Here is a 53773-nt window from a genome sequence, read left to right on the forward strand (position 1 = left end):
CCAACGATTGGTCGAGCCGCCGCTACCTGGACATGTCCCGGCTCGACGGCATCATGCAATCAACCGACTGAAGTCATTCCCCCGACGACGGACCAGGCCACATTTGCGCAAAACATCGGGCACAACCGCCCCGGGTATCGTCGCTTCTGTTTCCCGGGTAGGAACATTTGCGACATTGACGGGTGGTTCCGTGTCGCATCCGTTTCTCGCTCTGGAACATATGCGACGTTTCCCGCACCCGTACTGTCGTATCCGTTTCCGATGGAGGAACAGATACGACAGATGAGGTAAGCCCCTGTTACGTATGCAAACTGCTGCGCTATCCCTTGAACGTCGCATATCCCAGACGTAAGGGAGCCGTATGAAACGTCCGATTCCCGCCGTGGACGTCGTGTTGGCACATCATGCCGGCGTATGACGTCAATCCGACCCCGAGGGGTCGCGCCCGTGTGCGGCCTCAATCTTCGGAGAGACGAACGAGGGGAGACGGAGGGTTCGCCGTCGCCTGAAGAATCCTACTTCGCGAGAGCGCGCAGGGCGTCGGCGGTCGAGGGGGAGGAGAGACAGAGTCTGATCCTGACGGGGACCACACTGATCGCCACGACGGGCGAATCCCGGTAGGTGGTGACGGTGACCGCCTTGTATTCTTTCAGGTCGTTTGCGCTCTGACCGAGCTTCCGGGTCTCGGGCTGCCACAGTTCGAGGACGTATTCGGCGGGCGCATCCGGTTTCCTGGCGATTCCGTTCTCGTTGCGGAGCGGGTCGAAGACGCGGTCAATCTCATCCTGGTCGGCCGTCTCTCGGATGACCTTGCCCGTCGCGGCATCCTTGACGACCAGGCGCGTGCGCTTGTGCTGTCCGATGCCCGAGAGCGCGTCGGTGAGCTTCTGCATGGAGGAGGATTCTTCTTTGGCCTGACTGGCTGCCTTGCCCGGATTGAAAATACTGGAGCATCCTCCGAGCGGGAGCACGAAGATGACGCTGAGCAGCATGGCGGCGATGGTGCGGAATCTCATCGGGGGCCCCTTCCCTCGGGAATGCCTCCCTTCAGGATACCCGAAGAAAGGGATGGGAGGCCGGCGCCGGGAATGCGAGACGTCAGGCGTCGCGAGGCTGATAATGGAGGAGTCACATCCATTCCCGACCGAAGAGGCAGATCATGACGAAACGATATATGAACGCGGCCCTGCTGTATGCCATCTTGGCGATGACAGGCGGTGTCTTCTACCGTGAATTCACCAAAGCTCTCGGTTACACCGGCACCACCACGCTGGCCTTTGTGCACGTGCACTGGTTTATGCTGGGCATGGCCTTCTTCCTCATCCTCCTGCTGGTTGAGAAAACCTACCGCTTTTCCGATGCCTGGACGGCGAAGGCGCTTGTCGGCTATCACATCGGACTGAATCTCACTGTCGTGATGCTCGTCGTGCGGGGTGTGCTCCAGGCGCTCGGCACTCCGCTTGCCTCCGGTGCCGACGCGGCCATCTCCGGCATCGCCGGCCTTGGACATCTTGTGCTCGGCGTGAGTCTGGTGCTGGTGCTCGTGCGGATCCGCCGTGCCGTCATCGCTGATCGTCGGGCGCAGTCGTGAGACGGTCCCGGATGACGGTATGCGTGACTGGTTCGTTCATGCTTATGCTGAGGTCGATTTCCACAAACTGTTTGACGCAGTGACGAATGATTCCGTGTCAGTGATGGGCATACTCGGGCGATACGTCAATGTCGGCCAATTGGATCATCGTGCGCCTGAGATTGCCTTCGATGAGATTTCGACAGTGACTGATTGATGCGGAAACGGCCCTGCGGAAACGGCCCCGTTCAGTGGTATGATGATGCCAGGCATTTCAAAAAGAATTGAAATACTAGGAGGGGTGACACATAGGGTTACGTGAGACACTGGGCGCGTTGGATGATCCGGTCAGGCAGCGAGTGCTGGAAGCGTTGCGCGCGCGGACAATGGAAGCCGGCGAACTGGCGCGGGAAGTAGGGGTCCAGCCTTCGCGCCTGTCCTACCATCTGAACCGGCTCAAGGAAGCAGAACTGGTGACTGCTGTGCGGCGTGGCAATCATATCCAGTATGAGCTGAACGCCAGCATCCTGGATGAGACCATCATGTGGCTCGTCTCGTTGCGGGAGCGCGGTGGTGTGCGGCAACCGGCGGAATGCCGGGCGGAACGTATGCGGATGGTGCGGAGGATCCAGGGGGAATCATGATGACCGGTGGTGGTGTTGATGGCACACAGCGTATGCAGGATACGGACCATGGGCAGGAGCCATGGTGCCGCGGCGGCGCAGCCTTACTCGCCTTACACATCGTGATCTGGGTGCTGGCCGTGCTGCCGTTGGCGGTTTCGGCGATGGTGCTGCCGGCCATGCCCGGGCGAATCCCCGTGCATTGGAACGCCGCGGGGACGGCTGACCGGTGGGGGAGCAAGTGGGAGAGTCTGACGCTGCCGGTGCTCTGCGTGCTGTTCGCCGCGGCATGGGTCCTGTCCGCCTGGCTGGCGTTCAGACGGCGGCAGTCCGGCAAGAAGGCGTATCTGTCCGGCGGCATCGTGGCGCTGATTGTCTTCAACGGCATGCAAGCGGCGTTCCTCTACGAGGCGTATCGGCAGGTGCGGCAGGTGGCGGCCATGCCGTTCGACGGGGTCCGCGCCGTCTATTTGGTCATCGGCATCGGTTTCGTCATCCTTGGGAACCTGATGCCAAAAATCAAGCCCAATCATGTGTTCGGCGTGCGTATCGGTTACGCGTATCTCAGCCGCGAGATGTGGCGGCGGTGCCAGCGTGCCGGCGGCATCGCCTTCATCATCGGCGGATTGGCGGTCCTCGCCTGCACGGCGGCATTCGACGGCATTGCCCTGACCATCGCGTTCCTCATTGTCCTGGTGGCGCTGATCGCGGGCATCTGCCTCTACGGCAGCATTGCCGCCCGCCGCTACGCGACCGTGGGAGGCCCTGTGCTTGACGAGAACGGCGACATCATCGACGACGACTGAACAGGTCCGCATGCTGTCGAGGTGGCTGGCCTGATGTGTGATCCCGCGGAGGCAGAGTCTGGCCGGCATCATTCCGTGAGCGCACGCAGGGCGTCAGCGGTCGAGGGGGAGGAGAGGCAGAGCCTGAGCTTGACGGGGACCACCATAATCGCCACGACGGGCGAATCCCGGTAGGTCGTGACGGTGACCGCCTTGTACTCCTTGAGATCGTCCGCGCTCTGGCCGAGCTTCCGGGTCTCCGGCTGCCACAGTTCGACGACGTATTCGGCAGGCGACTCGGGCTTCGAGACGAGCTTGTTCTCATTGAGGAGTGGATCGAAGATGCGGTCGATCGCGCGCTGGTCGGTTGTTTCGCGCACGGTCTCGCCCGTCGCGGCGTCCTTGACGACCAGGCGCGTGCGCTTGTGCTGGCCGATGTCCGAGAGTGCGTCGGCGAGCTCCCGCATGGGGGACGCGCTCTCCTCGGCCTGATTGGCCTTGTCGCTGGCATCATGGATGCCGAAGCACCCTCCGAGCGGGAGCACGAAGGCGGCGGCGAGCAGGACGGATGCGACGGTGCGGAATCTCATAGAGGCCCCTTCCCCCTGAGGATTGTGAAGATTGTCTTGCCAGGATAACCGAGGCTTGTGACGGGCTTTTTCGTGCCCGTTCCGCGTTCGGGAAGCGTGAGGCACCCTGCGATGAGGCGGATCCGTCATCCGGGGCGACGTCACCGCCGATTCTTCTGTCATCCCGGGATGACATTTTCCCCCGAACCTCTGCAGGACCGTCGGAACACGGCCAGAATGGCGGCGTACCTGCACTCGATCGGAAAGGGGAACGGAATGACGAACAGCGGCAGACATCTTGCCGGACGATCGGGCCTTGCGTCCGCGTCCAGCCGGAATCGGAACACAAGCGCGGAACATGCCGCGCAGACATCGACGGAAACCCGGGTCGTGCATGCGGCGGTGACCACGACGGGTCTCACCAAACGCTACGGGGACGCCTGCGTGGTCGACCACGTGAGCCTGACGGTGCCCGAACATGCAGTCTACGGCTTCCTGGGGCCCAACGGCGCCGGCAAGTCGACCACGATGAAGATGATCCTGGGGCTCGTGCATCCCACGGCGGGTTCGGCCACAGTCCTGGGCACTCCCCTCACGCCCGCCAACCGTCTTGCGGTGCTGCGCCACGTGGGGTCGCTCATCGAGAGTCCCAGCTGCTACCCGCATCTGACGGCGCGCGAGAACCTCGAGATCGTGCGGCAGCTGCGGGGCCTGCCCGCCTCCGAAATCGACGAAGTGCTGAGAATCGTCCGCCTCGACGACCCCTCGCTTAAGCGCAAGCGCGTCGGGAACTACTCGCTCGGCATGAAACAGCGCCTGGGCATCGCCGCCGCCCTCATGGGCAGGCCGCCGTTGCTCCTGCTCGACGAGCCGACCAACGGACTTGACCCCTCGGGCATCCACGAGATCCGCACCCTCGTCAGGAACCTTCCGCGCATGTTCGACATGACGGTCATCGTCTCCAGCCACATGCTCTCCGAGATCGACCAGATGGCCGACCATGTGGGCATCATCCGCAAGGGACGGATGGTCTGGCAGGGCACGCTTACGGATCTCCACGCTCGCGGCCGGCACTGGATCGGCCTCAGGACCACGGACAATGCCCGCGCCACGGCGCTCCTTCCCGGCGCACAACCCGACCCGGATGACCGCTCCACTCTGCACATCGCGGCGGTGGACGACGCGGCCGCGGGCCGTCTCAGCCTGAAACTCGCCGCGCAGGGCATCGGCATCGTGCGCATGGAGGAGCACGAGGACACGCTCGAGGACATCTTCCTTGCGCTCACCGGAATGGAGGAGACACTATGGCGGGCGGAACAATTGTCGTGCGAACCACGCCGGCCGTCGCGCCGAGACCGGGCATGGTACGCCAGGTCCTCCTCGAATTCAGGAAGAGCCGGCGCAGGCACCTCTGGCTCATCTGCGCCGCCATGCTCGCTGTACTCCTCCTGTGGTTCGGATACCAGGCGGCGCATCAGAGCGAGGCCACGACCGACTACCGCAGGCTGCTGTTCGCGCTGTCCGTCGTCAACGCGGTTATCCTACCGCTGCTCTCCGCCGTGGTCGCCTCCACCGTCTGCGACATCGAGAACCGTGCGAACATGTGGAAGGAGCTGCTTACCATGGAGCGGCCCCGCGATCTCTTCTGCGCCAAATGGCTCACCTGTGCCCTCGTGCTGGCAACCGTAACGACCGTCGAGGTGGCGGCCGCCTGCGCCATCGGCGCCATCCTCGGCTACCGGCCCATCCCGGCGAACCAGATCGCGACGCTGTGGATCTCGACGCTCGCCGTGTGCCTGTTCGTGGCGACGGTCATCGAATGCCTCTGCCTGCTCGTCGCCAATCAGTTTCTGCCGCTCGTCGCAGGCGTCGCCCTGTCGTTCCTGGGACTCTTCTCCATGTACCTGCCGCCCGTTGTCTCCGCGTTTATACCGAGCTCCTACTACGGCGCCATGTCCACCGTGCGCATCTCCATGGACGCTGCCACGGGGACCGTGGCCTACAACACCGTGCCCTGGCCCGTGGGCTACCTCGTCGCCATCGTCCTCATCACCGCCGTCATCTTCGCACTGTCCCTGCGCGCCTTTACACGAAAGGAGCTCTGACATGCTGATCTCCTGCATCCGCGCGGAACTGATGAAGCTCCGCCGCGCCCTCATCTGGGCGGCATTCGTGATCCTGCCCGGCATCTCCGCTCTCATCGGCTGCATCAACTACCGCATGAACCTCGGAATCATCACACCCGGCTGGGGGAACCTGTGGACCCAGCAGACGCTCTTCGTCTGCTCTTCCTGCCGGCGCTCCTCGGCGCGGGCTGCTCCTTCCTCTGGCGCCTGGAGCATCAGGGTTCCAACTGGAACGAGTTCATGACGCAGCCGGTCCCGGTCCGCGACCTCGTGCTCGCGAAGTTCTGCGTCGGCGCGCTCATGTCGCTCGCCGCCTTCGCCTCGATCCTCGTGTTCTATGTGGGCAGCGGCTTCGCGCTCAGCGTGCCCGGAGCGTTCCCGGCGGCACGGATCGCCGAATACGTCGCGCTTGGCATCCTGGGATCCCTCGTCATCGTGGCGATCCAGCTCGCTGTCTCCATGGTCATACGCAACTTCGCCGCGCCGGTGGGCATCGCGCTCGCCGGCGGCGGATCCGGCCTCGTCGCCACCATGGCCGGCCTGGGCAACGTATGGCCCTATTCGCTGCTGCAGACCGGGATGAACTCGAACACGCAGGCCGACCTCATCATCGCCGGCGTCATCCAGATCGTGGTCCTGTCGATTGTGTACGCCGCACTTGCCATCGCCTGGGCGTGCCGGTGGCTGAAACGTCGGGACATCGTGGCGACGCTGTGATCCTACGGAGCGTCGTCGTGCGGTTTCCCGGATGGCGGCGTGCCTGTGGGCGTGCGGAAGGGGACGTGGAAGGATGAGACCGGATGGAGGCGACGCCATGGGAAACGTACACAGGGGAAGCGGACTCGATACGGTGCGTTCGGCCTTCGCCCGCGCCATGGGCGCTGGGAACGGTCCCGGCAGGCGGACCTCGTCTTCTCCGTTACCCGCGAGGCGGTGACGAACGTCCTGCGCCATGCGCACGATGCCCACCGCGTCACGGTCGCGTGGGACCACGCCGAGGGTGGCTCCTGCACGGTCACCGTGCGCGATGACGGCGCCCCGACTGCGGTGGCTGGCACCGGCACGGCCAGTGTGACTGAAATTAGCGGGTCCGAAGGCACGGGAATCGCCCGTCTGCGCAGACGCGTCGAAGCGACGGGCGGCGGATTGGCCGCCGGGCCGTCGCCCGACGGCGGCTGGGAGGTCCGGGCCCGCATCCCGCGCCTCGACGCGACGATGGAAGACGGGGAAGACGCCGAGGGAACCGAAGATGCCGACAGCACCGGGGCAATGGAGGACTCATGACCGATTGCGGCAATCCGGTCGACGTGATGCTCGTCGATGATCAGGAAGAGACCCGTCTGGGGTTCGCCCTCATGCTCCGGCGCGACCCGACGCTGCGCCTGTGGGGGCAGGCGGCCGACGGCCGGCAGGCGGTGGATGCCCTCGACCGGGCGGCGCAGGAAGGGCGCGTACTCCCCGGCGTCGTACTCATGGACGTAAGGATGCCTGTCATGGATGGCATCGATGCCTGTGCGCTCATCGGTGAACGCCATCCGGGGGTGCGTGTCCTCATCCTCACCACCTACGACGAGGACGACTATGCCTTTGGCGGGCTCGAAGCGGGCGCCTCCGGGTTCCTGCTCAAGGACGTCCGCGCCCGAGAGCTGGCTGACGCGGTCCACGCGGTCGCGGAAGGGGACGCCGTCCTCACCCCGCGCATCACGCGGGCGGTCCTCGACCGCAGCGTTCCCAGGATTGTTCCCCGGCCGGAGCGCGAACGGCTGAGGCTCGCCTTCGGTCGGCTCACGGACCATGAGCGGGAGATCTGCGCGCTCCTGGCCGACGGCCTGTCCAACGCGGAGATCGCCGAGCGCCTGGTCATCCAGCCTGCCAGCGCGAAGCGCGCCGTGTCTCGGATCCTCGCGAAGCTGGGCATGCGCGACCGCACGCAGGTCGCCGTCTCCTGGTGGCGTGCCGGCCTGTAGGGGAGAAAGACCGTCCATCTGTTTGCGCCCGGGCATAATCCGGCGTTGTCCCCGCCCGGGCTGTCTCCAGTTCATGCGGCGGTATGCTAGGTGAGAGATGGCCCAACCCCGGTCGGGCAGGGGCCATCGGTGCGATGCAGGGCGTGTCACAACCGGCGTGACCGTCGTCCACGAGGAAGGGCAGAGCCATGGCCAGGAATGCCGAATCCGATGAGCCCGAGGGGGCCGACGAGTTCGGCCTGCCACGGCCGCAGCAGTACGAGGGGCCTTATTTCGACGTCCGGGATTACTTGGGCGAGGCGTACGCGGAGGCGAAATCGCTCGAGGAGGCCATCGAGATGCGCGGCGCGGACGCCTTTGCCCAGGAGGTCGACCCGGCGGATTTTCTCGAGGAGGCGTCACCTGACGAGACCAGGCTGGGAATCGCCGAGCTGTGGGCGGAATCCACCTGGCATGAGGGCGCCTCGTCAAGGGACGTCGAACGCGAAAGGGCTGTCGCGGCAATACAGGAAGGTGACATCCTCGAGGTCCAGCGATGCCCCACGGAGCAAAGCGGATATGGCTATGTCTTCATCCTGACGGATGGGACCGTGCTGCCCTACACGCCGTTCCATGACTACGACGACCAGTTCTTCAGGCGCGCAATCGACGGATGCAGGGACGGCGAACGTCTGGTCTGCCGTGTCAGAAGCGTCGTATGCCATGGCGGAGACCACGACGTGCCCGTCGATTCGGATTTCTGCTGGCGTGTCTACTCCTGCAAGGTGACCGTGGTCAGACGTCGCTAGAGGCCGATGGCGGGTCGCGCAGCATATGCCCTACGCGCCGTCCTACCGCAGCGCCCGCCAGTAGGCGACGGCGATCTGCGTGCGGTTGCGCAGGTGCAGCTTGGCCAGGATGGCGCTGATGTGGTTGCGCACCGTGCCCGCCCCCATGAAGGCGGTCTCGGCGATCTGACGGTTGTCGAGCCCTTCCGCGATGAGGGCGACCACCTCGCGCTCGCGGGCGGTCAGCTGCGGGAACAGCGCGGCCAGGTCGGGTGCCCCTGCGCCGCCCCTCACCCCGGCGCCGTTCGTCCCGAGCGTCACCGCGCGTTCGAGCACCTCGCCCTCCAGCACGCTCCGTCCGGCCGCCACGGCGCGCAGGGCCGGCGCCACCCCGGCCACGTCCTGCTTGATCAGATAGCCCGCGGCCCCGAGCACAAGCGCGCGCACGATGTACTCGTCGTCCGAGAAGGTGGTGAGGAACACCACGCGCGGCGGGTCCGGCGCAGCGAGGATCCGCTCGGCCGCCGCAAGTCCGTCGACGCCGGGCATCTGGATGTCGAGCAGGGCGATGTCCGGCGAAAGCTCCGCGGCCAGGCGCACGGCCCCGGCTCCGTCAGCGGCGGTCCCGACGACCTCGATGTCCGGCTGCGCGCCCAGCACGATCGCCAGCGACGAGACCACCACTGCGTCGTCGTCGCACACGATGACCCTCATGCGGGCCTCCTTCCAGTTCTGGGGACGCTCGCGAAGACCGTCCAACCTCCAGTGGCCCCGGGCCCCGCGCGGAACGTTCCGCCGAGGGCGCGCACACGCTCCTCCATGCTGGCAAGCCCCATGCCGGACGCGCCGCCCGCGGCCCCGGCCCCGGCGCCGTCGTCGGTCACCGTGAGACGCCAGAGACCGGGATGCTCGACGAGCTCCACGCGCAGGTGCCGCGCATGGGCGTGACGCAGCGTGTTGGACACCGCCTCCCTCACGACGGCGACGAGGCAGGCGGCGACGGGCGCGTCCACCTCCCCGGCCTCCACGCTGACCTCGGCAGCGACATCCGTGCCCGCGCAGGCGCGTTCGACGACGGCCCGCACCTGCACCGAGAGGTCGGTCGCGTCGTCGCGCAGGTCGTGCACGCTCGAACGGACCTCGTCGAGCGCCTCGCGCACCGTGGCGGCCACGGCGGCGAGATCGCGCTCGGCAGGTTCCCCCGCATGGACGACGCGGAAGGCCTCCGCCTGCACCGCGGCGCGCGTGAGCAGATGCCCCACGTTGTCATGGATCTCCCGGGCGATGCGCGCCCGCTCGCCGAGCGTGGCCAGGCGCACCTCGTAGTCCTGGGCGTCCAGCAGGTCGCGGTTCCTTGCCTCGAGCCGCAGCTCGTGCTCGCGCAGCTCGTCGGCGCGCCGCAGGATCCGGCTCCGGGCGCGCATCATGGTCTCCGTGCGCACCGCCAGCACGGCGGCGACCACGCCGGCGATGAGACCGCACAGGGCGGCGTCCGGGGCGATCGCGCCCGCAAGCAGCGCCCCCGCGGCGGGCGCCGCGGCGACGAGGGCGGCCGCGGGAGTCCTGCGGGCCAGGTCATAAGCGGTGGGCGCGGCGAAGAGGGAAGCCACGGGCAGCGCGCACGCGAAGGCGCAGTAGCACAGGGCAGGGGCGGGCCGCGCCCGGTCGGGGAGCAGTTCGGCGGCGAACGCGCACGCCGCGGCGGCCAGCAGCGCGCCGGTCGTGGCGAATCCGGTGCCCGCCAGCGCCAACGCGGGCACGCAGCATGCGAGCGCGATGAGCTTGTCGGCGATCCTCCCCATGCCACCAGTCTACGGGAGTCGGCGGGCGCCGAGGCCCGCGCCGTGACCCATGACAAAAGTCACTTCCCCGGCGCGCATCCCCGCCGTATGGTGGAACCATCACTCGAGGAAGGGAGGCCGCCGATGCCCGACATCGTGAACGTGCGGGGGCTCGTCAAACGCTACGGGGCGACCCTCGCCCTCGACCACTTCGTCCTGCGCATCGCGCGCGGCGAGATCTTCGGTCTCCTGGGGCCCAACGGCTGCGGCAAGACCACGGCCATCAACTGCATGCTGCAGCTGCTCACCTACGACCGCGGGTCCATCGAGCTGTTCGGCGAGCCGATGACGCCCACCCGCTACGACCTCAAGGCGCGCATCGGCGTGGTCCCGCAGCAGGTGGCCGTCCTCGACGAGCTCACCGTCCGCGAGAACGTGGACGCCTTCTGCGCGCTGTACGTGGCGGACGCTCGCACGCGGCGGCGCCTGGTGGACGAGGCGCTCGACTTCGTGGGCCTCACTGACCACGCCAAGAAGCGCCCGCGCAAGCTGTCGGGAGGCCTGCTGCGGCGCCTGAACATCGCCTGCGGCATCGCGCACCGGCCGGAGCTGCTCTTCCTGGACGAGCCGACCGTGGCCGTGGACCCGCAGAGCAGGAACGCCATCCTGGACGGCATCCGCCGGCTGCGCGACGAGGGCGCCACCGTGGTGTACACGAGCCACTACATGGAGGAGGTCGAGCGGATCTGCGGACGCGTCATGATCATGGACGCCGGCCGTTCGGTCGCCGAAGGCACGCCCGACGAGCTCAAGCGCCTGATCGACCTGGGCGAGAGGATCGTGGTGGAGCTCGACGCCCCTGGCGAGGCCCTGCTTGAGCGTGTGCGCGGCCTGCGCTGCGTCACGCGCGCGGTCTACGCGGACGGGGAGCTGCGCCTGGACTGCGCGCCGTCCGCCCACGCCCTGCTCGATGTGTTCGGCGTGCTGGAGGAGGCGGGCGCCGTGCCGGGGCGCGTGTGGTCGGAACCGCCCACTCTCAACGACGTGTTCCTCGAACTATGCGGCCGGGAGCTGCGCGACTAGGAGGCGGGGACGATGAGCCACGGAACCAACGGACCGCGCACGGCGCTTCGCCTCGTGCGCTTCGACCTGACCCAGGCGCTGCGCAACCGCGGCATCGTCATCTGGGTCATGGTCTTCCCGATCGTGCTGGCCTCGATCTTCATGGTCATGTTCGACGGCTACGAGTCGGGCGAGGCGGCCACGGACATCCACGTCGGCCTGGTCATCGACGGTTCGGCCGGGACCACCCGTCTCGCCGACGCGCTCAAGGAGGCGACGGAGGGGACCTCCGAAGGCGCGGCCTCGGCGGGCGCGGCCGACGCGGCCCCGCTCGACATCACGACGTACACGGACGAGCGGGACGCCGCCGCAGCGGCCGACGCCGGCGAGGTCTGCGCCTACGTGCTGCTGCGCGAAGGCGAGCGCCCGCGGATGGTCGTGCCGGCGCGCGAGGCGGGCGGCATCGAACAGGCAATCGTCCAGCTCGTGCTCGACCGCATCGAACAGGTGAGCGAGACGCTCGCCATCGTGGCCAAGCAGGACCCCGCGGCGCTCGCCCGGCCCGGGGTGGCCCGGGCGCTCGCCGCCTCCCTGGCCGGCGACGACGTCATCAGCGAACGGATCGCCGTCCTGAGGACCCAGTCGAGCGAGTTCACGCGCTACTACTACGCCATGCTCGGCTTCTCCAGCCTCATGGGCGCGCAGGTGGCGCTGCTGCTGGTCGTCTCCAAACGGGCGGACGGCTCGCCGGCGGGCATGCGCCGCCAGGTCTGCGCGACCGGCCCCCTCGCCCAGCTCGCCTCGGGGCTCATCGCCTCGTGGATCGTGGTCTTCGGCTGCCTGGTCGTTTCCCTCGCCTTCATCAGACTCGTCGCGAAGGTGAGCCTGGGCGGCCGGGAGGGCCTCGCCGTGCTCGCCTGCGCGGCATGCGCGCTTGTCAGCTGCGCAATCGGCACGCTCGTCGGCGCCGTGCCGCACGTCCCGACGGGCGCCAAGGATGTCGCCCTCACCGTGCTCACCATGGGGCTGTCGCTGCCGGCGGGACTGTTCGGCACGCCCGCGCAGCACCTGGGCGACTGGCTGTCCCTCCACCTGCCGTGGGTGCAGCTCGTGAACCCCGCCGTGCAAGTGGGGGAGACGTTCTACCGCCTCACGTTCTACGATTCGCTCGCGCCGTTCGCGGCCTCGCTCGTGACCCTCGCCGCGATGTCCGCCGTGTGCTTCGCGGTGGCGGCGCTTCTCATGAGGAGGCAACGCCATGCATCTCTGTAGACTCGCCGGCCGCGTGGCCTTGCGTCACCGCGGACTCCTCGCCCTGTACGTGGCCATGATGGCCGCGTTCGGATTCCTCATGGCGGCCTCGGCACCCGCCGAGTCCACCACCTACCAGGAGACGCGCCCCACGGTCGCGGTGATCGACCGCGACGGGTCGAAGATCTCGGGCGCGCTCGCCGACTTCGTGCGCGGCGCGGGCACGCCGGTGGCACTGCCCGACTCGGCCTTCGCGCTGCAGGACGCGGCGGCGAAGGACCTGGCCACCTACGTGCTGGTCATCCCCGAAGGCTACGGCGACGCGCTCGTCGACGCGGCGCGCGAAGGGGCCGCCATGCCCGCCCTCGAACGCTCGGTGAGCTTCCAGGGCGCCCAGGGCTCGCTCATGGACGAGCGGACCCGCGCCTTCGCACAGGAGATCTTCGCCCTGCTCAAGAACACCGACGCCACGCCCGGGCAGGCCGTGGCCTGGGCCAGGAAGGCGCAGACCGCCCGCGTGGAGGTGGGCGTGACCGAGGGTACGGGCACCGGCATCCCGCTGTCCTACCTGCTGTACCTGCAGTTCTCCACCTACGTGCTCTTCGGCGGGACGGCCATCCTCATCGCGGCGGGCATGCGCTCGCTCGCCTCCGACGGGCCGGTCCACGCGCGCCTGCGCGCCTCCGGGGTGCCCGACTGGTCGCGCGAGACACAGCTGGCGCTCGCCTGCCTGGGCGTCGGCGTTATGGTCTGGATGGCCATGGGCGTCCTCGGAACGCTGTGGTGCGCCGGCGACCTCGCCGGCTCGGACCCCGCCCTCGTCCTGTTCGCCCAGCTGCCGCTGCTCGCGCTCGCCTGCGTGGGAGCCGCCTTCGGCTACCTGCTGTGGGGCCTGGGCGCCCGGGGCGACGTCGTGCACGCGGCGGGCAACATGGGCTCGATGGTGCTCACGTTCCTGGGCGGCACATGGGTCCCGCAGGCGAGCATGGGCGCGGCGGTGACGGCCGTCGCACGCTTGACGCCCATATGGTGGGTGATCCACGCGCTCGGCGACGTGTACGCGGCGACGGCGCCGGACCCCACGCTCGTGGGCTCGGTCGCGGCGCAGGCGGGGCTCGTGGCCCTTTTCGCCGTGGCGATCGCCGTCGCCGGGGCCGCGATCTGCCGCGCCCGCACCCGCTCATGACCCTGGCACCGGCCGGCACGATATCATGGGCACAGCGGCGCGGGCGCGGCTTGCCCTGCGCCGGCCGGGACCCGACGCAATCGGAGGGACGTTGCGATGGCATATGACTTCAAGCGGGAACAGCGCGACCTGTACCAGCCCAAGAAGAAACCGTCACTGGTGGACGTGCCGGCCATGACCTTCGCCGCCGTGGCAGGGGAAGGCGACCCCAACGAGGAGAACGGAGCATATGCCAGGGCCACGGAACTGCTCTACACCTTCTCCTACACCGTGAAGATGTCCAAGAAGGGCACCTGGCAGCCCGCCGGCTACTTCGACTACGTGGTGCCGCCGCTCGAAGGGCTGTGGTGGAGAGCGCAGGGGCCTTCGACGGGACGGCGCTCGCCGACAAGAGCGCGCTGCGATGGGTCTCGCTCATCCGCCAGCCCGACTTCGTGACCGCCGAGGCGTTCCCGCGCCTGTGCGAGATGGCCGCCGCGAAGAAACCCGCGCTCGCCGACACGCTGGCATCCGGCGCCCTGCGTCTGGTGCGCTTCGCCGAAGGCCCATGCGCGCAGGTCATACATGCCGGCGGCTATGACGACGAACCGGCGACGGTGGATGCGCTTGCCGCGTTCATCGCGGACCAAGGGCTCGAAACCGACATCCCCGGGGAAGGGGAGCCGGGCGGGGACCATGGCGCCGCGGCCGCCGGCGACCCCGCGGCCATGCTCGGCACGCTTGATGCGGACGGCACCGTGCCGCCCGTCCGCCTGCATCACGAGATCTACCTGGGCGATCTGCGCAAGACCAGCCCGGACCGGCTCAAGACGGTGATCCGCCACCCCGTCCGGCCCCGGTGACGGCGGACATCCGGCGCGTCATGCGCGGGACCCGCACGACACGAACCAAGGAGAATGATGGAACTGGAGATCATACGCGACGGGCTGCGCCTGCACGGCCTGCTCGAACGCCCCGACGACGGACGGCCCCACCCTCTGGTGATCATGTGTCACGGCTTCCACGGCGACCTGGGCCGTGACCCCGCCAGCCTCTACTCGCGCATCGCCAGACGCCTGGTCGCCGGCGGCGTGGGCGTGCTCCGCTTCGACTTCAACGGCCATGGTCGCAGCGACGGCGACTTCAGCCGCATGGACGTGTGCAACGAGATCGAGGACCTCATCGCGGTGCTGCGCCACGCCCGGTCGCGCGCCGACGTGACCGACATCCGTCTGCTCGGCCATTCCCAGGGCGGCGTGGTGGCCGGCATGACCGCCGGCCTCTACCATGACGTGATCGACCGGCTCGTGCTGCTCGCGCCGGCCGCCGCGCTCAAGGATGACGCGTTGGCCGGCGTGTGCATGGGCCGGCGCTACGACCCTGCCCACATCCCCGACCTCGTGGACGTTCCCGGCGCTGGAGCGGTCGGCGGCCACTATTTCCGCATCGCCCAGCTGCTGCCGATCCACGAGGTCACGGCACGGTTCGCCGGACCCGCGCTCGCCATCCACGGCGAGGCGGACACCGTCGTCGACCCGGCGGCGTCACGGCGCTACGGCGAGACGATGCCCGACTGCGCCGTGAGGCTGTTCCCCGGCCTCGACCACGGCATCGAGGGGGAGGACTCCGAGGCCGCCATCGATTTGGCCGTCCGGTTCCTGACCGTCTGAGCCCGACCGGCCGCCGCCCCCGTCCGCGGGCGGTCCGGTCGGCGAGGGCCGTTATATTGGATGCCGCAACCCGAGTCACAGATGTTGGGAGATATGGTGAGCGCAATCCTGCAAGGAAAGCCCGATAAGTCTCTGATCCTGGTCACCGGACGCGCCTACCCGAAGCTGGCCGACGATGTCGCCGCACAGCTCGGCATCGACGTGTTGGAGACCACCGCCTACGACTTCGCGAACGGCGAGATGTACGTGCGCTACACCGATTCGGTGCGCGGCGCCGACGTGTTCGTCCTGCAAAGCCACGCGGGCCAGGTCAACAAGGCCATCATGGAGCAGCTCATCATGATCGACGCGGCCAAGCGCGCCTCCGCCCGCTCCATCACCGCCGTCTGCCCGCTCATCGGCTATTCGCGCCAGGACAAGAAGCACCGCGGCCGCGAGCCCATCTCCTGCCGCCTCGTGTTCGACCTGCTCAAGACCGCCGGCGCCGACCGCATCATGTCCGTCGACCTGCACGCCGCGCAGTCCCAGGGCTTCTTCGACGGCCCGGTCGACCATCTCATCGCCATGCCGGTGCTCGTCGACTACATCCGCGACCGCTTCCAGGGCCACCTGGACGACGTGGCGGTCGTCTCCCCGGACGCCGGCCGCATCCGCGTGGCCGAACAGTGGGCGCAACGCCTCGGCGGCGGCCCGCTCGCCTTCGTGCACAAGACCCGCGACATCACCCGGCCCAACCAGGCCGTCGCCAACCGCGTCGTCGGCGACGTCGAAGGCAAGGACTGCGTGCTCGTCGACGACCTCATCGACACCGCCGGCACCATCGCCGGCGCCTGCTCCGTGCTCAGGGACGCGGGCGCGAAGTCCGTCACCGTCGTCGCCACCCACGGCGTGCTCTCCGGCCCGGCCGTCGAACGGCTCAAGGGCTGCGGCGCCAGGGAGGTCGTGCTCACCGACACCGTGCCGATCCCCGAATCCAAGCGCTGGGACGGGCTGACGGTACTGTCCATCGCGCCGCTGCTGGCCAGCGCCATCCGCGCCGTGTTCGAGGACGGGTCCGTGGCCGAGCTGTTCGACACCTACCCCGAGCACCACGGCCAGGGATTCCTGTTCGCCTGAGCCACCGACGTATGGTATAAATGATGACTTGGCGGCCGGGCGCCGTTCCCGCCGCCGATTCCCCCATGGTGTAACGGCAGCACACGGGTCTTTGGAACCCTTTGTCAAGGTTCGAATCCTTGTGGGGGAGCTGCTGGGAAAGGGCGGGCCGCCCGCGCTCGAACGGCGCGGGAGGCCCGCCCTCCCCATATCCGGCCCGGAGTCCTTCCGCGGGGGAGGTCCGGACCCCGACCAAAGGAGAGGCATGTCACTGTCCGCTGCAATCGTCCTGGCCGCGGGTGAAGGCACCCGCATGCGTTCCGCCAAGCCCAAGGTCCTCCACGAGTTCGCCGGAAAGACGTTCCTGGCCCGTGTGATGGCCGCGGTCTCCGCCCAGGAGCCGGACACGCTGGCCGTCGTCGTCCACTACCAGGCGCAGCGCGTGGCCGCCGCCGCCAAGGGCTACGATCCGGACGCGGTGATCGTGCACCAGGACGACATCCCCGGCACCGGCCGTGCCGTGCAGTGCGCGATGGCGCAGCTTGCCGAGGCCGGCCCGCTCGACGGCCCCGTGCTCGTGGCCGCCTCCGACATGCCGCTGCTCGACGCCGGCACGCTCGGCCAGCTGCTCGCCTTCCACGCCGCCAGCGGCAACGGCGCCACCGTGCTCACCACGATCCTCGACGATCCCACCGGCTACGGCCGCATCATCCGTGACAGCCGCGGCAACGTGCTGCGCATCGTCGAGCAGGCCGACGCGAACGCCAGCGAGCTAGCGGTCAAGGAGGTGAACACCTCCGTGTACGTCTTCGAAGCCGACGTGCTGGCCACGGCCATCGCCGCCCTCGACTCCGACAACGCGCAGGGCGAGTTCTACCTGACCGACGCCCTGGAATCCGCCAAACGCAGCGGCCTGTCCGTCGGCGCGTTCGCCGCGCCCGACCCGCTGAGCGTCGAAGGCGTCAACGACCGCGTGCAGCTCGCCGCCCTCGCCAAGGCGCACAACCGCCGCGTATGCGAGGCGTGGATGCGCAAGGGCGTGACCATCCTCGACCCCGACACCACGTGGATCGAGGACGAGGTCAGACTCGGCCGCGACGTCACCGTCCTGCCCGGCTCCTTCCTGCAGGGCCGCACCGTCGTCGCCGACGACGCCGTCGTCGGCCCCTACACCACGCTCATCGACGCCACCGTCGACGCCGGCGCGACGGTCGAACGCTCCCGCGTGCAGGACTCCCACATCGGCGTCGGGGCGGTCGTCGGCCCGTGGACCTACCTGCGCCCCGGCAATGAGCTGGGCGAGGATTCCAAGGCCGGCGCGTTCGTCGAGATGAAGAAGGCCCATATCGGCGACGGCACCAAGGTGCCGCACCTGTCCTACGTCGGCGACGCCGAGCTCGGCGACCACACCAACATCGGCGGCGGCACCATCACCGCCAACTACGACGGCGTGCACAAGAACCGTACCAGGATCGGCGCCGGCTGCCATGTGGGCGCCGGCAACCTGTTCGTCGCGCCCGTCGAGGTCGGCGACAACGTGACCACCGGCGCCGGCTCCGTCGTGCGCCACACCGTGCCCGACGACGCCATGGTCTACTCCGAGAACACGCAGCACAATGTCGAAGGCTGGAAGCCTGCCTGGGAGCGCTGAGCGCGTTCCGGCGACCGACCACCCATCCTGAGACCCGATCCGATTCCCCAAGCAAAGGAAGCCCATGCCCGCACTGCCCTCCACCATCGAATCCCTGCGTATCGCCGCCGCCGCGGCCGACCGCCTCAAGGCCACCGACATCGTGGCCTTTGACGTGGCCGACCTGCTCGGCATCACCGACGCGATGATGATCGCCGGGGCCTCCAACGAGCGCCAGGTGCTCGCCGTCGCCGAGGAGATCGAGAAGGACCTGTACCTCAAGGACTCCCAGCGCACGGCCCGCTCACGCGAGGGACTGACGGAGGGACAGTGGGTGCTGCTCGACTTCGGCGACTTCGTGATCCACGTCATGCACCAGGAATCCCGCGACTACTACAACCTGGAGCGCCTGTGGCGCGACTGCCCCGCCATCGACCTGGGCCTCGAGCATTCCGAGATCACGGCCGCCGTCGGAGCCGATGCGGAGGCGCAGGCATGAGCGCGGCCGCGCCGCATGTGCGCTCCATCGTCCTCGTGCGCCACGGGCGCACCGCCTACAACGCGCAGCATCGGCTCCAAGGTCAGGTGGACATCCCACTGGACGAGGTCGGCCGCTGGCAGGTCGAGCGCACCGGCGCCGCACTGCGCGACCTGTACGTGCGGCGGCGGCCGCAGGTGAGCGAGCGGCTTGTCGTCAGCTCCGACTTGGGACGGGCCCGGGCCACCGCGCACGCCTTCGCCGACCCGTTGGGCCTCGAGGTGCACGCCGACGCGCGTGTGCGCGAACGCAGCTTCGGCGACTGGGAAGGCATGTCCGTCGATGAGCTCGCCGAACGCTATCCCGAGGACTACCGCTCCTGGAGCGAACAGCTCGGCGGCGAGCTCAGATACGGTGCCGAACCCAAGGCGGACGTCGGCCGCCGTGGCGTGGCCGCCATCGAGGACTGGGCCTTCCGTGCCGGGGACGACACCGACCTGTTCCTGTTCTCCCACGGCGCGTGGATCGCGCAGACGCTCCAATGGCTGCTCGGCATCGGCCGGGCCGATCCGACGCTCGCCACGATGATGGGCATGCGCAACGCGCACTGGGCCAAACTGGTGCCGATGGACCGTTCCGACGGTACCGTGCTGTGGCGTCTCGTGGACTACGACCACGGCCCGGCCGAGGCCGACACCCCCGCGTGGGACCGACCGGCCCTGGACTGAAGCGGCGGCCCGCCGCGCCGCCCCACGGGCGCGCGGCGAGCCGCCGCGGGAAGCCTGCCATGGGGCGACACGCCGTGATATGCGCCCCGGCCCGATAGGGTGTATCTTAAACAAGTCCTCACGCGGGACATAACCGAATACGGGGCTATGGCGCAGCTGGTAGCGCATCTCCATGGCATGGAGAGGGTCAGGGGTTCGAATCCCCTTAGCTCCACCAGGGAACCTGTCCGCATGTTCCCCAGGCCTGCGAAGGTCGATAACCGAATACGGGGCTATGGCGCAGCTGGTAGCGCATCTCCATGGCATGGAGAGGGTCAGGGGTTCGAATCCCCTTAGCTCCACCGGAACGGAAAGCCCGGGGCACGGTCCCCGGGCTTTCGCATATCCGCAATCTGTTACGGTCCATCCTCGCGACCATATGGCCGTCAGGGCAGCGCTGCCCGCCGGAGCCGCCGGTCACCGCCGCCGCGGGCGGATGACGCCGCCTTCCACGACGAGCAGGCCCCGCATCTCCAGACGCCCGACCAGACGGTTGACCTCCGCCACCGAGAACGGGGCGGAGCAGGCCTCATCATCCGCATCCTTCCCGGGCCGTGGGGACAAGGCGGCGCCATCACCGGCGTTGAGCACAGCCAGCAGTCCATCCACCGTGGCCTTGGCATGACGTCTGGCACAGGCGTCGACCGCACGGAGCAGCGCCCGTTCGCGCCCATCCGACGCCCCCTCCGCGGGCTCGTGCGCGCAGTCCGCGCCGTCGCCGGTCGGTTCCCGCTGGGCTTGGAACAGCGTCGGCCGGGACGGATCGGACGACGGGACCGCCATCGGCGCGTCCTGCGGCCGGATATCCGGCTCCCCGGTCTCCCCGCCGGCGCGGGGCGCATGCGGCCGATGGCAGAAGGAGTCGATATCCGTCACGGCCATGAGCAGCGCCGCCTTCTGCCCGGCGATGAGCCGGTTGCAGCCGGCGTAGGCGGGGGAGGTGATCTCGCCGGGGGCGGCCACTACGGTCCGTCCCAGTTCGCACGCCCAGCCCGCCGTGTTCAACGCGCCCGACCTGAGCCGGGCCTGCGCCACCACGACCAGCGAGGCCAGGGCGGCGATGAGCCTGTTGCGCAGCAGGAACCGCCGCGCCTCCGGAATGGTGCCGGGGCACAGCTCGCTGACCAGGGCGCCGCCGCCATACTGGATGCGGTCGAACAACTCCCGGTTGCGCGCCGGACCGGCATGGTCGAGGCCACCCGCGAACACGGCGGCCGTGCGCCCCGCATCCCCGCCCGACTCATCCCGCGCGGCCAAGGCACCCCAATGCGCGGCCGCATCCACGCCCAGGGCGCCGCCGGAGACGACCAGATGCCCCGCCGCGGCGGCACGCTGCGCCACTGAACGCGCCACATACCGTCCGGTGTCCGTGACGGCGCGGGAGCCGACCACGGCCACCGGCTCGTCGCACGAGGACAGGGCCCACGGGTCGCCCAGCCCCCACAGGCACAGCGGTGGCGCCCAGTCGGTGCGCAGCTCCAAATCGTCCAGGCGCCGCGGCCACGCGGGATGGTGGGGCGCCAGCACCCACATCGTCCCATCGCCGGTGAACCACGCCTCCAACGACGCCGGATCGCGCGACGGCAGTTCGCCGAGCCGCGCCCTCCACCGGTCCACGCTCGTATGGAACGCGGCCATGCCCCGGGCCGAGGGACGGCGTCCCCAGCGCGCCAATCCCTTGAGCAGCGCGGCGTCCAGGTCCCTGTCCCTCCGGGTGGCGCCGTCGAGCAGGCGCAGCGCGCCGGCCGCGCCGCCGGCGCCCCGCACCAGCGCATGCATAAGCGATTCCGCCCCGTCGATACAGAAGGTGAGCGTCATACTCGCCAACGTCTCCTCGTCCATGGCCATCCCCTCACAGCCTCGTCCTCATCGCGATGCCCTGCTCCATCTCCCCGACGCCGGGGGACTCCAGACCGGACAGGTCGGCCAACGTCCACGCCAGGCGCAGCGCCCGGTCCGCTCCGCGCAAGGTGAGCAGCTCCTTCGCCAACGCCCGGTCGACCAGGGCAAGCGCCTGCCCCGGCGTGTTCGCACGCAGCCATTCGCCCGACGCCCGCGCGTTGCACGACCAGCCCGTGGCGGCGAAGCGTTCCCTCGCCGCCCCGCGGGCCTCCATGACCCGGCGGCGGATGACCGCGCTCGGCTCGCCGCCGCCCCCGCCGTCCCGGCCGAGGCCGCCCACCGGCAGCAGGTTCGTCTGGATGTCGATGCGGTCGAGGATCGGGCCGGACAGACGCCCGAAATAGCGCATCCGGTCCCGCTCCCGGCACATGCAGCGCTCCCCGGTGCCGTAGTGCATGCCGCACGGGCAGGGATTCGCGGCCATGACCAGCTGGAATCGCGCCGGATACCAGGCGCTGCCCTTGGCACGGGAAAGCACCACGAACCCGGACTCCAACGGTTCGCGCAACGTCTGCAGAGCGCGTGTGGAGAACTCGGGAGCCTCGTCCATGAACAGCACGCCCCGGTGCGCGCGCGTGATGACGCCAGGCTGCGCCACGCCCGTGCCGCCGCCGACCAGCGACGCCATGGACGAGGTGTGGTGCGGCGCCTCGAACGGCGGCACATCGGTGATGCCATGGCGGCGCAATGTGCCGCACAACGACCGGATCGACGCCACCTCCAGCTGCGCCTCCTCGTCCAACGGGCACATGATGCCCGGCATGCGGCTCGCCAGCATCGTCTTGCCGGAGCCGGGAGGGCCGACCATGAGGATATGGTGGCCGCCTGCCGCCGCGACCTGCAGCGCCCACTTCGCCTGCTCCTGACCGAGCACCTCGGCCATGTCGCCGGGCGGCTCCGCGGCCTCCATGCTCTCGGGGCCGGCGTCGGCGTCCGGGACGGCCGAAGGCAGGTCCGGCACCGTGGCCCTGCCGCCCAGCATGCGGATGAGCTCGCCCACATGGCGCACGCCGACGACCTCCACCCCCTCCACGAGCCCGGCCTCGCCAAGGTTCGCCGCCGGCACCACCACGCGCTGGATGCCACGCTCCCGCACGCGCAGCATGATGGGTAGCAGACCGTTGACCGGCAGCACCGAGCCGTCGAGGTTGAGCTCGCCGAGCACCACCGTGCGCTCCAACGAGTCGATCGGGATGGCGCGCGAGGCGGCCATCACGCTCGCCGCGATGGCCAGGTCGTGCGAGGAGCCGCGCTTGGGCAGGGACGCGGGGGAGAGGTTCACCGTCACGCGCGTCTGCGGCCATGGGAAGCCACAGGCCTGGCAGGCGGAGCGCACCCGTTCGCGCGCCTCGGACAGGCTGGCGTCCGGCAGGCCGATGATGCTGAAATACGGCAGTCCGGGGCTGACGAAGGCCTGCACCTGCACGACGAAGGCCTTCAGTCCGATCAGGCCGACGGACAGCACGGTGGCGATGGCCATCAGAACGCCCCCGCGATATGGCGCACGGCGGGCTTGCCGCCGCGCACGAGGATCGCAATCACGTCGAAGCGCACGCCCCGGTGCGGCATCCGGTTCGACGGGTCGAGCAGCCACTCCACGCCCGCATGGCGCAGCCGCCGTTGCTTGCCCTTGGTGACCGCCTCCTGCGGCGTGCCCTGCGCGGTGCCATGGCGCGTCTTGACCTCGGCGAAGACGACCATGCCGTCCGGGCTCATCGAGACGACGTCGAGCTCGCCGAAGCGTGTGCGCCAGTTGCGCGACAGGATGCGGTGCCCCCGATGCTCGAGCCAGGCGGCGGCGTACTCCTCGCCCAGCTCGCCGAAACGCCGCGCGGGCAGGGATGCGTCGCCCAGCAGCCGCGCGAGCTGGGCCATCGGCGAGACCGGCAGCTCGCCGCATTCGTCCGCCGCAGGGGCCGGTGCCCTGGGGATGGTGAGTGTGGTGTCCATGGCCCCACGATGCCTCCCGGATGCCAGGCGCCGCCACCTGGACCGGGCATTGTGGTCGGATCCTGCGCTCCGGGCGTGTCGTCCACAATTCCTGGGGATGGAATCCCACCCATCCACAGCACGGGGGCATGACGACGCCCCCGTGCCATCCCCGCCGCCAGAGGCGGAAGGGACGGCGCGGGGGCGCCATGCCGGTGCCGGCCGCCGCCGCGGCCGGCGGGGCCGTCAGCCGACCAGGCCGGTCAGCTCGCCCAGGTTGAGCTCGAAGCTGACGCCGCGCTCCTCGAAATGCGGCTGGTTGCGCGTGCTCTCCATGGCATGGCGCACGAACTCGCCCGCCACATGCGCGGACTCGGCCAGCCCCTTGCCGGCCATCACCGCGCCGCACAGCGCCGAGGCGAACGCGTCGCCCGTGCCGTGGATCATGTACGGCAGCTTGACGTGCGCGTTCTCGACCTTCGCGGCCACGCCAGCGGAGGCGGACGCCACGAAGTTGCGCAGCATGCCGTCGCCACGGTCGATGCCCTTGAGGACCACGTTCTTCGCACCCATGTCCAGCAGGGCGCCGAGCATCGCGTCCACGCCCGCGTCGTCCAGATCCTGGCCCGGATAGTCGCGGCCGGTGAGGATCGACGCCTCCGTCAGGTTCGGCATGAGCACGTCCGCGCCGTCGGCCAGCGCCTTCGTCGCCTCGCACAGCTCGGCCGTGTACGTGGGGTACATCTTGCCGCCGTCGCCCATCACCGGATCCACCAGGCGCAGCGCATGCGGATACTCGCGGTACAGGCGCTGAATGAGCGCCACCTGCTCGGCCGAGCCGAGGAAGCCGGAGTACACGCCGTCCAGGTCCACGTTCTCCTTGCGCCAGGCATCCAGATAGGCGGGCAGGATCTCCGTCGTGTCATGGAAGGTGTAGTCGCGGTACATGGTGTGCGCACTGAACAGCGCGGTCGGCACCGGGCACACGTCGCAGCCCGCGGCCGACAGGATCGGGATCGCGGCCGTCAGCGAGCACTTGCCGTAGCCGCACATGTCGTGCACGGCGGCGACGCGCGGGATGTACCTCGGGTCACGGTCATACAGGATCACATCGGACATGATGAATGGGCCTCCCTTCCCAATGGCGTTCCGTTCCCCACCATGGTAGGTCGCCGTCCGACAACGGGCGCCCTCCCCGGCCGGCCCGGCCCGGCGTGTCGGGGGAGCCAGGCCCCCGCACGGGCCTGTGCGAAGGCGCCGATGCCCTTGGGAACACACGCGTTGGGAACCGGCCATAAGCAACCGCGATGACGCCGGCCTTGCGCCGGCGTGCCCGCCCAGCCTACGGTCGGGACAACCGGCGGACGGGGATGCGCCGGCCGGAGGGGGGATGCGCCGGCCGCGCCGCCAGGAGCGCCGCCAGCCCCACGAACGGACGACCGAAAGGACCAGCCATGACCGACCGCACCACACCATCGAACCCCGACGACCGCAGCGCCGTGGCCGACGCCGCCGCGAAGGCGGCGCGCGCCCGCTTCCGCTTCGAAACCCTCCAGCTGCACGCCGGACAGGAACGGCCCGACCCCGCCACCGACGCGCGCGCCGTGCCGATCTACGCGACCACCAGCTACGTGTTCCACGACTTCGACCATGCCGCCGCCCGCTTCGCGCTGCAGGACCCGGGCAACATCTACGGCCGGCTGACCAACTCCACGCAGGCCGCGTTCGAGGAGCGCATCGCCGCGCTGGAGGGCGCCACGGCGGCCCTGGCCGTCGCCTCCGGCGCCGCTGCCGTGGAATACGCGGTGCGCAACATCACCCAGACGGGCGACCACATCGTCGCCGCGAAGAACATCTACGGCGGCACGTTCAACCTGCTGCGCCACACGCTGCCGCGCGACGGCATCACGACCACGTTCGTGCCCGCCTCGCAACCGGCCGCGTTCGAGGCGGCGATCCGCCCGAACACGAAGCTCGTGTACTTCGAGACCTTCGGCAATCCGAACGCCGACCTGCCCGACTTCGAGGCCATCGCCGCGATCGCGCACCGGCACCATCTGCCGGTGGTCGTCGACAACACCTTCGCCACCCCGTACCTGTTCCGTCCGCTGGAACACGGCGCGGACATCGTCATCGAATCCGCCACCAAGTTCATCGGCGGCCACGGCACCACGCTCGGCGGCGTCATCGTCGAAGGCGGACGCTTCGACTGGTCGGCCGTGCCGGGCAAGTTCCCCACGCTGACCGAACCCGACCCCTCCTACCATGGCCTCACGTTCCACGAGGCGCTGGGCCCCGCCGCGTTCGTCACCCGCGTGCGCGCCATCCTGCTGCGCGACACGGGCGCCACGCTCTCGCCGTTCGCCGCGTTCCTGCTGCTGCAGGGTACGGAGACGCTGAGCCTGCGCGTCGAGAGGCATGTGGCCAACGCGTTGAAGGTCGTCGACCACCTCACGCATGTGCCGGAGGTCGCCTCCGTCTCCCACCCCTCGATCGAGGGACGGGCCGACCATGCGCTCTACGAACGCTACTTCCCCAACGGCGGCGGCTCGATCTTCACTTTCGACATCAAGGGTGGGCGCGCCGCGGCGCGCGTGTTCATCGACAACCTCCACCTGTTCTCGCTGCTCGCCAACGTGGCCGACGCCAAAAGCCTGGTCATCCACCCCGCCTCCACCACGCACTCCCAGGAGACGCCGGAGGAGCTGGAGGACCAGGGCATCCACGAGGGCACGATCCGCCTGTCCATCGGCCTGGAGCACATCGACGACATCCTCGCCGACCTGGACGGCGCGTTCGCCGCCGTGCGCGCCGCCGGACTCGCCCGCTGACAGGCGGGCCTGGGGACGGCCGCCGCGCCACGGCCAGGGGATGGGCCGGCGCGGCGGCGCATGGGGGAAGGCAGGCCGCGGGCCGCCGCGCCGATGGGCGCGGCCCCGCGGCTTTCCCATGCCCGCGGACATCATCCCCGGGGATGACCGCCGGCCGGGGGAATCTCCCTCCCACGCACGATGGGACGCGCCGGACGGACGCCGTACCGTAAGGAGCATACGGCCCGGCCGCATGCCCGCCGGACCCCGAGCGAAGGAGAACCCCATGCCCGCCCATGCCACCGCCACATCCCGGCCCCCCATGCCGCCGGAACGCCTCGCCTACCCCACCGCCATCGAGGCGATCGGCCTGACCAAGGACTACGGCGAAGGCGACGGCGCCGTGCACGCGCTGCACGGCGTGGACGTGCGCTTCGAGAAAGGCCGCTTCACCGCCATCATGGGGCCCTCCGGCTCCGGCAAATCCACGCTTATGCACACGCTGGCCGGCCTGGACAGCGCCACCTCGGGACGCATCATGTTCGAAGGACGCGACCTGACCACGCTCGACGACAAGGAGCTGACCCTGCTGCGGCGCGGCAAGATCGGCTTCGTGTTCCAAAGCTTCAACCTGCTGCCCATGTTCACCGCCGAACAGAACATCCTCATGCCCCTGACGCTCGCCGGCGCCAAACCCGACCGCGCCTGGTTCCGGCTGCTGACGGCCACGCTCGGTCTGAACGGACGGCTGGGACACCGGCCGGCCGAGCTCTCCGGCGGCCAGCAGCAGCGCGTCGCCATCGCCCGCGCGCTCATCGCCAAGCCGTCGCTCGTGTTCGCCGACGAACCCACCGGCAACCTCGACTCCGTGTCCAGCGCCGAGGTGCTCGGCTTCCTGCGCCGCTCCGTGGACGAACTCGGCCAGACCATCGTCATGGTCACCCACGACGCCGTGGCCGCCTCGTACGCCGACCGCGCCATCGTCTTCGCCGACGGACGCATCATCGCCGACGAGCCGCATCCTTCCGTCGAGACGATGAACGCGCTGCTCATGGCCGAACGCGAACGCGCCGCCGGCGACCGGCCGGAAGCCGGCCGGGCCCGCCACGCGCGCTGAGCCGCGGGAACCGGACGAAGAAAGGACACGAACCGCCATGTTCCGCATCACGATGGCCCTTATGCGCAAAAGCGCGAGGATGCTCGTCCCCGCCGGCATCGCCGTGCTCATCGGCACCGCGTTCATCGCCTGCACCTTCCTGTTCGCCAACGCCATGGACGACAGCCTCAAAACCCAGGCCACCGCCCAGTACGCCGCCGCCGACCATGTGATCGTCCCCGACCGCGACGCGCTCGCCGAGGTCGACGACACGACGGTCAACGACGCCTACGGCACGACCGCCGGCGACCTGGACGTCAACCGGCTGCGCGCCGCCGACGGCATCCGCGGCGTGCGTATCGACACGGGCGCGCTCGTCGAGGCCAGCCACGGCGGCAAGCACGCCACCGTGCAGACCATCGCCGACCCCGGCGACGCCAGGCTCCTGCCCGTCGACGTGACCGGTGGCACCGCGCCCGGCGCCGCCGGCGGCATCGCCCTGCCCGAATCCATCGCCGACCTGCTCGACGTCACGGTCGGCGACACGGTGAGCCTCACGCCCCCGGCCGATGCCGGCGCCGCCGAACCCGGCGGCCCCCTCGCCGACGGCCCCCTCAAGGTGCGCGTCACCGGAGTGACCCATGACCCGACCGGACTGTTCTCGTACTACGGCGGCGCCGGCATCCTGCCCGAACGCGAGACCGCCTGGTTCCTCGGCCTCGCCGACGCCGCGGCCCTGCCCATCGCCTCCGGCGTGTACCTCGACACCGACCCCGCGCAGCGGACCGAGGCGCTCAAGACCATCAGGCAGGCCGTGCCGGAGCATTACCGGCTCATGGACCGCGCCACCGTGGACGAGGAGGCGATGCGCGCATACGACCTGGGCGGCACCAGCGCCGTCACCATCTTCCTCATGGCCTTCGGCGTGCTCGCCCTGCTCGTCGCCGCCCTGGTCATCGCCAACACCTTCCAGGTGCTCGTGGCCCAACGCCGCCGCACCCTCGCCCTGCTGCGCACCATCGGCGCCAACACCGGGCAGCTGTACCGCTCCGTGGTCCTCGAAGCCGCCACGCTCGGCGTGCTCGCCTCGCTGCTCGGCGTGGCCGCCGGCACCGGCATCATGGCCCTCGTGACCGAAACCGGGCTGCTCGAGTCGATGGGCCTGCACGCCAGGCTCGTCATGAGCTGGCAGGTGGTGGCGGTGCCGCTCGCCTTCGGCACGCTCATGACCATGCTCGCCAGCCTCGGCGCCGCCCGCGCCGCCACCGCCGTCACTCCGATGGAGGCGCTGCGCCCGATGGACCTGACGGAACGCACCCGCCGCGCCGGCCGTGTGCGCGGTGTGCTCGGTGCGCTCATGATCGTGGCGGGCGCGGCGGCGACCGTGGCCGCCGTCGTCTGGGTGCGGCGCAATCTCACGGCGCTGTCCGGCTCCACCGCCGACGCGGACGCCTACCAGCTGTGGCTGCTCGCCGCCATCGCCGGCTGCGCCCTCGTGTTCGCAGGACTCGTCGTCACCGCTGTGTTCTGGCTGCCCCACCTCATCAAAGGCGCCGGCTGGATCGTCTCGCACGCCGGCCCCGCCGCCGTCATCGCCGACGCGAACATCCAGCGCAATCCGCGGCGCATCGCCGCCACCGGCGCCGCCCTGCTCATCGGCGTGACCCTCGTGTCCACCATCGCCACCGGCGCTGCCAGCGGCAAGGCCACGATGACCGCCGCGCTCGACACGCGCTACTCCGTCGACGTGATCCTCTCCGGTCCGGGCGTGGACACGGCCCTGACGGACCAGGTGCGCGCGGTGGACGGCGTCAAGGCCGTCGCCGACATGTCCTCCGCCACCGGCAGGTTCAAGGACTCGGGCAAGGACCAGGGCGTGCTGCTCCTGGGCGCCAAGAATCTCGCCCAGGTCGGATCCGTCGTCAACGCCGACCTTGCGGGGGCGCGGCTCGACCGCGGCACCGCCCTGTTCCCCGCCTACTCCGCCACCACCGGCGCCAAGCTGCACTTCGCCGGCGGGAGCGTGGACATCACGCCGGATGGCGGCGCCGCCACCGCGGACGGGGCCGATGCCGCCGCGGTGCGTCTCGCGGTCAGCCAGGCCGACTACCGGCGCATCTCCGACCTGTATGCCGCCAGTGCGTTCGTCTCCGCCGACCTGTTCGTCGACGGCACGCTTGCCGCCGACGGCCACATGGCGCTGGTCAGCCTCGAGCGGAACGCCGGCCGCGACCTGTCCGCCGTGTTCGCCGACATCCAGTCCGTCGCCTCGAAGGCCTCGCAGGTCACTGTCGCCGGTCCCGCGGCCGAACGCGAGACCTGGGAGCAGAGCATCGACGCGATGATGGCGCTGCTCGTGGCGCTGCTCGCCGTCGCCGTGCTCATCGCCCTGATTGGCGTGGCCAACACGCTGTCTCTGTCCGTCATCGAACGCACCCGCGAATCGGCCACGCTGCGCGCCATCGGCATGACCTGCGGCCAGCTGCGCCGCAGCCTGGCCATCGAAGCGCTGCTCATCGCCGTCGTCTCCGGCCTGGTAGGGCTCGTGGCCGGCACGCTGTTCGGCTGGGCCGGCTCTCAGATGGTCTTCAGCCTGCTGGGCGACGGAGGTGTGAGCCTGTCAGTCGAATGGGGCGTGGACGGGGCCGTGCTGGCGATCTCCGTGCTCGCCGCGCTGCTGGCTAGCGTGTTCCCGGCCCGCCGCGCCGTCAGGACCCCGCCGGTGGAGGCGCTGGCCGAGGCCTGAAACGGCCCCGCGGGGCGCGGAAGCCCGCGTGGACGACGAAGGCCCGTGCCATCCGGATATGGTTCCGGATGGCACGGGCCTTCGGCGTTGCCGGCCGCCGCGGGGTCAGACCAGGTGGTTGTCGTAGGCGAAGACGACGGCCTGCACGCGGTCGCGCGCATGGATCTTCGCCAGGATGTGCGCCACATGCGTCTTGACCGTGGGCAGGGAGATGAACAGCTTGTCCGCGATCTCCTGATTCGACAATCCGTGCGCGATCTCGACGAGCACCTCGCGCTCGCGCTCGGTCAGGTCGTCGAGCTCCGGGTCCGTGTACGGGGCGGGGGAAGCGGCATCGCCGGCCTGCGCCCCGTGCACCGCCGGCGTGGGTACGCCCGAGGCGAGCATGGTTTCGATGAGGCGCCTCGTGGCGGAGGGGGCGATGACCGCGTCGCCGCGGAACACGGTGCGGATGGAGGCGAGCAGCGTCTCCGGCTCCGTGTCCTTGAGCAGGAAGCCGGAGGCGCCCGCGTGGATGGCCGCCATCACATACTCGTCCAGGTCGAAGGTCGTCAGGATGATGACGCGCGTGCGCCGGGGGAGCGCGGTCCCGTCCGGGGCCGGACCGTCGCTTCCGGGGAGGAGCGCCGCGATGCGTCGCGTCGCCTCCAGGCCGTCCATGCCGGGCATGCGCACATCCATGAGCACCACGTCCGGGCGCAGCCGTTCGGCCAAGGCCACGGCTTCGGCGCCGTCGCGCGCCTGGCCGACGACCTGCATGTCGGATTGGGAACCGATGACCATCGCGAAGCCGGCGCGCACCAGATCCTGGTCGTCGGCGATGATCACGCGGATTCGTTGCGTTGCTGTCATGCCTTCCATGATAACGGTGTCTTCTCCGGCTGCGGGGGGACACGCCTCGGGGATGTCCCTGGTTCATCCCCGGGACGGCCGTCCTGGATCCGGTGGAGCTGCTCGTCGAGCGGGGCGGCGGGGGCGAGCGGGGCGGCCTCCTGCGTCTGCGGATGGCCGGCGTCGCTGGCGCCGGTCTGCCGCAGGACGCCCAGCAGCCGGCGCATATGGGCCAGGGCGGCGCGCCCCTGCCGGCCGATCGAGGCGAAGGCCCCGGCGATCTGCTCGCAGGACGGCTGGACGCCCCGGGCCGCGGCCCCGTCCAGCATGCGCAGCCCCGCCTCCGCCTGGGCGATCACGCCGGTCAGCGTGGCCGCCACCCCCTCCTGGATGGTTTCGCCGATGCGCTCGCGCTCCAGGTTCGCCGCCGCCACCTTGAGCCGTTCCTGCTCGGCGCGCAGCGCCTCCTCGCGCTGCCGCAGCACCAGGGCGTTCGTGCCGCGTGAGCGCGCCCACCGCGCCATCGCCACGGTGCCCAGGCCCAGCATGCCGACCGACATCACGCCCAGCAGCGTGCCTGAGACCAGCGTCGACAGCAGCTCCGCCGGAGCGACGGCCCCCATGCCCGGCAGGACCAGGGTGATGAGCGCCGTCCGATCCGACACAGCCTTGACGCCGAACAGGCACGCCTCGGCGACCACGGCCACGGACACCCAGCGCCACGCCGTCGGCCGGCCGTACAGCACCGCCGCATACGCCGACGCCAACACCAACGCCGAACAGAAGTAGACGCTGGGAAAGAACAGCAGCTGCACCGCGCCGAACGCGGCCGCGAACGCCGCCGAACCCTCCGGGAACCGGCGGCGGAACGCCAGCGGCGCCACCGTGCCCAGCACGATCAGCAGCCACACCCGCTCGTCGCCGGCGTACCACACGCCCCGTCCGATGACCGCGCCCGAGAACGCGGCGCCCCACAGCATCCACAGCAGCGCCAGCGCCGTCAGCACGTCGACGGCCAGATAATGCCGCTGCGTCCACCGTGCCAGCCGTTCGACCGGATTGAGCCGGTGCTCCGAACCGTCCGTCTGCGGCAACGGGCGGGAACGCAGCGCGGCTGCCAGACCGCGCGGCATGCCGGCCAGCCGGGAGCGCCACGCGGGGGAGGAGGGGCGGCGCGATGCGGACGGCCCCGCTGACGTCCGGCCGTCGGCGCCGGCATCCTCCGCCCCATCCGTCCGCGGCGACGGGACTGGCGGGGCCGATGGCGCCGTGGCCGCCGTCGATGCGTCCGCGGGCATGGATGCGGAGCCAGCCCCGCCACGCAACGGCAGGACGGCCCTGACCTCGAATCCACCGCCCGGGCGCGGGCCGGCCTGCACCTGCCCGCCGACGGCCGCCATGCGCTCGCGCATGCCCAGCAGGCCGTAGCCGGGCGCATGCCCATCCTCCGCGGCTGCGGCGCCGCGCCCGTCGTCGCGCACCGTCAGGCGCAGCCCGTCCCCGCCCCACTGTTCGACGACCTCGGCATGGGCGCCCGGGCCGGCGTATTTGCGCACATTGGTCAACGCCTCCTGCACCAGCCGGTATGCGGCCTCCCCGGTCGCGCCGCCAAGCTCCCGCGGCCGGGGCTCGCCCTCGACGCGACGCACAACCGAGCCGCCCTCCGGAGCCAAGGCCGCATGCGCCTGCCCCACCAACGCGCCGACGCCGGAGTACCCCTCCCGCCACTGGCCGCCGAACGCGCCGAACAGGCCGCGCATGTCATGCAAGGCACGCGTCGACTCGCGCCGGATCGTCTCCATCGTCGAACGCGCCACCGCCGGGTCATGCACGCCCGCATAACGGCCGCCGTCCGACTGGACGATGATGATCGACAGCGTATGCGCCACCACGTCATGCATGTCACGGGCGATGCGCGCCCGCTCCGCCGACGCGGCGATGCGCCGCTGCTCGGCCTCGCCCGCCACGATCGCCGCGTTGCGCTCGCGCAACGCCCTGACCGTGGCCATGCGCGCCCGCTGCCAGTACGCCATGACGACGGCGCCCACCAGACAGGCCGCGACCATCATGGCCATCGTCGCCGCATACTGCGCCATCCCCACCGCACAGGAACGCGTAAGCCAACCCGGCCCATCCGCCGGCGACGCGCACACCCCCATCGCCGGCGGATACCATGCCGGACGCCCCGAGAGCGGCCCCGCGTTCATCACGAAAGCCACCGCCAGACTCGCCACCACATCCATCGCACAGGCCAGGACCAGGAACCACCGTGTGCGCCGCGGCTCGCCATAGGCGACCACCGAATACACCATAAGCGGCGCGAACAGGTCCGGCAGCACCAGCACCGGACCGAACGCCAGATGCGCCAGCGCCAGAGCGACGAACAGCAACGCCCCCGCCTGCGGGCGGAACCGACGCAACGCCAGCGGCACCACGAACGCCAACGACCAGCACGTCTGCTCCCACGGCGCGAACATGCGCAACAGCCCATACGACAGCCCCGCGTCGGCGACCATGCCCACCGTCAGCGCGCACAGGACGACGGCCAGCAGCGTGTCCGTCATCAGCGTCCTGCTGGCCAGCCATCCCCGCACACGCGCCAACGGACGCACCCGCCCGCCGTCCCTGTCCCGTCCTCGCCATGCCATGTCGCCCAGCGTAACGGGCGTCCCCGCCGGCGGCCATCGGCCGTGCGGCGTATTCGCACAGGGGAGCCGGCATGCGGACGGCGAGACGGCTCCGTCGCCGGCCGGGCGGAAGATGGGGCCATGACCATGCTCGCCCGATACCATGTCCCCGGCCTGGCCGTCGAGGACCACGCCATCGACGTCCCCCTCGACTGGACCGGTCACCGGCCCGGCCACGGCTTCGACGGCGCATCCATCAGACTGTTCTACCGCGTCCTCGCCGCCCCCGAACACGAACACGACGACCTGCCCCTGCTCGTCTTCCTCCAGGGCGGCCCCGGCGGCGCCGGCCCCAGACCCAACGACCCCACCTCCGACGGATGGATCGAGGAAGCCATCAGACACTTCCGCGTCATCCTGCCCGACCAACGTGGCACCGGACGCTCCAATCGCATCGACACGCACACCATGGCCGCGCTCGCCGCCGCGGCACCCGACCAGGCCACCGCCGCGCGCACGCAGGCCGACTACCTCAAGCAATTCCTCGCCGACTCCATCGTGCGCGACTTCGAACACCTGCGCCTGACCGAGTTCGGCGGCCGCCGTTGGACCACGCTCGGCCAAAGCTACGGCGGCTTCCTCACCCTGACCTACCTGTCCCTGTTCCCCCAGGGCGTGGCCGCCAGCTTCACCACCGGCGGCATCCCGCACGTGCCCGCCGACGCCACCGAAGTGTACGAACACACCTTCCCGCGCATGCGGATGAAGACCGAACGGTTCTACGAACGCTACCCGCAGGACGTGGAGCGCGTGGCCGCGCTTGCCGACCGTCTGCCCTCCGCCGCGGACCTGACCGGGGCGGAGGGGCGGTGGGCCTCGGCCAACGGACGGGACGTGCCGCTGCTGGCCAACGGCGACCCGCTCACCGTCGAACGCCTGCAATGCCTCGGCTCCGACTTCGGCATGAAGCCAAGCTTCGAACGCGTGCACTGGATCCTCGACGACGTGTTCCTCGACGGCGACGGCTCCGCCAACGCCGATTCGCCGCTGAGCGACGAATTCCTCGCCAAGGTGGAGGCGGCCACCTCCTCGCGCCCGCTGTACTGGCCGCTGCAGGAATTCATCTACGCCGACGGCGAGCTCGACGCGCCGATCCGGTGGGCCGCGCAGCGCGTGCGCGGCACGCTTCCCGAGTTCGGGGCCGGACAGCGCCCGCTGCTGTTCACCGGCGAGGCGATGTTCCCATGGATGTTCGAGCAGGAGCGGGCGCTGCGCCCCTTCCGTCCCGCCATGGACGTGCTCATGGAGGACACGCGCTTCGGCAGAATCTACGACGCCGAACAGCTCGCGCGCAACGAGGTGCCGTTGCAGGCCGCCGTGTACTTCGACGACATGTACGTCGACTCCGGCATGCAGCTCGACACGCTTTCGCGCATCGGGCGCGCGCACTGGTGGGTGACCAACGAGTTCGAACACGACGGGCTGCACGGCTCCGTGGTGTTCCGCCACCTGTGGCGCGAGGCGATGGACCGCGGCGACCTGGCCGACCTGGGCTGACGGGCGCGCCGCGCAACGGACCGGAAAGCAAGAAAGGAACCCCCATCATGTCACTGACCATCGGATTCATCGGATACGGCGCCATGGCGAGCGCCATCGCACGCGGCCTCGTGGACGCGGGCGTGGTCGTCGGAGGCGACATCGTGGCCTGCGCCGCCCACTATGACGCGCTGGCGGAACGCGCCGCCGCGCTCGGCGTGCGGCCGCTGCACAGCGCCGTCGAGGTGGCGTCTGCAGCCGACGTGGTCGTCGTGGCGGTCAAGCCCCACCAGGTGGAGGAGGTCGTCGGACCGCTGGCGCACGAGCTCGCCGCGCCGGGACGCTTCGTCGTGTCCATCGCCGCCGGCTGGACGCTGGAACGGTACCGCGCGCTGTTCGGCGAGACTGAGGTGCATGTGCAGTGCACGATCCCCAACACGCCGATGGAGGTCGGGCAGGGTGTGCTCATCGCCGAGGCCGCGCACACACTCACCGACGAACAGACGGCGACCTTCGAACGCATGTTCGAAGCCATTGGTTTGATCGAACGCGTGGACACCGCCCACATGGACATCGCGATGACCATCGCCGGCTGCGGCCCGGCCTTCGCCGACATGTTCCTCGAGGCCCTCGGCGACGCCGGGGTCAAGCACGGGCTCAAGCGCGCCACCGCCTACCGGCTTGCCGCGAAGATGATCGAGGGCGTCGGCGCGCTCCAGCTGGCCACCGGCGCGCACCCCGGCGTGATGAAGGACGCGGTCTGCTCGCCCGGCGGCACCACGATCAAGGGCGTGGCCTGCCTGGAGGAGAACGGGTTCCGCGGCGCCGTGATCAAGGCCGTCGACGCCATCGTCGGCTGAGCCGGCCAAGGCCTGCGGCCCGGCGGACGGCGTATGCCCCGCCGGGCACGCAAGGTTGACCTGACGGACGGATACAGTAGGGAGCCATGTCGCTTACCATCGGAATCGTCGGACTGCCCAACGTGGGCAAGTCCACCATGTTCAACGCCCTGACCCGCAGCAACGTGCTCGCGGAGAACTACCCCTTCGCCACGATCGAGCCGAACACCGGCGTCGTGCCGCTGCCGGACGACCGGCTGCCGGTGCTCGCCAAGCTCGTGGGCACCGAGAAGATCGTGCCCGCCACCGTGACCTTCGTCGACATCGCCGGCATCGTCAAGGGCGCCTCGGAGGGCGAGGGCCTGGGCAACAAGTTCCTGGCCAACATCCGCGAGGCCGACGCGATCTGCGAGGTCGTGCGCGCCTTCCACGACGACGACATCGTCCACGTCAACGGCAGGATCGACCCGGCCGACGACATCGACACCATCAACACCGAGCTCATCCTCGCCGACCTGCAGACCATCGAGAACGCGCTGCCCCGGCTGGAGAAGGACCTGCGCGGCAAGAAGATCGAACCCGAGTATATGGAGGCCGTCAAGCAGGCCAAGGGCATCCTCGAAGCCGGCGAGACGCTTGACAAGGCGGCCCGCGAGGGACGCTTCGACAAGGCCGCGGTGGCCGAGCTGCACCTGATGACCGCCAAGCCGTTCATCTACGTGTTCAACGTGGACGACTCCGAGCTCACCGACGGAGCGCTCAAGGCGAAGCTGGCCGAATCCGTCGCCCCCGCACCCGCGGTGTTCCTCAACGCGCAGTTCGAATCCGACCTCACGGAGCTCGACGAGGCGGACGCCCGCGAGATGCTCGAGGACGCCGGTCTCAAGGAATCCGGCCTCGACCAGCTGGCCCGCGTCGGCTACGACACGCTCGGCCTGTCCACCTTCCTGACCGCCGGCGTCAAGGAGGTGCGCGCCTGGCAGATCCACAAGGGCTTCACCGCACCGCAGGCGGCCGGCGTGATCCACTCCGACTTCGAGAAGGGCTTCATCAAGGCCGACATCGTCTCCTACGACGACTTCGTGGCCGCCGGAGGCTCCATGGTGAAGATCAAGGAGGAAGGCAAGCTGCGCCAGGAGGGCCGCGACTACGTGATGCAGGACGGCGACATCGTGGAATTCAAGTTCAATATAAGCCACTGAGCTTGTTGAGTATGGCGAAAACGGCGTGATTCCAACGTTTTCGGGTTGTCCGGAACGCTGGAAACGCCGTTTTTTCGTGTTTTTTGAACGCGCGGAAAATGGCCGTTTCTGCCACGTATCGGGCCGTTTGTGACACCGTTTGAGTACCTTTAGAGTACCCTTGCGGGACCGCATCCGGAGACACACTCGAAAGGGCGCTCCCGACAGAAGGGAGCCGACATGGCAGCCAAACGACGCACGCCGGGAGCCGGAAGCGTGTTCAGGGACGCGAACGGCGTCTGGCACTTCCGCAAGGACCTCGGCAAGGACCCCGCCACCGGCAAACGCCGCATGGTCCAGGCCAAGGGACGCACCAAGGCCGAAGCCAGGGAACGGTTCGACGCCAAAATCGCCGAGCTCGAACGCACCGGCCTCATGCCCGGCGCCAAATCCCCGTACCTCAACGACTACGTGGAACGCTGGCTGGAGGACTACCGGACGCGCGTCAAGCCCACCACCTACCGGACGCGCGCCGGCCGCCTGCATGCCTGCTGCCAGGTCATCGGCCACGTGCGCCTCACGGACCTGACTCCGGAGCATGTCCGCCGGTGCATGCGCGTGCTGGGGGAACGGCTCGCCCCCTCCACGCTGAAGGATCATTTCGTCAGCCTGAAGATGGTGCTGGACGACGCCGAACTGGAGGAGCTGATCCCGGTGGACCCGTGCAGGAAGGTGCGGCCGCCGCGCGTGGAGCCGACCCCGGTGCGGATCCTCGCGCCCGACCAGCCGAAAAGGATGATAGCCGCCGTCGGGTCGATGCCGGAATCAAGGCGCGGGCCGGTGGACATGGACGACAGCGTGGAGGTGTGGTCGCTCCTGTTCGAACTGGCGTTCACGTCCGGCATGCGCGCCGGCGAACGGTACGCGCTCATGCCATACGAGCTGGAACTGCGCGACGGCGTGCCCGGCATATTCGTGCAGCAGCAGATCCAGGAGTACGGTCGTCCCGGCGAGGCGGTGATCCCCAAATGGCTCGACGCGGAGCACCTGTACGGGATCCTGTGGCTGACCACGCCCAAGACACGCGCCGCCACGCGGTTCGTGCCCATCCCGCAGGGATTGTGGGACCGGCTGTGGGCGCGCATCCGACGCCTGCATGTCGGCCCGCGTGAGCTCGTGTTCACGAACCAGCTGGGCCATCCGGTCCGCGAGGCCACGGAACGACACCATTGGCTGAAGGCGTTGGAGGCCGCGGGCCTGCCGCAGGTGCGGATCCACTCCGCCCGGCACTGGATGGCGTCGATGACCGCGCGCGCCGGCATGCCCGAGGACGCGCGCATCAGCATCATGGGCCACGTCAGCCTGCAGATGACCATGCACTACACCCACAGAGACGCCGCCTCGCTGGGGCGGCTGATGGCCGCCGCGATACCCGACCTGCACGACGGAACGGACGTCGAAATCGTCAATGTCTAAAAGGGCGGTTTCTGACACGTAATGGGCCGTTTGTTTCGATATATGCTATGGGTGGCATATATCATGGGTTATGATGACACTTCGAATAAACGATGCAGAGCTTGAGGCGCTGCTTGCGGAACGTTCCGGACGAATAGGGTGCGGATCGTGGAAGGTCGGTGTATCCGACATTCTTGCGGGAGCCGGATGGCCGATGGCTGCGTTCCCGTCCGGATGGTGCCCGTTGCTGAAATGGCCGCTGGGCCTGGCCGGAATCGGTTATTCGGTTTATGGGCTGGCTTCGGTGATACGGTCGGTGCGCGACCCGTATGATCATAAGAAACTGTTGGAGGAGATCAAGCAAATGGACAGGACGGAGAAACGTAGTTCCATAGTCGCTGTCCGTGACGCCTCCGGGACCGCGCGCAATAGGTATCTCCTATATGAGGACACCAGATGGGGCTGTGACTTCTTCCCGAACCACGACACCGAGGGAACCGTTCAGATGGAGAAGCCGGAACTGTCCAAGTGGCTGTCCGGCACATTCGAGATACCTGAATCGGCCTTCAATCTCTCCTATATTCGAGAGATGAGCCACTCCAAGCCCTCTCGGTCGCATGGCGGTGAGATGCGCGACTACGTGTATCGTCTCTGGGTCGCCGACGTGACCGAAATGCCTGAGATCTGGAAACAACCACAGTTCGAAGTGGGCGGATATTCATGCCGATGGGAGACCATAGCCGGTATGGAGGCGGACCAACATATCATGGAGATCAACGAAGACGTGGTCGGCATGGTGAAAGGATTCGTCCACTGAAACGATGTTCGGTCCCGCAACCAGCATGGGTGCGGGACCGAACCGTTTTCACGTGCGTGCCGTGTCGTGCAGCATGCTCCTGTAGTCCTCGACGATCTCCTGGGTGACGTTGAGCTCGCCGGCGATCAGTCCGGGTTTGCCGTCCCAGATGTTTTCGGCGGTCGCGTACTCCAACGGGCTGATGAGGCGTCTGGCGGTTTCCAGTCGTGTGCGTCGTTCGTGCCGGTTGCCGATGACGCCGGTGCAGGATTGGTCGCCGTGGAGCCAGTGGACGAGCTCGTGCACCAATGTGCAGCGTTTGCGCGTGTAGGTCATGCGCCGGTCGATGAGGATCAGGCGTTTCGACTCGTCGTAGAGTCCGTACGTCCTGTCGGGGAGCAGGGCGCTGCATACGCATACGTCCAGGCCGATGATCGCGTTGCGCATCTGCCCGTAGGTCAGTCGCGACAGGTCGGGCAGTGTGCGGGGGTTCGTCATGCGGCATCATCCCCTTCGTCGTCGAGTTTGTGGTCGCCGTGGTAGGCGGCGAGGCCCACGTCGGGTTTGCCGAGCTTGTTGATGGTGTCGGCGATCTCGTCGTCGGTGACCTGGCGGCGGTCGAGGTCGTTGGGGTCGCCCTTCCATACGGGTTGGTCGGCGAGCGATGGGTCGCGGTCGAGACGCGACGCGATCTCTCGGAGTAATTCATCGGATGAAGCGTTCTTAAGCGAATCGGAGATTTCAAGCATTCTGATATCGCTGTCGTCTAGAAGCCCGAGAGCGACTAATCCTTCAATCGCTGATACCCCATAAGCCCTCGCGATTTTCACAACGCTTTGCGCAGACAGTTTGTCTGGAAGTTGCCGGTAAAGGGAAGAAGGGACTATCCCGGCATTTTCGGCAACCATATTTTGCGAATCGTTACCGACTGTAGCTTTATACCATTCTGCAATATTCATGTCTTGCATTATGCAACATTGGTATGAAAAATGCAACACGCCGAGTTTTGCGTGTTGCTTGACAAATTTTGCAACATGCATTTAAATCGCTTTGCAGAACGCAATACTTGAATTGCGGAATGCGAAATCGGAAATGAAAGGTTGGTGGTTGCGGTGAAGGGCTGCTGGCATATCGATGCGAAGGAGATGGAAACCGCGATGAATCGCGATCCGGGGCGACGCATCGTAACGGCCGACTATGTTCCCGCATCGACCCCGTTATGCGAGAAGGTGCGTGCAGTCGATTGTCTGGTGAACTACCTGGCTGCGGTGCATCCCGAGTTCGGTGACCCATTTGATGTGCACGTCGATGGAGACGCGCACGCGCATGTTCATACGTCGGTTCCATGCGACGGAAGCGCTGCGTTCGAGGCGCTGCTCAAGCGCGCCGGACAAGTCGATGCTTTCTTTGCCGAAACCGGGTATCTGGTCGAACACCGCGCCAGTTATGCGGTTCTCACCGGAAAGAACGGTGACGGCGACCTGACGACCGGCCCATGCGCAGTCGTTCATGATGACAAGGGCTATCCCGTCATGTTCGTCAGTCCGGACGCGCCAATCGTATTCGCTCTGGTCGAGGGACGCGTCGAGCGTCCGCTTCCCGATCTGGTTCGCGTGCTCGGCTATCTGATTTGCCTGTTCGGCCAGTTCGTTGGCCTTCCCGGCTTCACGGTTGCCCTCCTGCGCTATCTGGTTGCCGGTTTCCGCGAGCGTGTTCGAACGATGGGACTGGAAGATGCTTGCGATCCCGGCGCCGCTTCCGATCGAGCCGATGGCCGAGATGACCGCGGAGATGATGTTGGCGAGCTGCATTGATCCTTCCTTTCCCCGTCGTTGCGACGGACTTGATGTTGGGCAATTTTCAAGCCTAGCGCGGCGGGGAAGGGACCCAAACCGTAAACCAAACCAAGCCCAGTGAAAGGAGTTGCCCTATGACCGCGCAGACGTTGTTCCGTCCGGAGTTCCTGGAACGGACGAAGCGCATGAGCGGGTTGAAGACGGACGCCGCGTTCGCGGGCGCCATAGGCGTCAGCGAGAGCGTGCTGAACAAGGCGAGGAGGACGAACGTGTGCACGCCGGCCATGCTGGTCGGCCTGTGGCGCGCGTTCGGATTCCAGCCCGGCGAGATCTGCTACATCGCCGACGACGGAAAAGAAGAGGCCGCGGGTGCAACCACGGCCCAAACCAAATGAAAGAAGGTAAATCAAATGGTTGATTCCACAGTACAGCCCTTCGAGTTCAAGGGCAACCCGGTCGCGACGGTCACGTTGGAGAACGGGGACATCCTGTTCTGCGCCAAGCACGTCGCTACGGCACTCGGCTACGCGAACACCAACGACGCCATTAAGAAGCATTGCAAGGGCATCGCGAATCGCTACCCCCTTGAGACGGCCGGTGGCGTTCAGATGATGGTGTTCATTTCCGAGGGTGATGTGTACCGGCTGATTGCGTCGAGCAAGCTGCCGAGCGCCGTCGAGTTCGAGCACTGGCTGTTCGACGAGGTCGTCCCGCAGATCCGCCGCACCGGCGGCTACATCCCCACGGGGGAGTCGCCGGAGGAGACGATGGCCCGCGCGGTCCTGATCGCGCAGGAGACCATTCGCCGGCAGAAGGCCAAGCTGGAGGAGCAGGCGCCGAAGGTGCTGTTCGCCGACGCGGTCGCTTCCAGCAAACGCAGCATCCTGATCGGTGAGCTCGCGAAGATCCTCAAACAGAACGGCATGGATACCGGTCAGAACCGTCTGTTCAAACGGCTGCGCGAGGACGGGTACCTGATGAAGAAGAACGGCGTGCCCAACATGCCCACCCAACGGGCCATGGAGCTCGGCCTGTTCGAGGTCAAGGAGACCAGCATCAGCCACGCCGACGGGCACAGCAGCCTGAACTTCACCACGAAGGTCACCCCCAAGGGCCAGCAGTACTTCATCCAGAAGTACCTCAAGTACAAGCCGCTCGACATCGAGGAATCGTGATGTGCGAGCCATTGCGTGATCCGAGTCGTGTCCCGTTGGGTGAGCGGCTCGCATGGTCGCCGGAGCAGGCGGCGCAGGTGTATTCGCTCGACGTGCGCGGCGTGCGCCGTGCCATAGACGATGGCGATCTGGACAGTTTCCGCGCGCCGAACCGTGACGGCAAACCCGGCAGGCGTCGGGTCAGCCGTGCGGCGATGGAACGGTGGATCAAGAGCATGGAGGAATAGACGATGAGGCATCGCAAGACGCCGTCTCCGTTGACGGTGAAGCAACGGCAGCAGAAGCTCGCGTTCTGCCTCGTCGTGGGCGCCGGGCTCGTCCTGATCGCGGGCTGGGGGCTGGTCTGGTGGCTTGCCGCCCTCTTGGATGGCGCGTTCAGCGTGCTGCATTTCCTGGCGTTCGTGCTTGGCGGTCTGCTGGGCGTGACGCTGCTGTCGATCGCCGACCGCGAGGACGGCGGCGAATAAGGCTTCCCGGTGTCGGACTCGTCACCGGCATCGGGCGGAACAAACAAACAAGTGGGCGTCGCATCCGCGCCTAGGAAACGAGGGGTGCGACGCCCGACACCACATCAGTTGAAAGGAGCATATGGTGTCACAGTCAACAGTAACCGAACCCGGCAATGAGCCTGTCCTCATCAGCCTGCCGGACGGCACGACCATCGCCGTGCACGCGCACTCATGGGAGGTCATCGACTTCCCCGAAGGAACCGCGGAGGCCTGCCACGCGGAGTCCGACGCGGAGCGCATGATCCACCGGTACACGGACATGCTCGACGACCTGAACGACATCACCGCCTGCCTGCTACGGGAGGCGAGCGCGAACGGTCACACCGCATTGCAGCGCAGCTGCATCAACATCCTGAACATCGCGTGCAGCGCCCGCGAATGGCTGAACGCGGAGGAGCGTCGCATGCGTGAGCGCGGGGAGGCGGAAAGGTGAACGGCAAGGACAACCCGTGGAAGAACGTGGCCGGCGTCTATTACCACGTCGACTGCCTGTCTGATGTGGCTCCGGGCGACGTCGTCTACCTGAGCAACGCGGGCGGGTCGCTGATGGTCGCGTACAAGGTCGGTTCGGTCGTCAGGTGCAATGGTCTGACCCACCTGTACGTGTCCGGGCTGACCGGACGCAAGTACACGATCGGCGGCGCTTCGACGATGCGCTTCCACGAAGCCCGACGACCCGTCGCGGACAAGGTGGGAGAGAAGTGAACGGTTTCACGCTGCTCGTGCCCGGAGAGCCGATCGCCAAGGGCAGGCCGCGCGTCTACAACGGGCACGGCGTCACGCCGAAACGCACGCGCAACGCCGAAAACCGGATCTACGCGGAGTTCCGGCTCAAGTATCCGGACGCCGAACCGTTGCAGGGGCTCGTCCGCGTCGATTTGGAGTTCTGGAAGCCGAAGCGCGGCAAGCCCGACGGCGACAACCTGTACAAGCTCGTGACGGACGCGTTGAACGGCGTCGCCTACGGGGACGACAAGCAGATCAAGGAGCATGAGGTCCTGCAGCGCGAACCCGATCCGATCGTCAAGGGCAGACGTCCGGGCACGTGGCGGAAACGCAAGACGGGGGACCCGCTCACCTGGCACGGCGTCGAATACGAGCCGCACACGTACATCCGCATCACGCCCCTTCCCGAATGGGACCCGAGGAAATCAACCCCAACATCAACTTCAACTCAACTTAAGGAGGAATCATGACGTCGAACACGGATTGGATCGTGCAGACGCTGATCGACGACGAGAACATGCCCGCCGACCTGGCGAGCCTGTACCCGGCCGCGAGCCGAATATCGGACGCCGCCGCACTGTTCGTCGACAAGGCCGACCAGGCGATTGAGAATAAGGGCCTGTTCGGCCGACAGGCGGAGGTCGTGGCCAAGTGCGTGGACATCTGCCAGCACGTCGTCAAGGAGGGCGCGGCCATCAGCCGTCTCCTGCGCAACCCGCTGGGCAGCCAATCCGAGCTGGACGAGCGGAGGCTCAGGGAGCAGGAGCGGCTGCGGGACGAGGCGTCCGACATCGTGCACGCCGAGGTCGTCCAGGAGCTCGAATCCGGCGACGCGGCACGTGGGGCGTCGGATGAGTGACGGCCGTACGTACATGGCGCGTTGCCGGCAGTGCGGCTGGCTGACCGGCCCCACCACGTTGGACGATGCTGTCGAGACCGCGAACCGGCATCGGCGCCAGATCCGCACCCATGACGTGTCTTGGGTGCCCATCAAAGCGAACATCACCGTAGGAGGAATCAGACAATGAACGAAACGACGGAACTGTTGGCGCCGCCCGCGCCGCCCATCATGGACGCGATTCCGGTGGAGCGTCGGGACGAGGCGTTGAAAGCGGACCTGCTGGCCCGCCAGGCGACGCGCATCGCCGACCTGCAGGCCCAGAAGGAGGCCTGCGATGAGGAGATCGACGCGATCAAGCGGCAGATCCTGGACACGCACGAACCCGGCACCTACCAGGCCGGCGGGCTCAAGGTGCAGGTCAAGACGGGCAGCAGACGGCTGGATGCGAAGAAGTTCGTCGCCGCATACAAACCGACGGAACATCCGGAGCTGTTCGAGCTCAAGCCGAAGAGCCTGAGCAGCGTGGAGAAGCTGGTCGGAGCCCTGAACCTTGAGGGCATGGTCGTGCAGGGCGCGAGCACGGTGGTGGTCTCATGACCGCGGACATGCGCACCCTCATCCGCAGCGAGGTCGAACGGGTCCTGTTCGCCTACGACGTGCTGCCCGAAGGTGACGACACGATCATCATCGCGGCGACCAGCCTCGACGACCTCACCGGAGAGCTGACCCGGTCGATAGGCCGGATCCTGGAAAGGGGCATCCATGAGCAGCTTCAGTGACGGCGGGTTCGAGATTCGCCGCGAACCCGAACGAGACAGCAAAGCCGGAGGATACGGGTTCGGCCTGTGGATCCACACGGGAGGAGGCCACTACAAGCACCTGCCGATCAGCAAGGCCGACGTGGAGATCATCCGCCGCGAAGCCGGCCGCGCGTTGAAGGAGCTGAACGATGAACGCCGATGACATCCTCGCCGTCGCCAACGCCCAACAGCAGGCGACGCCCGCACCGCAGACGGGCGATGACAGCACGGATGCGGACCTGTGGCCCGAGATCCGCCGCATCATCGAAACCCGCATGAGCAGCCAGCCACGCGACCTGCAAAGGGAGATCGGCCCAAGCGAGCTCGGCACGTCGTGCGTGCACTGCCTGGCGGCCAAACTGGCGGGCTGGCCTGAGCGCCGGCGGCCGGCGTGGCTGCCGTTCATCGGCACGTGCGTGCACGCCCGCTTCGAACAATGGTTCCAGGAGAGCGAGGAGACCGTGTTCACCGGTCCAGCGCCGGAGGACGAGCGTCGCCGGTTCGTGCCGGAGATGCGCGTCACCGTCGGCCACCTGCAGGGCCTGCACGCCGGTTACGACGTCAAAGGCAGCATCGACCTGTACGACCGTAAGACCGGCAGCACCATCGACTGGAAGATCGTCGGCAACACCACGCTCACCAAGGTCAAGGCGCACGGGCCGTCGCAGCAGTACCGGGTGCAAGCCAGCCTGTACGGCATCGGCCTGGAGAACCGCGGGGAGGCGGTGCGGTACAGCCGCATCTACTTCCTGCCCAAGACCAAGACATCGCTCGCCGACGCGCTGCCCTGGCAAACCCGGTTCGACCCGAAGCCCGGCCGATGGGCGCTCGCCCGAGCCCAGCTGCTCGTCAACCTGATGGACTGCATCGAACAGGCCGAAGGCATCGACGTGCGGGACAGCTGGATCCACAGCCTGCCAGCCGCCGGCCCGGACGGATGCTTCCAATGCCGATCCGCGGTCTGGCCCGACCAGGGAATGCCCGAAGGATTCGACGACAAGGAATGGACCCCAATCCCTGACAAATGGGCCAGGCTCGCATCTGTCATCGAACCCGAATACCAAGAAAACCAACCAAAACAGTAACCGGAAAGGAAACCAACCATGTTCGCATCCAACCAGGGCTACGGCCAGCAGACCAGCCAGCAGGCGCAGCAGACGCCGGAGTTCGACGAGGACAGCATCATCGACAGCCTCGGACGGGGAGGCGGTAAGGCGTTCTTCAACGCCGACAGCCAGCCCGGCGCCACCATCACCGGCACCGTCGCCGAAGTCCACGCCTATCAGGCCAAGGACTTCCAGACCGGAGAGCTCCAATACTCCAAGAGCGGCAAACCCAAGTACGACATGGTCATCAACCTGATCGACACCGACGCGCCCCGCGAGGACCAGTACGACGAGGGCGCCCGCAGCATCTACATCCACGGGTGGGGAGCCCAATTGGACGCCTACCGTCTGGCCATGCGCAAGGCCGGCATCAACCGTCCGAAGCCCGGCGACCGCATGCGCGCCACCTACAAGGGACTCGGCCAGCCCATCGCACGCGGTTTGAGCGCACCGAAGATGTACGAATACGAGTTCACCCGTCTGGACGACGTCGACCGGTTCGCCATGCAGGACCAGCAGCCGCCGTCATCCGGACAGAAGGCGCAATCCGCCTACCAGCAACCGCAGCAGGCCGGATATGCGCAGCCCGTCAGCCTCGGCGTCCCGGGGCAACCGGCACAGCCGCGGGTCGACGTGCAGCAGATCCTGCAGCTCAAGCAGCTTAACAAGAGCCCGCAGGAGATCGCCGGCATGCTCGGCCTAACCGTCGAGCAGGTGATTGCGGCCGCTACCGGGCAGGCTCGGGGCAGCGAGGACGCGAGCGACGCGTTCTGATGACTGCCATTGGAAATCGGTGTCGGCCCGGCGTGCGAGGTCGGGCCGACACCGGCCATGTCGGAAGTTTCAATGATCGGAGGTGTGACGATGAGCAACGTCAGCGACGTTAGCGGGTACGACCATCAGACCGACAACGGACGGTCGAAAACGTCAGAGGCTTACATGCGCTTACGCGGCCAACGTCAGCATGAAAACCGCGTCATTCCAACGAAATATATATACTCTAACAACTCTTACGTAGTTTTGACTCTATATATGTATTTATGTGTTGTTAGAGGGGGGTTGTATAGGCGCGTCAACGTAAGACCCCGAAACGGGGTGCGATCATGAGCGACTGGAGCCAATACCACCCCATTCCGGCCGAATCGCTGCCCGCCCGGTTCGAGGGCGTGTTCAAGCTGCTCGAACTGACCTTCACCCCGCCCAACGACCGGACCATCGTCCGCACGCTCACCGGGCAAAGCCTCGAACTCGTCTGCGAAGGCGACGACGACGGACGCCGCGTCAAAACACCGGTCTGGCACGCCGGTTACCAGAAGGCCATCTGGGAGCTCAGAGAAGGACACCTGCGCTACTGCCCGAGCCAGGACCGCCTGTGGCGGAGAGACGGCGACGACGGGGACCATCCCGGCGACCGGCGCATCCTCAACAGCTGGCATCCCATCAAGACCATCGAGGACGAATACGCGGTCGGCACGACGAACAGCCGCGACCGCAACCCGTCCATCAGCGCGGCGATCCTCAGGGAGGCGAAACGGCCGCAATGGTTCAGACAGGTCGAACGCGGCGTGCGCATCGACCCTTGCGTGTGGATCCGCCGTGACGGCAGGGTCGTGTGCCTGCGTGACGAGACCGACGTGGCGGTCACGCAGACGTTCGACCCCAAGGGCATGGGCAACGCGGCCATCCAGCAGGCGATCCGCATCTGCCAATGGCTGACCATCGACGAGAAGTCGGCGAGAAACCTGCTGCGCATGTTCGCGACCCCATGGCTCGAACCGTTCAAGCAATTGACCTACATCCTGTCCGGGCACGGTGGCGACGGCAAGACGCTGGTCGCCAGCCAGGCGTTGTACGGGGTGCTCGGCTCGAACCGCGTGTTCCCCGGGTTCAGCGTCGCCCAATACTGCTCGCGCGGCGGATACACCCTGGGACGTGAGTCGATGAACGACATGATGGACGGCAAGGCGTTCGCCTACGACGATGAAGCGTCGGCCGTCAGCGAGGACATGCTGCCCCAGTTGCGCGCATTGTCGACCGGCTCGCAGATGCAGGCGCGCGTCACCGGCGGCCGGTACCGCACCGTGACGCCGACCGCGACCATCGTCCTGTTGACGAACATGCCGTTCGCCGACAGCACGGAGAACAGCGACAGGCGCAGGTTCGTCAAGGTCGAGATGCATCCCAGCCAGGGGCGCACCTATGACGAGTACCATGCGATCGAACTGTTCTGCAGGAACCATCCAGCGGCGTTCTACGCCGCCTCGTGCCGACTGTGGGAGCAGGGCGACGAGCCCGAAGTCGTGAATCTCGCGCCGGCGCGCACACTGTCGGACGAGACCTACTGGATCGTCAGTGAGATCATCGCCAACGAGCAGAAGTACGGTCAGCCGATCGCCGCGCGCGACGGATACCGGGACGAGTTCCACCATTCGATGCCGGACGACCTGCTCTCGCTGCTCGGGTTGAAGAACGGCACCACACGCGTCCTCGGAGGAGGCGCGAAGCGTGTGGTCAGGGTCTCCGACAGGGATCGTTTCGACGTGTACCGGCGACTGGTGGCCAGTGAAGCCGAGGACATGCCGGACAAGGAGCGCGTGCGTTCCGAGGCGCTCCGCATGCCTGCGCCGGATTCGCTGCTGCCGATCGAGGGATACGAGACGTGCGCCGGGAACGCCCGGCTCGTGGAGCAGGCGTTGGACGGCATGTGCGGGTTCGCGATGTGCGAGGGGCGGCGCAAGGGCGACGTGTTCGATGAGAAGGTCAGCCTCAGCTGGCGGCGGCTCAATCGCGACATGGAGCATCATGCCGGCGCCGACACCGTGCGACTGGACCAATCCAGGTATGCGGTCGTCCCGCTGGGCGATGTGTTCGTCATCGACTGCGATACGCCGAAAAAGGACGGTGAGCCCGCCGAGGGCGAGCCACACGGTTTCCAGATCCTGCAGCAGGCGTTGGGAGAATACGGCGGCGACGGACTGCGGTCCACTTTGGCGGTGCGCAGCCCGCACGGGCTGCACCTGTACTATCGTGCGCCCTCCGGGTACGACGTGCGCCTGCTGAAGAACAGCGTGCACCCGGACGATCTGCCCATCGACCTGCGCGTCTCCGGCAAGGGATATGTGCTCGGCCCATGGTCGCACGCCAACGGCGGCGACTACCGGCTCGTCGACCTTCCGGACGGCGACGTCGTCCCCGAGGCCAGCCCCCAGCTCATGGCATGGCTCCGGTCGCACGACTATACCGAACAGCCGAATGTTGCGCAGCGACCGTTGACGCCGTTCGACCTACCGAACGAATCACTGAGGCGCCACGGCAACGGGAAGCCGGACATGACTCCGGTGCCCGAGGGGCAACGCAACCAGACGCTACACGACTGGGCGTACGGGCGGGCCGCCAACCACCGCGACAACTGGCCGCGGATCGAACGCGACCTGTACGAGCGCGGCCACGCCAGCGGACTGAAGGACCAGGAACTGGAAACCATCTGGAAAAGCATCATGAGACAACTAGGAGGACTCCGATGAGAGTGCATGAGCGGATCATCATCACCTACGTGGCCGCCGACATGGATGGCAAATCCACCCGGCAGATACCACTGGTCGTGTTCGAGCACACCAAACACGACTATTGGGTGCCCACCTTGACCGGGTTCGCACGCGACGACGTACCCGGAGTCCACGGCGTCGGCCTGCGGGTCGAGCTGGCCAAGGCCATCGACGAGCTGCACTCGCGGATCCACGACATCGCCTTCGAGGACTAATGATGGGCGTCAAGGTCAAACCCAAGGAGCGCAAGCCGCCGTGGCTGCATCGGTTGTGCGCGGATGGGGCGGGCGCCATGCTTCGGGACGTGCTGTGCGAAGGCTGCGGGCACTACGTCTGCCAGTGCCGTGACGGCGTGTGGGAGACATGGGATCCCGGCGTCGTCACGGGCGGTGACCTGCCCGTGGCGATCGTGCTGCACCGTCCGCTGACCCGCATCGTCCGCCATCCCGACGGGCAGGTCAGCCTGCGCGACGTGTGCGGCGTCCATGGGGTGGATCCGCAGGGCGAGTACCTCACCGGACACTGCTGCGGCCTCACACCAGTCAGCACACGCCCCTACAAGCCCCATAACCGCAAAGTCAAGGCCGGTCGGATGGATTGGCCCGACGTCATCTACCCGTCCACGTTCAGCAGGGATCCGTGGGCGGCCGACATGGAAAGGACACTCATATGAGCATCGACATCACCGCAAAGGCGTTAAGCTCGCTGCAGGCCGAAGGCAGCGTCAGCAAGATACCCGCCGAAGCGTACACGCTCGGCTACCAACGCGGCTGGGACCAGGCGCTCGCGCTCGCCATCCGGATCGAGCAGGCCATCAACAACGATGACAATGGATTGTTCTCGGACAGGATGCCGGCATGAGCATCGACTGGCAGTCGGACCCGGAGTTGGCCGACCTGGTGCGCCGTGCCCGCAACGGCGAGCGCATCGTGGAGGACTCCGATCGAGAGGCGGATCGGCGTGAGGCGCGGAAGGCCAAGAACCGTGAGGCGTCGCGCTTGTGTCATGCGAGGCGTCGCGCAAGGCTTAAGGCCATGAGGGATGGGACAATGGAATAGGCGAAAAGCCCGGCATTCCTTCGGACACCGGGCTTCCACGTGTGGTAGCGGGAAGCATGATAGACGAAGGAGTTGGGAATGTCAGTCGCCACGTGTCAAGTATGCGATCGGCCGGTCGAAGCCGGGTACTCGTTGTGCCCGGCGTGCGGGCTCGACTTCGCGCTCCTGCTGCTGCAGTTCGTGCCATGGACGCACGCGTTGGAGGCCAGTCTGGACGCCACATTGCATCCGGGAGGCCATCAGCCCGCCAGGATCATCACACCGACGGCGCCGACCCCGCTGCGCCTGGACGTGCTTGACCATCTCGACCTGCTCGCCAGCATCGCCCAGGGACTGTGGCGGCGATTGGAAGGTGTGAACCCTCGCAAATGGCAGCGTGACCTGTGCCCGGACATCATCGGATGCCTCACCGACGCCGCCGTGCACCCCAGCCTCGCCAAGATTCCCGACATCGGCATGTACGTCAGCCAATTCCAGAGGCTCAAATCCAAGACGCTGGCAATCATCGACCCGCCCGACCGTGCGACGCCCATCGGCCAATGCCTCCAATGCGGGCTCACCATCACCGCCAGCACAAACGCCACCATCGTCACCTGCCCCACCTGCGGACGCGAGCAGACGGCGAGCGCCGTGCGCCTGGATCTTCTGGAGCGCAGCATCCGCAGCGGCAAGGCGTTTACGGCGGGGGAGTGCGCGCGACTATTACGGTCGTGCGGGTATCGGATCAGCCGCAAGACCATCACCTCGTGGAAGACGCGTGGGCTGATCGCGCCGTCCGGCGCGGATGATGCCGGCAAACCCCTGTACTCGTTGGCTTGCGTGGTGGATCGGCTGCGTTGCGACACGCCGGGTGACTGACGTTTTTGGAAGTGCATCCGATACTTGTCAGTGGATTAGAGGGTCTGAATCATGGAGTGAGGCATGTTCGGGCCCTCGATTCATATCCGATGGATGGTTGGCGGAGCAGTCGAACGCACCCGCTCGCTAAGCGGGAGACCCTGACGGGTCCGCAGGTGCGAATCCTGCACCATCCGCACAATGTCATAACCTTGAAGCAGCGCCATCTAGGAATGGAGTCGTCATGGAAGACAATCGGACAGCCATTATTGATTCGGAAGACAAGCGTCAGTATCTTGGATTCATCCAGGATGTGATCAAACGCATGGCCGGTAATTCCGCGTCGCTTAAGGCGTGGTTGGCTCCGATTCTGACCCTTGTGTTTGCTTTGGGTGCGGTGAAGACCAATGTCCTGTTATTCGTGGCAGGCCTTATCGTGACGGTCGCGTTCTGGATGATGGATGCGCAGTATCTCCATCTGGAACGCGCGTACCGCCGTCTCTATGGCAAGGCCGTGGACGGCGATACGCGACTGTATGATCTCGATCCGAGCCCGTACGACAACGGGGTATGCGATTATCTCAACGCGTTGTTCTCGTGGTCGACGGCTGGATACTATCTCGTGCTCATCGTCGCAGGCATCGGTGTATGCCTATTCGTGATCTAGGGACGTACGTATCCGCTTCGGGACCAGTCGCGAATATTCCGACTGATGTCGTTGTATCTGCTTGTGCTGTCGTATCCCGCAGGGGTGTGCAGCGGTACGTATAGGCTGTCGAACCCGAGAATGTCGAATGGGTCGGGACCTTCCGGGTCTGTATAGCCGTCGCGATCTTTCAACCCGTTGATTCTGATGCCGAGAAGGGGTTTCCTTTCACGGTATGCCTTTTCGATCTCGTATCGGACCCAGGGCCTGTTGGCGGTTTCGTATCCGACAAGAACGATAACGGCACTCTTGTAAAGCATCTGCCGGTCAATCCAGTTCTTGATGGCTTGGCCGCCGCCACGCTTGACCGTCTCCCATTCCTGATGATTCAGCAGCGGGCTCCCGTCAATGACGCCCATGTTCATGACCTGTTGCACGCGCCAACTGTCGCGGTCATAGTGGAAGCTGTAAAAGACGGGCATGTGTCTCCTTTCGTCGAATGAATGTCGCTTTGTCGAACGCCTCGCCGACAGTCGCCAAACAATGGGCGCAGCGCTCAATATGAAGATATCCATTATCTGGAGACAATAAAAGCCCCGCCTTGGTGCGGGGCTTTCGCATATTGAGGGAGGTGCATGATGCCGCCCACCATCACACTCAAGATCACGGACAACGCCGACAGGCTGCTGGCCAGCATGGAGGTGCCCGTGCCGTTGTCCGGGGAGTGTGGCGAAGGCGTCATGTTCGACGCCGAACGATTCGAACGGCTGCTCGATCGGGCTTCGATCGCGTTCCGCAGGGTGTTCGACGAAGGAGCTGGATTATGAGGGTGCCCAAGGAGATCATCATCGACCGTCACACCGGCAAGGTGCTCATCGACGGGCTCCCGTTCATCTACCCGGTGGCCGACCGCACGCCGAGGCCGCAGTTCGACCATTGCGATTACGGCATCGTATGGCTGCCATTGATTGCGGACAAGGTCACCTACCGTGCCGACTTGAAGCTTGGAGGCGTGACCTATGGCGAAACGCAACCCGCGCAGGAGCAACGGCCACAGGCGTGACCGGCTGATAGCCCGGCATCGTGCCGCTGGCCGTGACTGCTACATCTGCGGGCGTCCCATCGACTACACGCTCAAAGCCCCGGATCCGATGAGCTTCGTCGTGGACGAGACGATACCCGTGTGCCGTGGCGGCGACCCGTACAGCTGGACCAACACGCACGCCGCGCACCGCTGGTGCAACCAGGTCAAGGGCGCCCGCTCACTGGACTGGGCGCGCGCGGAGGTGCGGCGCATCCTCAACGGGCAAGGCGAGGGCACGCGGACCAGGCCGACCATGATGCCATACAAGAGGCTCGGCCTGTGACCGTCGGTCACCCACGGGCACCCCTCGGCACCGCCGGCGCCCAGCCTACCCCGGGGCATAGGGCTCTTCTCTCCCCGGACATGGCAAATGGGTGAAACCGGGTAATGGGTGAAAGGCGGGTGGATGATGCGTTGCGAGATCTGCGGCGTGGAGTTCCGCCCGTCCGGACATGGCAAACGACAGCGCTACTGTTCGGAGTCGTGCCGCAACAAGGCCAAATACCGGCGTCGCAAGGAAGGCGGCGCGCCCGCATGCAAGGAGAAACGTGAGACCGTGCCGGCGGAGCTTGACCGTCGCGAGTTCGAACGGATGA

The 53773-nt window shown here is 67.6% G+C and carries 63 protein-coding genes, 4 tRNA genes and 4 pseudogenes (1 of these 71 cut by a window edge); 56 read left to right on the plus strand and 15 right to left on the minus strand.

What is annotated here, in order from left to right; all coding sequences use genetic code 11:
* Positions 1-515: 515 nt before the first annotated feature.
* The gene (locus H7U32_RS05895; protein ID WP_204468919.1) at positions 516-1016 is read right to left on the minus strand and encodes a hypothetical protein; all 501 of its coding nucleotides are present in this window, start codon (positions 1014-1016) and stop codon (positions 516-518) included.
* 158 nt (positions 1017-1174) lie between these two features.
* Between H7U32_RS05895 and H7U32_RS05900 the strand changes: the two genes are divergently transcribed.
* The 4 genes from H7U32_RS05900 to H7U32_RS05915 all read left to right on the plus strand — a co-directional run bounded on the left by H7U32_RS05900 (position 1175) and on the right by H7U32_RS05915 (position 2999).
* On the plus strand, positions 1175-1591 hold the full coding sequence (locus H7U32_RS05900; protein ID WP_239457559.1) for a DUF2871 domain-containing protein: 417 nt from the start codon (positions 1175-1177) through the stop codon (positions 1589-1591).
* A gap of 19 nt (positions 1592-1610) precedes the next feature.
* Positions 1611-1787 (plus strand): hypothetical protein, encoded by a 177-nt coding sequence (locus H7U32_RS05905; protein WP_204468923.1) that lies wholly within the window; start codon positions 1611-1613, stop codon positions 1785-1787.
* A gap of 109 nt (positions 1788-1896) precedes the next feature.
* Positions 1897-2214 carry a metalloregulator ArsR/SmtB family transcription factor gene (locus H7U32_RS05910; protein WP_275051226.1) on the plus strand — a complete coding sequence of 106 codons (318 nt, stop codon included), beginning with the start codon at positions 1897-1899 and terminating at the stop codon, positions 2212-2214.
* On the plus strand, positions 2211-2999 hold the full coding sequence (locus H7U32_RS05915; protein ID WP_204468927.1) for a DUF1648 domain-containing protein: 789 nt from the start codon (positions 2211-2213) through the stop codon (positions 2997-2999). The genes H7U32_RS05910 and H7U32_RS05915 overlap by 4 nt, the downstream gene beginning before the upstream one ends.
* Positions 3000-3067: 68 nt before the next feature.
* On the opposite strand, the gene H7U32_RS05920 is transcribed toward H7U32_RS05915, so the two are convergent.
* Complete coding sequence (locus H7U32_RS05920) at positions 3068-3568, minus strand: hypothetical protein (RefSeq protein ID WP_204468928.1); 501 nt, start codon at positions 3566-3568, stop codon at positions 3068-3070.
* A gap of 255 nt (positions 3569-3823) precedes the next feature.
* Between H7U32_RS05920 and H7U32_RS05925 the strand changes: the two are divergent.
* The 7 genes and pseudogenes from H7U32_RS05925 to H7U32_RS05955 all read left to right on the plus strand — a co-directional run.
* Positions 3824-4504: pseudogene (locus H7U32_RS05925) on the plus strand (ABC transporter ATP-binding protein); the annotation flags it as partial.
* 473 nt (positions 4505-4977) lie between these two features.
* A complete protein-coding gene (locus tag H7U32_RS05930; protein ID WP_239457560.1) occupies positions 4978-5652 on the plus strand; it encodes an ABC transporter permease in 675 nt (224 codons plus the stop codon).
* Between the two features lies 1 nt (position 5653).
* Complete coding sequence (locus H7U32_RS05935; RefSeq protein WP_204469077.1) at positions 5654-5917, plus strand: hypothetical protein; 264 nt, start codon at positions 5654-5656, stop codon at positions 5915-5917.
* Positions 5806-6390 (plus strand): ABC transporter permease, encoded by a 585-nt coding sequence (locus H7U32_RS05940; RefSeq protein WP_204468932.1) that lies wholly within the window; start codon positions 5806-5808, stop codon positions 6388-6390. The genes H7U32_RS05935 and H7U32_RS05940 overlap by 112 nt, the downstream gene beginning before the upstream one ends.
* A 51-nt stretch (positions 6391-6441) precedes the next feature.
* Complete coding sequence (locus tag H7U32_RS05945) at positions 6442-6957, plus strand: sensor histidine kinase (RefSeq protein WP_323804599.1); 516 nt, start codon at positions 6442-6444, stop codon at positions 6955-6957.
* Positions 6954-7640, plus strand: a complete 687-nt coding sequence (locus H7U32_RS05950) for a response regulator transcription factor (RefSeq protein ID WP_204468936.1) — start codon at positions 6954-6956, stop codon at positions 7638-7640. Before H7U32_RS05945 ends, H7U32_RS05950 begins: the two co-directional genes overlap by 4 nt.
* Before the next feature lie 188 nt (positions 7641-7828).
* Complete coding sequence (locus H7U32_RS05955; RefSeq protein ID WP_204468938.1) at positions 7829-8428, plus strand: hypothetical protein; 600 nt, start codon at positions 7829-7831, stop codon at positions 8426-8428.
* Positions 8429-8470: 42 nt separating this feature from the next.
* Here the strand turns inward: H7U32_RS05955 and H7U32_RS05960 are convergent, their stop codons facing one another.
* Positions 8471-9121: a response regulator gene (locus tag H7U32_RS05960; protein ID WP_204468940.1), complete on the minus strand. Its 651-nt coding sequence runs from the start codon at positions 9119-9121 to the stop codon at positions 8471-8473.
* A complete protein-coding gene (locus H7U32_RS05965) occupies positions 9118-10209 on the minus strand; it encodes a sensor histidine kinase (protein WP_204468942.1) in 1092 nt (363 codons plus the stop codon). The genes H7U32_RS05960 and H7U32_RS05965 overlap by 4 nt, the downstream gene beginning before the upstream one ends.
* 87 nt (positions 10210-10296) lie before the next feature.
* On the opposite strand from H7U32_RS05965, the gene H7U32_RS05970 reads away from it, so the two are divergent.
* From H7U32_RS05970 to H7U32_RS06025, 12 genes and pseudogenes are all read left to right on the plus strand, one after another.
* Positions 10297-11271 (plus strand): ABC transporter ATP-binding protein, encoded by a 975-nt coding sequence (locus H7U32_RS05970; protein WP_204468944.1) that lies wholly within the window; start codon positions 10297-10299, stop codon positions 11269-11271.
* 12 nt (positions 11272-11283) lie between these two features.
* A complete protein-coding gene (locus H7U32_RS05975; protein WP_204468945.1) occupies positions 11284-12522 on the plus strand; it encodes an ABC transporter permease in 1239 nt (412 codons plus the stop codon).
* On the plus strand, positions 12509-13687 hold the full coding sequence (locus tag H7U32_RS05980; RefSeq protein WP_204468948.1) for an ABC transporter permease: 1179 nt from the start codon (positions 12509-12511) through the stop codon (positions 13685-13687). The genes H7U32_RS05975 and H7U32_RS05980 overlap by 14 nt, the downstream gene beginning before the upstream one ends.
* A gap of 96 nt (positions 13688-13783) precedes the next feature.
* A pseudogene (locus H7U32_RS05985) lies at positions 13784-14529 on the plus strand (GyrI-like domain-containing protein).
* Positions 14530-14586: 57 nt separating this feature from the next.
* The gene (locus H7U32_RS05990; RefSeq protein ID WP_239457564.1) at positions 14587-15336 is read left to right on the plus strand and encodes an alpha/beta hydrolase family protein; all 750 of its coding nucleotides are present in this window, start codon (positions 14587-14589) and stop codon (positions 15334-15336) included.
* Positions 15337-15429: 93 nt separating this feature from the next.
* Positions 15430-16452 carry a ribose-phosphate diphosphokinase gene (locus H7U32_RS05995; RefSeq protein WP_204468951.1) on the plus strand — a complete coding sequence of 341 codons (1023 nt, stop codon included), beginning with the start codon at positions 15430-15432 and terminating at the stop codon, positions 16450-16452.
* 59 nt (positions 16453-16511) lie between these two features.
* A tRNA-Gln gene (locus tag H7U32_RS06000) sits at positions 16512-16582 on the plus strand.
* Positions 16583-16696: 114 nt separating this feature from the next.
* Positions 16697-18082 carry a bifunctional UDP-N-acetylglucosamine diphosphorylase/glucosamine-1-phosphate N-acetyltransferase GlmU gene (gene glmU, locus H7U32_RS06005; protein WP_204468953.1) on the plus strand — a complete coding sequence of 462 codons (1386 nt, stop codon included), beginning with the start codon at positions 16697-16699 and terminating at the stop codon, positions 18080-18082.
* A gap of 64 nt (positions 18083-18146) precedes the next feature.
* Positions 18147-18560, plus strand: a complete 414-nt coding sequence (gene rsfS / locus H7U32_RS06010) for a ribosome silencing factor (protein ID WP_204468955.1) — start codon at positions 18147-18149, stop codon at positions 18558-18560.
* Entirely contained in the window at positions 18557-19267 is a 711-nt protein-coding gene (locus H7U32_RS06015; protein WP_204468957.1) for a histidine phosphatase family protein, read from the plus strand. Before rsfS ends, H7U32_RS06015 begins: the two co-directional genes overlap by 4 nt.
* Positions 19268-19408: 141 nt before the next feature.
* Positions 19409-19484: transfer RNA gene (locus H7U32_RS06020), tRNA-Ala, on the plus strand.
* A gap of 51 nt (positions 19485-19535) precedes the next feature.
* A tRNA-Ala gene (locus H7U32_RS06025) sits at positions 19536-19608 on the plus strand.
* Between the two features lie 115 nt (positions 19609-19723).
* On the opposite strand, the gene H7U32_RS06030 is transcribed toward H7U32_RS06025, so the two are convergent.
* From H7U32_RS06030 to H7U32_RS06045, 4 genes are all read right to left on the minus strand, one after another.
* Positions 19724-21148: a DNA-processing protein DprA gene (locus H7U32_RS06030; protein ID WP_239457565.1), complete on the minus strand. Its 1425-nt coding sequence runs from the start codon at positions 21146-21148 to the stop codon at positions 19724-19726.
* Between the two features lie 10 nt (positions 21149-21158).
* Positions 21159-22688, minus strand: coding sequence for a YifB family Mg chelatase-like AAA ATPase (locus H7U32_RS06035; protein WP_204468961.1), 1530 nt, complete (start codon positions 22686-22688; stop codon positions 21159-21161).
* Positions 22688-23158: a YraN family protein gene (locus H7U32_RS06040; RefSeq protein WP_204468963.1), complete on the minus strand. Its 471-nt coding sequence runs from the start codon at positions 23156-23158 to the stop codon at positions 22688-22690. The genes H7U32_RS06035 and H7U32_RS06040 overlap by 1 nt, the downstream gene beginning before the upstream one ends.
* Positions 23159-23383: 225 nt before the next feature.
* Positions 23384-24256, minus strand: a complete 873-nt coding sequence (locus H7U32_RS06045; RefSeq protein ID WP_204468965.1) for a bifunctional hydroxymethylpyrimidine kinase/phosphomethylpyrimidine kinase — start codon at positions 24254-24256, stop codon at positions 23384-23386.
* A 335-nt stretch (positions 24257-24591) separates the two neighbouring features.
* Here H7U32_RS06045 and H7U32_RS06050 point away from each other — a divergent pair, with 335 nt between their 5' ends.
* The 3 genes from H7U32_RS06050 to H7U32_RS06060 all read left to right on the plus strand — a co-directional run bounded on the left by H7U32_RS06050 (position 24592) and on the right by H7U32_RS06060 (position 29789).
* Complete coding sequence (locus tag H7U32_RS06050; protein ID WP_204468967.1) at positions 24592-25968, plus strand: O-acetylhomoserine aminocarboxypropyltransferase/cysteine synthase family protein; 1377 nt, start codon at positions 24592-24594, stop codon at positions 25966-25968.
* Between the two features lie 301 nt (positions 25969-26269).
* Positions 26270-27064 carry an ABC transporter ATP-binding protein gene (locus tag H7U32_RS06055; protein ID WP_204469071.1) on the plus strand — a complete coding sequence of 265 codons (795 nt, stop codon included), beginning with the start codon at positions 26270-26272 and terminating at the stop codon, positions 27062-27064.
* A 37-nt stretch (positions 27065-27101) separates the two neighbouring features.
* The gene (locus H7U32_RS06060) at positions 27102-29789 is read left to right on the plus strand and encodes an ABC transporter permease (protein WP_204468968.1); all 2688 of its coding nucleotides are present in this window, start codon (positions 27102-27104) and stop codon (positions 29787-29789) included.
* A gap of 105 nt (positions 29790-29894) precedes the next feature.
* Here H7U32_RS06060 and H7U32_RS12575 read toward each other — a convergent pair.
* From H7U32_RS12575 to H7U32_RS06070, 3 genes and pseudogenes are all read right to left on the minus strand, one after another.
* A pseudogene (locus H7U32_RS12575) lies at positions 29895-30110 on the minus strand (response regulator transcription factor); the annotation flags it as partial.
* 63 nt (positions 30111-30173) lie between these two features.
* Positions 30174-30641, minus strand: a pseudogene (locus H7U32_RS12580) (response regulator); the annotation flags it as partial.
* Positions 30638-33268: a sensor histidine kinase gene (locus H7U32_RS06070; protein ID WP_204468972.1), complete on the minus strand. Its 2631-nt coding sequence runs from the start codon at positions 33266-33268 to the stop codon at positions 30638-30640. The gene H7U32_RS06070 and the pseudogene H7U32_RS12580, both read right to left, overlap by 4 nt.
* A 120-nt stretch (positions 33269-33388) precedes the next feature.
* Here H7U32_RS06070 and H7U32_RS06075 point away from each other — a divergent pair, with 120 nt between their 5' ends.
* The 5 genes from H7U32_RS06075 (at position 33389) to H7U32_RS06095 (ending at position 39075) form a co-directional block, all read left to right on the plus strand.
* Positions 33389-34804: an alpha/beta fold hydrolase gene (locus H7U32_RS06075; protein WP_204468973.1), complete on the plus strand. Its 1416-nt coding sequence runs from the start codon at positions 33389-33391 to the stop codon at positions 34802-34804.
* 47 nt (positions 34805-34851) lie between these two features.
* Positions 34852-35643 carry a pyrroline-5-carboxylate reductase gene (proC, locus tag H7U32_RS06080; RefSeq protein ID WP_204468975.1) on the plus strand — a complete coding sequence of 264 codons (792 nt, stop codon included), beginning with the start codon at positions 34852-34854 and terminating at the stop codon, positions 35641-35643.
* 86 nt (positions 35644-35729) lie between these two features.
* Positions 35730-36824, plus strand: a complete 1095-nt coding sequence (ychF, locus tag H7U32_RS06085; RefSeq protein WP_204468977.1) for a redox-regulated ATPase YchF — start codon at positions 35730-35732, stop codon at positions 36822-36824.
* A 219-nt stretch (positions 36825-37043) separates the two neighbouring features.
* Positions 37044-38279, plus strand: a complete 1236-nt coding sequence (locus H7U32_RS06090; RefSeq protein ID WP_204468979.1) for a tyrosine-type recombinase/integrase — start codon at positions 37044-37046, stop codon at positions 38277-38279.
* Positions 38280-38349: 70 nt separating this feature from the next.
* Entirely contained in the window at positions 38350-39075 is a 726-nt protein-coding gene (locus H7U32_RS06095) for a DUF1206 domain-containing protein (protein ID WP_204468981.1), read from the plus strand.
* A 48-nt stretch (positions 39076-39123) separates the two neighbouring features.
* Here H7U32_RS06095 and H7U32_RS06100 read toward each other — a convergent pair whose 3' ends face one another.
* The 3 genes from H7U32_RS06100 to H7U32_RS06110 all read right to left on the minus strand — a co-directional run bounded on the left by H7U32_RS06100 (position 39124) and on the right by H7U32_RS06110 (position 40865).
* Entirely contained in the window at positions 39124-39552 is a 429-nt protein-coding gene (locus H7U32_RS06100) for an ImmA/IrrE family metallo-endopeptidase (RefSeq protein WP_204468983.1), read from the minus strand.
* A complete protein-coding gene (locus H7U32_RS06105; protein WP_204468985.1) occupies positions 39549-40013 on the minus strand; it encodes a hypothetical protein in 465 nt (154 codons plus the stop codon). Before H7U32_RS06105 ends, H7U32_RS06100 begins: the two co-directional genes overlap by 4 nt.
* A gap of 258 nt (positions 40014-40271) precedes the next feature.
* A complete protein-coding gene (locus H7U32_RS06110; protein ID WP_204468987.1) occupies positions 40272-40865 on the minus strand; it encodes a hypothetical protein in 594 nt (197 codons plus the stop codon).
* A 119-nt stretch (positions 40866-40984) separates the two neighbouring features.
* Between H7U32_RS06110 and H7U32_RS06115 the strand changes: the two genes are divergently transcribed.
* The 21 genes from H7U32_RS06115 (at position 40985) to H7U32_RS06215 (ending at position 52114) form a co-directional block, all read left to right on the plus strand.
* Positions 40985-41245, plus strand: a complete 261-nt coding sequence (locus H7U32_RS06115) for a hypothetical protein (RefSeq protein ID WP_204468989.1) — start codon at positions 40985-40987, stop codon at positions 41243-41245.
* Positions 41246-41260: 15 nt separating this feature from the next.
* Positions 41261-42025 carry a phage antirepressor gene (locus H7U32_RS06120; protein ID WP_204468991.1) on the plus strand — a complete coding sequence of 255 codons (765 nt, stop codon included), beginning with the start codon at positions 41261-41263 and terminating at the stop codon, positions 42023-42025.
* The gene (locus H7U32_RS06125; protein WP_239457566.1) at positions 42025-42252 is read left to right on the plus strand and encodes a helix-turn-helix domain-containing protein; all 228 of its coding nucleotides are present in this window, start codon (positions 42025-42027) and stop codon (positions 42250-42252) included. Before H7U32_RS06120 ends, H7U32_RS06125 begins: the two co-directional genes overlap by 1 nt.
* Before the next feature lie 3 nt (positions 42253-42255).
* Positions 42256-42492, plus strand: coding sequence for a hypothetical protein (locus H7U32_RS06130; protein ID WP_204468995.1), 237 nt, complete (start codon positions 42256-42258; stop codon positions 42490-42492).
* Between the two features lie 121 nt (positions 42493-42613).
* A complete protein-coding gene (locus H7U32_RS06135) occupies positions 42614-42967 on the plus strand; it encodes a hypothetical protein (protein ID WP_204468997.1) in 354 nt (117 codons plus the stop codon).
* On the plus strand, positions 42964-43239 hold the full coding sequence (locus H7U32_RS06140) for a hypothetical protein (RefSeq protein WP_204468999.1): 276 nt from the start codon (positions 42964-42966) through the stop codon (positions 43237-43239). Before H7U32_RS06135 ends, H7U32_RS06140 begins: the two co-directional genes overlap by 4 nt.
* A complete protein-coding gene (locus H7U32_RS06145) occupies positions 43236-43730 on the plus strand; it encodes a RusA family crossover junction endodeoxyribonuclease (RefSeq protein ID WP_323804597.1) in 495 nt (164 codons plus the stop codon). Before H7U32_RS06140 ends, H7U32_RS06145 begins: the two co-directional genes overlap by 4 nt.
* Complete coding sequence (locus H7U32_RS06150; RefSeq protein ID WP_204469000.1) at positions 43727-44119, plus strand: hypothetical protein; 393 nt, start codon at positions 43727-43729, stop codon at positions 44117-44119. Before H7U32_RS06145 ends, H7U32_RS06150 begins: the two co-directional genes overlap by 4 nt.
* Positions 44120-44284: 165 nt before the next feature.
* Complete coding sequence (locus H7U32_RS06155) at positions 44285-44698, plus strand: hypothetical protein (RefSeq protein ID WP_239457567.1); 414 nt, start codon at positions 44285-44287, stop codon at positions 44696-44698.
* Positions 44695-44880 carry a hypothetical protein gene (locus H7U32_RS06160; protein WP_204469002.1) on the plus strand — a complete coding sequence of 62 codons (186 nt, stop codon included), beginning with the start codon at positions 44695-44697 and terminating at the stop codon, positions 44878-44880. Before H7U32_RS06155 ends, H7U32_RS06160 begins: the two co-directional genes overlap by 4 nt.
* Positions 44864-45064: a hypothetical protein gene (locus tag H7U32_RS06165; protein ID WP_204469004.1), complete on the plus strand. Its 201-nt coding sequence runs from the start codon at positions 44864-44866 to the stop codon at positions 45062-45064. The genes H7U32_RS06160 and H7U32_RS06165 overlap by 17 nt, the downstream gene beginning before the upstream one ends.
* Positions 45051-45986, plus strand: coding sequence for a hypothetical protein (locus tag H7U32_RS06170; RefSeq protein ID WP_204469006.1), 936 nt, complete (start codon positions 45051-45053; stop codon positions 45984-45986). The genes H7U32_RS06165 and H7U32_RS06170 overlap by 14 nt, the downstream gene beginning before the upstream one ends.
* Before the next feature lie 18 nt (positions 45987-46004).
* Positions 46005-46781, plus strand: coding sequence for a hypothetical protein (locus H7U32_RS06175; protein ID WP_204469008.1), 777 nt, complete (start codon positions 46005-46007; stop codon positions 46779-46781).
* A gap of 329 nt (positions 46782-47110) precedes the next feature.
* Entirely contained in the window at positions 47111-49531 is a 2421-nt protein-coding gene (locus H7U32_RS06180; RefSeq protein WP_204469010.1) for a bifunctional DNA primase/polymerase, read from the plus strand.
* The gene (locus H7U32_RS06185) at positions 49528-49767 is read left to right on the plus strand and encodes a hypothetical protein (RefSeq protein ID WP_204469012.1); all 240 of its coding nucleotides are present in this window, start codon (positions 49528-49530) and stop codon (positions 49765-49767) included. The genes H7U32_RS06180 and H7U32_RS06185 overlap by 4 nt, the downstream gene beginning before the upstream one ends.
* Positions 49767-50225, plus strand: a complete 459-nt coding sequence (locus H7U32_RS06190; protein ID WP_204469014.1) for a hypothetical protein — start codon at positions 49767-49769, stop codon at positions 50223-50225. The genes H7U32_RS06185 and H7U32_RS06190 overlap by 1 nt, the downstream gene beginning before the upstream one ends.
* Entirely contained in the window at positions 50222-50413 is a 192-nt protein-coding gene (locus H7U32_RS06195; protein WP_204469016.1) for a hypothetical protein, read from the plus strand. The genes H7U32_RS06190 and H7U32_RS06195 overlap by 4 nt, the downstream gene beginning before the upstream one ends.
* Positions 50410-50610 (plus strand): hypothetical protein, encoded by a 201-nt coding sequence (locus H7U32_RS06200; protein ID WP_204469017.1) that lies wholly within the window; start codon positions 50410-50412, stop codon positions 50608-50610. The genes H7U32_RS06195 and H7U32_RS06200 overlap by 4 nt, the downstream gene beginning before the upstream one ends.
* Positions 50611-50688: 78 nt before the next feature.
* Positions 50689-51468: a hypothetical protein gene (locus H7U32_RS06205; protein WP_204469019.1), complete on the plus strand. Its 780-nt coding sequence runs from the start codon at positions 50689-50691 to the stop codon at positions 51466-51468.
* A gap of 91 nt (positions 51469-51559) precedes the next feature.
* Positions 51560-51644, plus strand: a tRNA-Ser gene (locus tag H7U32_RS06210).
* 47 nt (positions 51645-51691) lie between these two features.
* On the plus strand, positions 51692-52114 hold the full coding sequence (locus tag H7U32_RS06215; RefSeq protein ID WP_204469021.1) for a hypothetical protein: 423 nt from the start codon (positions 51692-51694) through the stop codon (positions 52112-52114).
* Here H7U32_RS06215 and H7U32_RS06220 read toward each other — a convergent pair.
* Positions 52111-52575 carry a TIR domain-containing protein gene (locus H7U32_RS06220; protein ID WP_204469023.1) on the minus strand — a complete coding sequence of 155 codons (465 nt, stop codon included), beginning with the start codon at positions 52573-52575 and terminating at the stop codon, positions 52111-52113. The genes H7U32_RS06215 and H7U32_RS06220 overlap by 4 nt on opposite strands.
* Before the next feature lie 153 nt (positions 52576-52728).
* On the opposite strand from H7U32_RS06220, the gene H7U32_RS06225 reads away from it, so the two are divergent.
* From H7U32_RS06225 to H7U32_RS06240, 4 genes are all read left to right on the plus strand, one after another.
* Positions 52729-52920: a hypothetical protein gene (locus tag H7U32_RS06225; protein ID WP_204469025.1), complete on the plus strand. Its 192-nt coding sequence runs from the start codon at positions 52729-52731 to the stop codon at positions 52918-52920.
* On the plus strand, positions 52917-53156 hold the full coding sequence (locus H7U32_RS06230; RefSeq protein ID WP_204469026.1) for a hypothetical protein: 240 nt from the start codon (positions 52917-52919) through the stop codon (positions 53154-53156). Before H7U32_RS06225 ends, H7U32_RS06230 begins: the two co-directional genes overlap by 4 nt.
* Positions 53113-53460, plus strand: coding sequence for an HNH endonuclease (locus H7U32_RS06235; protein ID WP_204469028.1), 348 nt, complete (start codon positions 53113-53115; stop codon positions 53458-53460). The genes H7U32_RS06230 and H7U32_RS06235 overlap by 44 nt, the downstream gene beginning before the upstream one ends.
* A gap of 123 nt (positions 53461-53583) precedes the next feature.
* On the plus strand, positions 53584-53773 hold the start of the coding sequence (locus tag H7U32_RS06240) for a hypothetical protein (protein ID WP_204469030.1). It continues 212 nt past the right edge of the window; the window shows 190 of its 402 coding nt (coding positions 1-190); the start codon lies at positions 53584-53586; its stop codon lies off the right edge, out of view.

This window comes from Bifidobacterium pullorum subsp. saeculare (assembly GCF_016899725.1).
GTDB lineage: Bacteria > Actinomycetota > Actinomycetes > Actinomycetales > Bifidobacteriaceae > Bifidobacterium > Bifidobacterium pullorum_C.

Excerpts from the sequence above, each read along its gene's own strand:
- H7U32_RS06125 (WP_239457566.1), top strand. The coding sequence starts at position 42,025 with ATGTGCGAGCCATTGCGTGATCCGAGTCGTGTCCCGTTGGGTGAGCGG.
- H7U32_RS06015 (WP_204468957.1), top strand. The coding sequence starts at position 18,557 with ATGAGCGCGGCCGCGCCGCATGTGCGCTCCATCGTCCTCGTGCGCCAC.
- H7U32_RS06190 (WP_204469014.1), top strand. The coding sequence starts at position 49,767 with ATGATGGGCGTCAAGGTCAAACCCAAGGAGCGCAAGCCGCCGTGGCTG.
- H7U32_RS06205 (WP_204469019.1), top strand. The coding sequence starts at position 50,689 with ATGTCAGTCGCCACGTGTCAAGTATGCGATCGGCCGGTCGAAGCCGGG.
- H7U32_RS06030 (WP_239457565.1), bottom strand. The coding sequence starts at position 21,148 with ATGGACGAGGAGACGTTGGCGAGTATGACGCTCACCTTCTGTATCGAC.
- H7U32_RS06155 (WP_239457567.1), top strand. The coding sequence starts at position 44,285 with ATGAACGAAACGACGGAACTGTTGGCGCCGCCCGCGCCGCCCATCATG.
- H7U32_RS06135 (WP_204468997.1), top strand. The coding sequence starts at position 42,614 with ATGGTGTCACAGTCAACAGTAACCGAACCCGGCAATGAGCCTGTCCTC.
- H7U32_RS06235 (WP_204469028.1), top strand. The coding sequence starts at position 53,113 with ATGGCGAAACGCAACCCGCGCAGGAGCAACGGCCACAGGCGTGACCGG.
- H7U32_RS06090 (WP_204468979.1), top strand. The coding sequence starts at position 37,044 with ATGGCAGCCAAACGACGCACGCCGGGAGCCGGAAGCGTGTTCAGGGAC.
- H7U32_RS05950 (WP_204468936.1), top strand. The coding sequence starts at position 6,954 with ATGACCGATTGCGGCAATCCGGTCGACGTGATGCTCGTCGATGATCAG.
- rsfS (WP_204468955.1), top strand. The coding sequence starts at position 18,147 with ATGCCCGCACTGCCCTCCACCATCGAATCCCTGCGTATCGCCGCCGCC.
- H7U32_RS05900 (WP_239457559.1), top strand. The coding sequence starts at position 1,175 with ATGAACGCGGCCCTGCTGTATGCCATCTTGGCGATGACAGGCGGTGTC.
- H7U32_RS06040 (WP_204468963.1), bottom strand. The coding sequence starts at position 23,158 with ATGGACACCACACTCACCATCCCCAGGGCACCGGCCCCTGCGGCGGAC.
- H7U32_RS05905 (WP_204468923.1), top strand. The coding sequence starts at position 1,611 with ATGCGTGACTGGTTCGTTCATGCTTATGCTGAGGTCGATTTCCACAAA.
- H7U32_RS06200 (WP_204469017.1), top strand. The coding sequence starts at position 50,410 with ATGAGCATCGACTGGCAGTCGGACCCGGAGTTGGCCGACCTGGTGCGC.
- H7U32_RS06045 (WP_204468965.1), bottom strand. The coding sequence starts at position 24,256 with ATGTCCGATGTGATCCTGTATGACCGTGACCCGAGGTACATCCCGCGC.
- H7U32_RS05970 (WP_204468944.1), top strand. The coding sequence starts at position 10,297 with ATGGTGGAACCATCACTCGAGGAAGGGAGGCCGCCGATGCCCGACATC.
- H7U32_RS06180 (WP_204469010.1), top strand. The coding sequence starts at position 47,111 with ATGAGCGACTGGAGCCAATACCACCCCATTCCGGCCGAATCGCTGCCC.
- H7U32_RS06095 (WP_204468981.1), top strand. The coding sequence starts at position 38,350 with ATGATGACACTTCGAATAAACGATGCAGAGCTTGAGGCGCTGCTTGCG.
- H7U32_RS06070 (WP_204468972.1), bottom strand. The coding sequence starts at position 33,268 with ATGGCATGGCGAGGACGGGACAGGGACGGCGGGCGGGTGCGTCCGTTG.
- H7U32_RS06100 (WP_204468983.1), bottom strand. The coding sequence starts at position 39,552 with ATGACGAACCCCCGCACACTGCCCGACCTGTCGCGACTGACCTACGGG.
- H7U32_RS05915 (WP_204468927.1), top strand. The coding sequence starts at position 2,211 with ATGATGACCGGTGGTGGTGTTGATGGCACACAGCGTATGCAGGATACG.
- H7U32_RS05935 (WP_204469077.1), top strand. The coding sequence starts at position 5,654 with ATGCTGATCTCCTGCATCCGCGCGGAACTGATGAAGCTCCGCCGCGCC.
- H7U32_RS05920 (WP_204468928.1), bottom strand. The coding sequence starts at position 3,568 with ATGAGATTCCGCACCGTCGCATCCGTCCTGCTCGCCGCCGCCTTCGTG.
- H7U32_RS06185 (WP_204469012.1), top strand. The coding sequence starts at position 49,528 with ATGAGAGTGCATGAGCGGATCATCATCACCTACGTGGCCGCCGACATG.
- H7U32_RS05975 (WP_204468945.1), top strand. The coding sequence starts at position 11,284 with ATGAGCCACGGAACCAACGGACCGCGCACGGCGCTTCGCCTCGTGCGC.
- H7U32_RS06220 (WP_204469023.1), bottom strand. The coding sequence starts at position 52,575 with ATGCCCGTCTTTTACAGCTTCCACTATGACCGCGACAGTTGGCGCGTG.
- H7U32_RS05990 (WP_239457564.1), top strand. The coding sequence starts at position 14,587 with ATGGAACTGGAGATCATACGCGACGGGCTGCGCCTGCACGGCCTGCTC.
- H7U32_RS06120 (WP_204468991.1), top strand. The coding sequence starts at position 41,261 with ATGGTTGATTCCACAGTACAGCCCTTCGAGTTCAAGGGCAACCCGGTC.
- proC (WP_204468975.1), top strand. The coding sequence starts at position 34,852 with ATGTCACTGACCATCGGATTCATCGGATACGGCGCCATGGCGAGCGCC.
- H7U32_RS06165 (WP_204469004.1), top strand. The coding sequence starts at position 44,864 with ATGAGCAGCTTCAGTGACGGCGGGTTCGAGATTCGCCGCGAACCCGAA.
- H7U32_RS06050 (WP_204468967.1), top strand. The coding sequence starts at position 24,592 with ATGACCGACCGCACCACACCATCGAACCCCGACGACCGCAGCGCCGTG.
- H7U32_RS05930 (WP_239457560.1), top strand. The coding sequence starts at position 4,978 with ATGCTCGCTGTACTCCTCCTGTGGTTCGGATACCAGGCGGCGCATCAG.
- H7U32_RS06035 (WP_204468961.1), bottom strand. The coding sequence starts at position 22,688 with ATGGCCATCGCCACCGTGCTGTCCGTCGGCCTGATCGGACTGAAGGCC.
- H7U32_RS06215 (WP_204469021.1), top strand. The coding sequence starts at position 51,692 with ATGGAAGACAATCGGACAGCCATTATTGATTCGGAAGACAAGCGTCAG.
- H7U32_RS05980 (WP_204468948.1), top strand. The coding sequence starts at position 12,509 with ATGCATCTCTGTAGACTCGCCGGCCGCGTGGCCTTGCGTCACCGCGGA.
- H7U32_RS06110 (WP_204468987.1), bottom strand. The coding sequence starts at position 40,865 with ATGCAGCTCGCCAACATCATCTCCGCGGTCATCTCGGCCATCGGCTCG.
- H7U32_RS06195 (WP_204469016.1), top strand. The coding sequence starts at position 50,222 with ATGAGCATCGACATCACCGCAAAGGCGTTAAGCTCGCTGCAGGCCGAA.
- glmU (WP_204468953.1), top strand. The coding sequence starts at position 16,697 with ATGTCACTGTCCGCTGCAATCGTCCTGGCCGCGGGTGAAGGCACCCGC.
- H7U32_RS06175 (WP_204469008.1), top strand. The coding sequence starts at position 46,005 with ATGTTCGCATCCAACCAGGGCTACGGCCAGCAGACCAGCCAGCAGGCG.
- H7U32_RS05955 (WP_204468938.1), top strand. The coding sequence starts at position 7,829 with ATGGCCAGGAATGCCGAATCCGATGAGCCCGAGGGGGCCGACGAGTTC.
- ychF (WP_204468977.1), top strand. The coding sequence starts at position 35,730 with ATGTCGCTTACCATCGGAATCGTCGGACTGCCCAACGTGGGCAAGTCC.
- H7U32_RS05960 (WP_204468940.1), bottom strand. The coding sequence starts at position 9,121 with ATGAGGGTCATCGTGTGCGACGACGACGCAGTGGTGGTCTCGTCGCTG.
- H7U32_RS05965 (WP_204468942.1), bottom strand. The coding sequence starts at position 10,209 with ATGGGGAGGATCGCCGACAAGCTCATCGCGCTCGCATGCTGCGTGCCC.
- H7U32_RS06225 (WP_204469025.1), top strand. The coding sequence starts at position 52,729 with ATGATGCCGCCCACCATCACACTCAAGATCACGGACAACGCCGACAGG.
- H7U32_RS06075 (WP_204468973.1), top strand. The coding sequence starts at position 33,389 with ATGACCATGCTCGCCCGATACCATGTCCCCGGCCTGGCCGTCGAGGAC.
- H7U32_RS06230 (WP_204469026.1), top strand. The coding sequence starts at position 52,917 with ATGAGGGTGCCCAAGGAGATCATCATCGACCGTCACACCGGCAAGGTG.
- H7U32_RS06060 (WP_204468968.1), top strand. The coding sequence starts at position 27,102 with ATGTTCCGCATCACGATGGCCCTTATGCGCAAAAGCGCGAGGATGCTC.
- H7U32_RS05995 (WP_204468951.1), top strand. The coding sequence starts at position 15,430 with ATGGTGAGCGCAATCCTGCAAGGAAAGCCCGATAAGTCTCTGATCCTG.
- H7U32_RS06130 (WP_204468995.1), top strand. The coding sequence starts at position 42,256 with ATGAGGCATCGCAAGACGCCGTCTCCGTTGACGGTGAAGCAACGGCAG.
- H7U32_RS06170 (WP_204469006.1), top strand. The coding sequence starts at position 45,051 with ATGAACGCCGATGACATCCTCGCCGTCGCCAACGCCCAACAGCAGGCG.
- H7U32_RS05895 (WP_204468919.1), bottom strand. The coding sequence starts at position 1,016 with ATGAGATTCCGCACCATCGCCGCCATGCTGCTCAGCGTCATCTTCGTG.
- H7U32_RS06105 (WP_204468985.1), bottom strand. The coding sequence starts at position 40,013 with ATGAATATTGCAGAATGGTATAAAGCTACAGTCGGTAACGATTCGCAA.
- H7U32_RS06115 (WP_204468989.1), top strand. The coding sequence starts at position 40,985 with ATGACCGCGCAGACGTTGTTCCGTCCGGAGTTCCTGGAACGGACGAAG.
- H7U32_RS06055 (WP_204469071.1), top strand. The coding sequence starts at position 26,270 with ATGCCGCCGGAACGCCTCGCCTACCCCACCGCCATCGAGGCGATCGGC.
- H7U32_RS06160 (WP_204469002.1), top strand. The coding sequence starts at position 44,695 with ATGACCGCGGACATGCGCACCCTCATCCGCAGCGAGGTCGAACGGGTC.
- H7U32_RS06150 (WP_204469000.1), top strand. The coding sequence starts at position 43,727 with ATGACGTCGAACACGGATTGGATCGTGCAGACGCTGATCGACGACGAG.